34 protein-coding genes, 2 pseudogenes and 2 riboswitches are annotated in these 41205 nt (G+C 41.6%); of the genes and pseudogenes, 6 read left to right on the forward strand and 30 right to left on the reverse strand.

Translation table 11 applies throughout. From position 1 onward, the window contains the following. Positions 1–297 precede the first annotated feature (297 nt). The 22 genes from ptsG to BFI01S_RS10830 all read right to left on the reverse strand — a co-directional run bounded on the left by ptsG (position 298) and on the right by BFI01S_RS10830 (position 30357). A complete protein-coding gene (gene ptsG, locus BFI01S_RS10730) occupies positions 298–2358 on the reverse strand; it encodes a glucose-specific PTS transporter subunit IIBC (protein WP_061792622.1) in 2061 nt (686 codons plus the stop codon). A gap of 216 nt (positions 2359–2574) precedes the next feature. Then, a complete protein-coding gene (glcT, locus tag BFI01S_RS10735) occupies positions 2575–3417 on the reverse strand; it encodes a glucose PTS transporter transcription antiterminator GlcT (RefSeq protein ID WP_061792623.1) in 843 nt (280 codons plus the stop codon). Between the two features lie 121 nt (positions 3418–3538). After that, positions 3539–4867: an NCS2 family permease gene (locus BFI01S_RS10740; RefSeq protein WP_048010861.1), complete on the reverse strand. Its 1329-nt coding sequence runs from the start codon at positions 4865–4867 to the stop codon at positions 3539–3541. Between the two features lie 126 nt (positions 4868–4993). Then, positions 4994–5095, reverse strand: a riboswitch (purine riboswitch). A gap of 85 nt (positions 5096–5180) precedes the next feature. Further along, on the reverse strand, positions 5181–6701 hold the full coding sequence (gene guaA, locus BFI01S_RS10745; protein WP_163141780.1) for a glutamine-hydrolyzing GMP synthase: 1521 nt from the start codon (positions 6699–6701) through the stop codon (positions 5181–5183). Between the two features lie 216 nt (positions 6702–6917). Then, positions 6918–7019, reverse strand: a riboswitch (purine riboswitch). A gap of 70 nt (positions 7020–7089) precedes the next feature. Continuing rightward, positions 7090–9294 (reverse strand): transglutaminase TgpA family protein, encoded by a 2205-nt coding sequence (locus BFI01S_RS10750; protein WP_061792624.1) that lies wholly within the window; start codon positions 9292–9294, stop codon positions 7090–7092. Then, positions 9294–10508: a DUF58 domain-containing protein gene (locus tag BFI01S_RS10755; protein WP_061792625.1), complete on the reverse strand. Its 1215-nt coding sequence runs from the start codon at positions 10506–10508 to the stop codon at positions 9294–9296. Before BFI01S_RS10755 ends, BFI01S_RS10750 begins: the two co-directional genes overlap by 1 nt. A 1-nt stretch (position 10509) precedes the next feature. Continuing rightward, a complete protein-coding gene (locus BFI01S_RS10760; protein WP_048010864.1) occupies positions 10510–11466 on the reverse strand; it encodes an AAA family ATPase in 957 nt (318 codons plus the stop codon). A 182-nt stretch (positions 11467–11648) separates the two neighbouring features. Beyond that, positions 11649–13106 (reverse strand): esterase/lipase family protein, encoded by a 1458-nt coding sequence (locus tag BFI01S_RS10765; RefSeq protein ID WP_082804506.1) that lies wholly within the window; start codon positions 13104–13106, stop codon positions 11649–11651. Between the two features lie 152 nt (positions 13107–13258). Further along, positions 13259–14953, reverse strand: a complete 1695-nt coding sequence (locus tag BFI01S_RS10770; RefSeq protein ID WP_061792626.1) for a transglutaminase-like domain-containing protein — start codon at positions 14951–14953, stop codon at positions 13259–13261. Between the two features lie 177 nt (positions 14954–15130). Further along, complete coding sequence (locus BFI01S_RS10775) at positions 15131–15682, reverse strand: DUF5381 family protein (RefSeq protein ID WP_061792646.1); 552 nt, start codon at positions 15680–15682, stop codon at positions 15131–15133. Between the two features lie 57 nt (positions 15683–15739). After that, on the reverse strand, positions 15740–16297 hold the full coding sequence (locus BFI01S_RS10780; RefSeq protein ID WP_169799755.1) for a DUF5381 family protein: 558 nt from the start codon (positions 16295–16297) through the stop codon (positions 15740–15742). A 14-nt stretch (positions 16298–16311) separates the two neighbouring features. After that, positions 16312–17106, reverse strand: a complete 795-nt coding sequence (locus tag BFI01S_RS10785; RefSeq protein ID WP_061792627.1) for a YfjC family protein — start codon at positions 17104–17106, stop codon at positions 16312–16314. A 9-nt stretch (positions 17107–17115) separates the two neighbouring features. Continuing rightward, positions 17116–18366 (reverse strand): YfjB-related protein, encoded by a 1251-nt coding sequence (locus tag BFI01S_RS10790; RefSeq protein ID WP_061792628.1) that lies wholly within the window; start codon positions 18364–18366, stop codon positions 17116–17118. 40 nt (positions 18367–18406) lie between these two features. Next, entirely contained in the window at positions 18407–18550 is a 144-nt protein-coding gene (locus BFI01S_RS23030; RefSeq protein WP_156185198.1) for a hypothetical protein, read from the reverse strand. A 26-nt stretch (positions 18551–18576) separates the two neighbouring features. Beyond that, the gene (locus tag BFI01S_RS10795; protein WP_061792629.1) at positions 18577–18879 is read right to left on the reverse strand and encodes a WXG100 family type VII secretion target; all 303 of its coding nucleotides are present in this window, start codon (positions 18877–18879) and stop codon (positions 18577–18579) included. A gap of 176 nt (positions 18880–19055) precedes the next feature. Then, positions 19056–19535, reverse strand: a complete 480-nt coding sequence (gene essA, locus BFI01S_RS10800) for a type VII secretion protein EssA (protein ID WP_061792630.1) — start codon at positions 19533–19535, stop codon at positions 19056–19058. Continuing rightward, positions 19525–22320, reverse strand: coding sequence for a type VII secretion protein EsaA (gene esaA, locus BFI01S_RS10805; protein WP_061792631.1), 2796 nt, complete (start codon positions 22318–22320; stop codon positions 19525–19527). The genes essA and esaA overlap by 11 nt, the downstream gene beginning before the upstream one ends. Further along, positions 22317–26789, reverse strand: a complete 4473-nt coding sequence (essC, locus tag BFI01S_RS10810) for a type VII secretion protein EssC (RefSeq protein WP_061792632.1) — start codon at positions 26787–26789, stop codon at positions 22317–22319. Before essC ends, esaA begins: the two co-directional genes overlap by 4 nt. A 20-nt stretch (positions 26790–26809) precedes the next feature. Further along, on the reverse strand, positions 26810–28153 hold the full coding sequence (essB, locus tag BFI01S_RS10815) for a type VII secretion protein EssB (protein ID WP_061792633.1): 1344 nt from the start codon (positions 28151–28153) through the stop codon (positions 26810–26812). 14 nt (positions 28154–28167) lie between these two features. Continuing rightward, on the reverse strand, positions 28168–28407 hold the full coding sequence (yukD, locus tag BFI01S_RS10820; protein WP_061792634.1) for an ESX secretion system protein YukD: 240 nt from the start codon (positions 28405–28407) through the stop codon (positions 28168–28170). Between the two features lie 178 nt (positions 28408–28585). Further along, positions 28586–28879: a WXG100 family type VII secretion target gene (locus BFI01S_RS10825; protein ID WP_009336200.1), complete on the reverse strand. Its 294-nt coding sequence runs from the start codon at positions 28877–28879 to the stop codon at positions 28586–28588. Positions 28880–29358: 479 nt separating this feature from the next. Next, on the reverse strand, positions 29359–30357 hold the full coding sequence (locus tag BFI01S_RS10830; RefSeq protein ID WP_061792635.1) for an ABC transporter substrate-binding protein: 999 nt from the start codon (positions 30355–30357) through the stop codon (positions 29359–29361). Positions 30358–30535: 178 nt separating this feature from the next. Between BFI01S_RS10830 and BFI01S_RS23690 the strand changes: the two are divergent. After that, positions 30536–30805, forward strand: a pseudogene (locus BFI01S_RS23690) (DUF421 domain-containing protein); the annotation flags it as partial. A 246-nt stretch (positions 30806–31051) separates the two neighbouring features. Here the strand turns inward: BFI01S_RS23690 and BFI01S_RS10845 are convergent. Further along, positions 31052–31819, reverse strand: coding sequence for a glycine betaine ABC transporter substrate-binding protein (locus BFI01S_RS10845; protein WP_082804507.1), 768 nt, complete (start codon positions 31817–31819; stop codon positions 31052–31054). Next, the gene (locus BFI01S_RS22470; protein ID WP_082804508.1) at positions 31795–32760 is read right to left on the reverse strand and encodes an ABC transporter ATP-binding protein; all 966 of its coding nucleotides are present in this window, start codon (positions 32758–32760) and stop codon (positions 31795–31797) included. Before BFI01S_RS22470 ends, BFI01S_RS10845 begins: the two co-directional genes overlap by 25 nt. 341 nt (positions 32761–33101) lie before the next feature. On the opposite strand from BFI01S_RS22470, the gene BFI01S_RS24695 reads away from it, so the two are divergent. Continuing rightward, positions 33102–33380 carry a hypothetical protein gene (locus BFI01S_RS24695; RefSeq protein WP_061792637.1) on the forward strand — a complete coding sequence of 93 codons (279 nt, stop codon included), beginning with the start codon at positions 33102–33104 and terminating at the stop codon, positions 33378–33380. A 47-nt stretch (positions 33381–33427) separates the two neighbouring features. On the opposite strand, the gene BFI01S_RS10855 is transcribed toward BFI01S_RS24695, so the two are convergent. Then, positions 33428–33865, reverse strand: a complete 438-nt coding sequence (locus tag BFI01S_RS10855) for an SMI1/KNR4 family protein (protein ID WP_061792638.1) — start codon at positions 33863–33865, stop codon at positions 33428–33430. A 155-nt stretch (positions 33866–34020) separates the two neighbouring features. Next, positions 34021–35184 carry a T7SS effector LXG polymorphic toxin gene (locus BFI01S_RS10860; RefSeq protein ID WP_275060896.1) on the reverse strand — a complete coding sequence of 388 codons (1164 nt, stop codon included), beginning with the start codon at positions 35182–35184 and terminating at the stop codon, positions 34021–34023. Positions 35185–35215: 31 nt separating this feature from the next. Here BFI01S_RS10860 and BFI01S_RS10865 point away from each other — a divergent pair, with 31 nt between their 5' ends. The 3 genes from BFI01S_RS10865 to BFI01S_RS10875 all read left to right on the forward strand — a co-directional run bounded on the left by BFI01S_RS10865 (position 35216) and on the right by BFI01S_RS10875 (position 37265). Continuing rightward, positions 35216–35545, forward strand: coding sequence for a YwqH-like family protein (locus BFI01S_RS10865; protein WP_235831157.1), 330 nt, complete (start codon positions 35216–35218; stop codon positions 35543–35545). 16 nt (positions 35546–35561) lie between these two features. After that, a complete protein-coding gene (locus BFI01S_RS10870) occupies positions 35562–35846 on the forward strand; it encodes a YwqI/YxiC family protein (protein WP_061792640.1) in 285 nt (94 codons plus the stop codon). Between the two features lie 234 nt (positions 35847–36080). Further along, complete coding sequence (locus BFI01S_RS10875) at positions 36081–37265, forward strand: DUF4317 domain-containing protein (RefSeq protein WP_061792641.1); 1185 nt, start codon at positions 36081–36083, stop codon at positions 37263–37265. Positions 37266–37419: 154 nt separating this feature from the next. Here BFI01S_RS10875 and BFI01S_RS10880 read toward each other — a convergent pair. From BFI01S_RS10880 to BFI01S_RS10890, 4 genes and pseudogenes are all read right to left on the reverse strand, one after another. Then, positions 37420–37713 (reverse strand): annotated as a pseudogene (locus BFI01S_RS10880) (VOC family protein); the annotation flags it as partial. A 456-nt stretch (positions 37714–38169) separates the two neighbouring features. Then, positions 38170–38292, reverse strand: a complete 123-nt coding sequence (locus BFI01S_RS24350; protein ID WP_268875324.1) for a hypothetical protein — start codon at positions 38290–38292, stop codon at positions 38170–38172. A gap of 708 nt (positions 38293–39000) precedes the next feature. Continuing rightward, complete coding sequence (locus BFI01S_RS10885) at positions 39001–39378, reverse strand: hypothetical protein (protein ID WP_061792642.1); 378 nt, start codon at positions 39376–39378, stop codon at positions 39001–39003. An 86-nt stretch (positions 39379–39464) separates the two neighbouring features. After that, positions 39465–40538, reverse strand: coding sequence for an amidase domain-containing protein (locus tag BFI01S_RS10890; protein ID WP_061792643.1), 1074 nt, complete (start codon positions 40536–40538; stop codon positions 39465–39467). Positions 40539–40743: 205 nt separating this feature from the next. On the opposite strand from BFI01S_RS10890, the gene BFI01S_RS10895 reads away from it, so the two are divergent. Then, the coding region (locus BFI01S_RS10895) for a hypothetical protein (RefSeq protein ID WP_061792644.1) at positions 40744–41205 on the forward strand (462 nt) is incomplete at its 3' end.

Raw genomic sequence — 41205 nt, forward strand, 5'->3', positions numbered from 1 at the left:
GTCTTTTCGAAGAAGACTAATGATTTAAACGTTGACGTTTTGTTCGTTCAGTTTTCAAAGATCGATCTGCCGCTCAGAAGCGACTTTATTAATATATCATTTCTCAATCGCTTCGTCAACAACTTTTTTAAAAACTTTCAAATGCTGTTAGCGTCTCAAGCGACTGTTTTTCTATAATAACACCTGTTGCCCAGAAGGTCAACAAGTTATTCAAGAAAAATACAAAGATTTTTTTACCCTATCAAATAAAAAGAAACCAGCTGTTAGAACCGCAGCTAGTTTCTTCTATATTATATATTATTGTTTTGAGATAACGATGATATCTTTTTCTTTAAGGTCAACAGCGCCCGGCTTATTAATTTTAATTGCTTCACCCTGCTGAAGGTTTGTGAATACGATCGGTGTAATAATAGAAGTGGCGTTTTGCCCGATATAATCAAGATCCACTTTCAACAACGGCTGCCCTGCTTTTACACGGTCATTCTCAGCAACTAACGCTTCAAATCCCTGACCTTTCAGGTTTACTGTATCAATACCTACATGGATAAGGATTTCGCGGCCGGAATCTGAAAGAATGCCGATTGCATGCTTTGTCGGGAACATGTTAACGATTTTCCCGTCTACCGGTGATACAACTGTTCCTTCTGCGGGTACAATTGCAAAACCATCACCCATCATTTTCCCTGAGAATACAGCGTCAGGTACTTCCGTTATCGGTTTAATTTCCCCTTTGATTGGTGAAATGAATAGATCTTCCTTGTGCTCAGTCTGAAGAGCTTCAGGATTTACTTCTTCAATTTGCTGTTCAACTCCGCCTTCCGGAGCTTTTTCAACTACGCGCGGTCTTTTGCCGCTCATGATATCTTTCATTTGGCCTTTGATTGTTTCAGACCTTGGGCCAAAGATAGCCTGAATGTTGTTTCCAACTTCCAGTACTCCAGACGCACCAAGTTTCTTCAAGCGTTCTTTGTCTACATTTTTAATATCGTTTACTGATACACGAAGTCGAGTAATACAAGCATCAAGATGAGCGATGTTTTCTTGTCCACCCATAGCATCAAGAACTTCATATGGAAGATCTCCACCTTTGCCTGAAGAAGCTGATTCTTCATCTTCTACTTCTTCACGGCCCGGAGTCATTAAATTAAATTTGCGGATGGCAAATCTAAAGCCAAAGTAATAGATCACAGCAAATACCAATCCAACCGGAATAACAATCCAGGCATTTGTCTGAGGGTTGATTAATCCGAATAGGATATAGTCAATCAAACCGCCTGAAAAAGTCATGCCGATTTTCACATCCAAGAGATGCATGGTCATAAACGAAAGACCTGCAAACACAGCGTGTACAGCAAACAGGATCGGAGCTACAAACAGGAATGAGAATTCAAGCGGCTCTGTGATACCTGTTAAGAAAGAAGTTAATGCCGCAGACGCCATAAGACCTCCGACTACCACTTTCTTTTCAGGACGTGCTTCATGATAAATGGCTAATGCAGCTGCAGGAAGACCGAACATCATGAACGGGAATTTACCAGTCATAAATGTACCCGCAGTAAGGTTTTGTACATTGTCACTGATTTGCGCCATGAAAATCCGCTGGTCACCGCGGACTGTTTCACCTGCATTCGTTACATACTGTCCAAATTCATACCAGAACGGAGAGTAGAAAATATGATGCAGACCAAAAGGGATCAGCGACCGTTCAATTAAGCCAAATATAAATGCTGATAAAGTCAGGTTCGCATGAACCATGTTTTGTGAGAAAGCATTTAATCCTTCCTGGATTGGCGGCCAAATAACCAGCATCAGCAAACCAAGGACTACTGATGTTGCAGCCGTAATAATGGGAACGAAACGTTTCCCGGCAAAGAATCCTAAGTATGAAGGAAGTTCGATTTCATAGAATTTGTTGTATAATGCAGCAGCGATAATCCCAACTATAATACCGCCGAATACACCTGTCTGCAGAGTTGGAATTCCTAAGATACTCGCATAATTAAGTCCATTTACATCCTCTGCCGTTATTCCGGCAGCCGTACCCATTGTCACGTTCATAATCAAATAACCGATAATGGCAGCAAGTGCAGCTACACCTTCACCTCCTGCTAAACCAACAGCTACACCAACCGCAAATAGCACCGGCAAGTTAGCAAAGACGATATCCCCTGCTTTTTGCATAACCTGGGCAACGATCTCGACCCCGCTGTTATCCAGGAACGGAGCCAGCTCAAGAAGCGCCGGATTCTGCAGAGCCGCACCAAGAGCAAGCAGGATCCCCGCTGCAGGCAGCAATGCTACAGGAAGCATCAAGGCTTTCCCGACTTTTTGCAGGACGCCAAATACTTTTTTAAACATATGTTAACCCCCTAAAATTTTTACTCATTAAGCGTTTTCATTTAATAGCGGCAACCATTAAAAAAATAAAAAAGGCATGAGGAAAAAAGGATAGAATTCAGGTGCGCACAAGGGTATCATACCCTATTTACCTAAATTCAATTACCTTTCTTCACTCATGCCTGATCGAATCAGTAACACGTAAAGACTTGCCATTGCTGGACAAGATAATCGTAATTAATTTATTTTCTTTTGAAGCCTTTGCAGATGCATAGTCAGATACACAGCTTCTGCATTATAGACTGGTTTTTTTAATGTTTGCTGCATTACTTTAATGAGCTTCCAAGAGAGATTGTAGCACACCGGATATTCCTCTTTCAAGAGTGAAGTTATTTTTTCCGGTTCTTCTACGACCTCCCCTTTGTTAACCCTTTCAATTGTGAAGCGGATGTGGCGGACAAGCCTCATATAATCAATGCTGTCTTTATCAATCTTAATGTCAAGCTGTTCTTCAATCATGTTCACAAGATGGGTTACCAGTTGGGAATGCTGATTGACTTCGGTTAAATCGCGGTTCATAACAGCACTATGTACATGGAGGGCAATGAACCCGATCTCCCCTTCAGGCAAATAAATGCCGGTTCGCTGTCCTATAAGGTCCACAACTTCGTGGGCAATTTCGTATTCAAATGGGTAGAGAGTTTTGGTTTCGATAAGAAAAGGATTTTTCATTTCCATCCCTTTTTTCAGGCGTGTTATCGCAAACATCAAGTGATCAGTTAACGCAACATGGATATGTTCATTAAGTATGGAATTCGCCCTTTGTTTAATCAATTCAATTGAGGAGATAATTGTTTCAAGCAATTCATTATCCACAAAAGGCATCAGTTTAATATAATTCTCCTGCTCTTTTTCATTTTTAAGCACAAAGAGCTTTTCAACCAAAGCAGAATCAATTGGCTGGCCAGACTTCCGGCTGAAGCCAATCCCTTTGCCGATAAGAACGACTTCTCCAAATGACTTGTGGCTGCCAATGAGGACATTATTATTAAGCACTTTTTTAACCTTATACTCACCCATTCTCTTCTCCCCGCCCATTAAACAAATGTACTCTCATGGTATTAAAGCCTGTCCGGGAAGTCAACGGATTGATTTGAATAAAAAAAAGAGACCCGCATCCCAGCGGGCCCCACACATCCTATTACTTCAGGAAAATGAAATACATAACAAATATGACAAACAGCACATACATGATTGGGTGGATCTCTTTAATTCTTCCTTTTACAATCATGGTGATTGGATAGAAAATAAATCCGATTGCGATTCCTGTTGCGATACTGTAAGTTAATGGCATTGCAATAATAGTAAGGAAGGCTGGAACTGCAATTTCAAACTTTGTCCAATCAATGTTGCCTAATGAAGCAACCATCAGTACACCGACAATGATCAGCGCCGGAGCAGTCACTGCAGAAGTTATAACCTCTAATAGCGGGAAGAAGAATAATGATAACAGGAAGAATCCCGCTGTTACAATCGATGCAAATCCTGTTCTCGCACCTGCCGCAACCCCTGATGAAGACTCAATAAAGGAAGTTGTCGTTGATGTTCCGAATATCGCGCCAACTACTGTTGCTGTGGAGTCAGCCAGAAGTGCTTTACCTGCGCGAGGCAATTTATTTTCCTTCATTAAACCCGCCTGGTTGGCAACACCCACTAACGTTCCTGCTGTATCAAAGAAGTCGACGAACAGGAATGTCAGGACAACGACCAGCATGCTGGTTGAGAAGAATGAAGGGTCGCTGTATGCCCCGAACGCCGCTCCGAACGTTGGAGCCACACTTGGCACGGAATCAACAACCTTTCCCGGAACATCAATTAAGCCGGCAATCATCCCAGCAACTGTGGTGATTACCATACCTATAAAAATTCCGCCCTTAATTCCTTTTGTCATCAGAATAACTGTTATCACAATGCCGAAAATGGCCAGTAGCACATTTCCATCAGTAAAATCCCCTAATCCAACAAGGACAGCATCATTGTTGACAATCAGCCCTGCACTTTGAGCACCGACAAATGTAATAAACAAACCGATTCCGGCACTGACCGCATACTTTAATTCAGCAGGAATGGAGTTAATAATTTTTTCACGCAGACCTGAAAGGGATAAAAAGATAAAGATAATCCCTGAAATCAAAACCCCGCCTAATGCATGCTGCCAAGGGATTCCCATCGTTAAAACAACAGTATAAGCAAAAAATGCATTCAATCCCATACCCGGAGCAAGTGCAATCGGATATCTGGCCAGCACCCCCATCAATAGGGATCCAATTGCCGCAGCCACTGCTGTTGCCACAAATACTGCCCCATAGTCCATTCTCATGGCATCCGGCAAATCCGGTATATCCATTAACGATAAAGTAATCGGGTTAACGACTAAAATATAAGCCATTGCTAAAAACGTTGTGAGTCCGCCGATGAACTCACGGCGATAGTTAGTACCAAGTTCTTCAAACTGGAAGTACTTCTTCATTTCTTTTCCCCCTATTGTCTATCCTTATTTTCACAATAAAAAAACTCCGGTATTGAGTACCGGAGCATTGACAACTGGCTCGTGCTTGCCATAGGGAAAAACAAAGAAGAATAAAGGCAAAAACATCCCTATTTGCACTTACCTCGTAGTCAAGCAATTTACGGCAGCTCGGTAGAAACTTTTGGGCCATATCCCCAATATTATACGACGTAAAACGACATATTTAATTCTTCTTTATCATAGCACCTCAAAAAGTCCTAGTCAATAGAAAAAGCGAACATTTTCATGTTCGCTTTTTATTAATGTTCGTATTTTATTCCCACTCAATCGTAGCAGGCGGCTTGCTCGTAATATCGTACACAACCCGGTTGACATGTGATACTTCATTCACGATTCTTGTTGAAATAATCTCCAGTACATCCCAAGGGATACGGGCCCAGTCAGATGTCATGCCATCAATTGAAGTAACGGCACGAATTCCAATAGTATAATCATATGTCCGGGCATCACCCATTACCCCCACACTGCGGATGTCGGGCAGAACAGTGAAATATTGCCAAATATCACGATCCAGACCTGCCTTTTTAATTTCCTCACGCAAAATGGCATCAGACTCGCGTACAATTTCCAGCTTGTCTTCTGAAATCTCCCCCAGAACGCGGATACCTAATCCTGGACCAGGGAATGGCTGTCTCCACACGATTTCATCTGGAATGCCAAGCTCAGTTCCCAATGCACGCACCTCATCTTTAAACAGCGTGTTAAGCGGCTCAATAAGCTTAAATTGCATATCTTCAGGAAGCCCGCCTACATTGTGATGAGATTTAATCGTCTGGGCAGTAGCTGTTCCACTTTCAATAATATCGGTATAAAGTGTTCCTTGCGCAAGGAAATCAATGCCTTGAAGCTTAGCAGCTTCATCATCGAATACATAGATGAATTCATTGCCGATGATTTTACGTTTTTGTTCAGGATCGCTCACACCTCTAAGCTTATTCATAAAGCGCTCCTGGGCATCCACTTTAATGACATTCATATTAAAGCCATCAGCAAATGTCTTCATGACGCCTTCTGCTTCATCTTTTCTCAGCAGGCCGTGATCGACGAAGATACAAGTCAGCTGGTCGCCGATTGCTTTATGAATAAGAACGGCAACAACAGATGAATCAACACCGCCGCTCAATGCGCAAAGAACTTTCTTATCTCCAACTTCCTGGCGGATCTTTTCCATTTCAATTTCAATGAAATTCTCCATTGACCAATCGCCAGTACAGCCGCAAACGCCGAACACAAAGTTTTTCAGCATATCATTTCCATGAACAGAGTGGCGCACCTCAGGGTGGAATTGAACAGCGTATAAACCGCGCTCTTCATTGCTCATAGCCGCAATCGGGCATGACGGATTGGTTCCATCCACTGTAAAACCTGCCGGAGCCTCTACGACAAGATCGCCATGGCTCATCCAGACAGTCTGTTCTCGAGGAAGATCTGTAAACAATTTAGATTCATTTTCAATTTTCATAATTGCCTTCCCGTATTCACGGTGCTTGGCAGGCTCTACTTTTCCATCAAAATGCATGGTCATCAGCTGCATGCCATAGCAGATACCAAAAATCGGCAATCCCAGTTCAAATATTTCTTCATCGCATCTGAAAGCATTTTCGCCATACACGCTGTTAGGTCCGCCAGAGAAAATAATTCCTTTCGGATTCATTTCCTTGATTTCTGCAGCTGTAATCGTATGCGGATGCAGCTCGCTGTACACACCAAACTCACGAATTCTGCGTGTGATTAACTGATTGTACTGGCTTCCAAAGTCCAGCACTACGATCATTTCCTGATTTTGAAGTTCTGTTTTCCCCGTCACACTGTTCACCCCATTAATTTTGTTATATTGCCTTTAGTCTTCTCTCCTGCAGATAAAATATCTAGTAAAAATATAATTTCTCAAGCATTTCATATATTTCAGCGGGAAGCTGGACAATAAAAAAACCGGAACTCTTTCTCCACAAAAAAAGTGAAGGCAGAATTCCGGTTTTCACGTATAGCAAAAAACTTCTTCTGCCTTCATAGTCAGATCATTTACGGCGATCCGGTAGAGACTTTCGAACCATATTATCGAGGATATATGAAGGTGCATGATTTAATTGTGTAAAACGGCAAAACCCGAACAATATGCCGCTGTCTTATTTGCCTATTGTAACAACAGCCACAAATCCCGGTCAAGCTATTGTCCTTTTAATTAAATTTTCCCACAATTCCTTCGTATCATTCCAGCTTCCTTCTTTCAGGACCCCCCTGTAGACAAGCTCTTCGTAGCGTGCTGTCAGCCTGCTCATTTCCCTTGTTGAGAAAAAGCTGTCAACATACTTGGCATAATCCCTTAAGGTTTGTCCGCTTTTCCGTTTTAACCCGTATCGGTCTAATTCTTTTAAAAGAATCAGGTAAGCCTTGGAGAAGTGCTCATCATTCCTTGTTCTTTTAAATCTCCAGATGAAATAATGAGGCAGCCATTTACCCCGTTTTTGGAAAATCACGATAACAAGCAAAGCAGCTGCCGCTACGGCTGCTCCGATGACTTTCCAATGTTCTTTAAAGAAAGACTCTATATTGCCCCAAAGCTTTTCTAAAGTAAAAGCCGATTCTTTCGATGATGTTACTTCAGGCTTGTCCGGCTTGACAGGAGTCTCAGTCTCTTTTGGCTCTTCTGCCTCCGGCTGGCTCGTATTTTGGCCTGCAGTGTCAAAGTTGAACTGAACGTTATTATTGAAACCCTGAGTTGGTTCAAATGGAACCCAGCCCATTTCAGGAAAATAAATTTCCACCCATGAATGGGCATTATTATTGGTTATTTCAAATAAACGGAGACCAGACCCGAGCGATTGCTTGAATTCTCCTTCTGTATAGCCCTTCACCCATCTTGCCGGCAATCCGATTGACCTCGCCATAACCACCATGGAAGAAGAGAAATTGTCGCAATACCCCTGCTTGGTATCAAATAAAAATTGGTCCACATAATCCTCATTCTCATCCGGAACAGCTACGTCTGTCTGGCTGTAGGTATATTCTGCCCTTCGGAAATACCTCTCAAGCTCCCTCGCTTTTTCAAACCAATCCGGCTTATCCTGAGTGATTTCCTGCGCCAGCTCCCTGACTCTTTTTGGTAATTCTTCAGGCAGCTGTGTATATCGGGACAAAAATTCCTCAGGAAGTGATTCCGCTTGTGCTCCCGATGCCTTCATGGCAGTTACACTGTATTCAGGCACCGCAAAACCCAATTTGTAATCTTCCAATGCAAATGGCCTTCCACTATCCAATGTCCGGATCTTTTCTGTGGCCGTTTCCAGCTCATAGGTAATGAAAGGCGAAGCTTTAATACTTTTTAACCCTAATGGATACACCACATGAGGGTAATTCATAAATGTATAAACGGAGCTTACTTCTTCAGTGGTTTCAATTGCATCGTTGTCGATGAACGATGTAACCGGGATTTCCTCTCCCAATCCGAACGGAAGATATTCCCCTTCAGGCTGGGAGGTTACCCATCCCTTGCCTGTATACGTATCTTTCGTTTCCACCTTCCAGTAATGGCGGGACTCCACTTCAGCCCTGAAAACAACAGCGTTATCTCCTATAAAAGGGCCGCCAAGGCGGGAATCGTCTTCACCATAGCCGATTTTCTGAATGCCCGGTCCATCACCCCCGCTGTTTTGCCCATAGGATTTAATAAACGGAACAGGATCAGGCCAAATCGGTTCTGCCTTAGGAGCAGCAAATCCCAATCCGGTGCTTAGCGCGATCAGGGCAGTCAGCGGAATCATCCATTTTCGCGATAGAGAGGCTTCTTTCTTCAGCCCTTCCTGCTCCAGAAGGCGGTTAAACGTTAAGATGCCCATAACCGCAAAGCCCGCAATAACTGTCCTGACAATTGCTGCGTCTGCTGTGTAAGGCGTAAAGGTGTCCAGGACCGTTATATAAATGAGTGTCATGAAAAAGAAAATGAAAATCTGCCTGCGATTAATCAGCCAGTACTGAATCAAATAGGTCATCAGCCACAGCAGTATGAAAAACAGCAGGCTTCTGAAAAGATTGGTTATGGCGGGCCAGTCTCTCTCAGCAAGCAAACCAAAGTTGTGCCATATATCCGATGCAAATGAGGCTATCCATGAAAACTGAAAAAAGGAGCCTTCAAAATATAAATAATGCAGCTCATATAAAATATAAATCACCTTAATAATACTGCTCATTACTGGACTTACACCAAAGAAAGCCAGCAGGAGTGACAATACAAGGAACACAAGGAAAACGATAATATTCGACGTATCTGTCAGCTCTTCAACCGGGCGCAGCCATTCCCATAATAAGAAAAAGCCAAGAACATAAAGAAGAAAGGTGGCAAAATCCTTTTGAACCCGCTGATATCTCATTACATGCCCACCCCCGAAAACACATCTGCAAAATGTCCGTTATGAACTAATATGACACGTATTCCCCTGGCATTCGCAGAGGCTTTAAGCAGCAGTTCATCACCGGAAGGAGATTCATGCTCATTTTTGATTAAAAATATAGTCATGGTCCCATTTTTGGACGTGAAAAATCCGGCTTTCTCTATAAGTGCTTTTGTTAATTGCGCTGTAACAATCATCAGCTGACTGTTCTGCTGCAGAAGAAAATGCTCTGCTTCAAGAACCCGGTCCACGGATGCTGCCGAATCATCTTTTATTTTTGCCAAATGATGAAACAGCTGGAGCTGGTGTGCTTCTCCGCCTCTGATCGGAAAAGCTGTCCTGACAGCTGCAGAGGTCAAAAACCCAACCTGTGCTCCTTTACGGAGAATCGCCTTCACAATGGAAGCAGTAAACGAAACGATGGCCTCGAATCGGCTATCCGGTGCACAGTCCATCAGAATGTAGACATCGTGAGATTGCCTTTGTTCAAATTCTTTGGTCATAATATCATTTCGCTTAGCGCTGGCTTTCCAGTTAATCCAGGAAAATCTGTCTCCCGGCTGATACTCCCTGATGCCGATTGCCATGGAAGTATCCCTTTGCACCCGTTCTTTTGAAGCAGTCATTCCCTGGTCGTAATGATGTGCCATGGGCTTATAGATGATTTCCTCATACGCCGGGTAGACAATCATCCTGCTCTCAGCGGGAGCTTGCCTTTCTTTCTCTACTAAACCAAGCAGATCACCTGTTTTAAAACGGACAGAGGCAAAAAAATGCTCTCCCCTGGGCAGACTGTTAATCTTGTATTGAATGGACATTTCCTTCTGGAACCCCGGAAATAAGAATCTCTTTGCCTCGTTTGACTTCCTGGCATGCAGGAGCTGTTCACTCATTTCATCCTCAATGACTAGGTACAATAAAGGAAAAGCTGATTCCCTGCTTATCCTCAAAGTAATCACAGCCTGCTCACCCGCATTGTATTCTGTTTTCGGCAGGATCCGCTCCACTTTAATGCCGTTTAATGAATAAAACGACAGACCCAGTGCATATAAAGCAAACGGCACAAAGCTGTAAAACAAAAACCAGCTGACAAAGCCGCCCTGGAACATGGCATACGAAAAGGTGAACAAAATAAGCAGAAATAGCACAATCAGCTTCCAGACACCTTTCAGTGTATTTAACAGCTGTTTCATTTTACTTCACTAGCCTTTGTACAGGGACAGACACCCTGGCAATAACCCGGCCCACCACTTCTTCAGCGGTAATGCCTTCGAATTTCGCCTCGGATCTTAAGATAATTCTGTGAACAAAAACAGCTGGCGCCAAATACTGAATGTCATCCGGTAGAACATAATCGCGGCCATACATGAATGCATAAGCCTGGGCTGCTTTCATTAAAGCAATCGAACCGCGCGGACTGGCCCCTAAATACACACTGCTGTGGTTACGGGTTCCACCCGCAATCTCAACAATATAGCGTTTAATCGTTTGATCCACATGCACTTCTTTAATTTCTGTCTGCAGGGAGCGCAATTCAGCCAGATCCATTACCGTTTCCAGATCTTCTATCGGCGGAATGCGCTGCGCCCGGTTCAAGACCTCCATCTCATCCGCGATATCCGGATAACCCATTTTCATTTTTAAAAGGAATCTGTCCAGCTGCGCTTCCGGTAGTGGATAGGTTCCCTCATATTCGATGGGATTTTGCGTTGCCATAACGAAGAAGGGTCTTTCTAGACGATGCGTCACTCCGTCGATGGTCACACTGCTTTCTTCCATCCCTTCAAGAAGAGCGGATTGCGTCTTGGGAGAGGTTCGGTTGATCTCGTCTGCTAAAATAATATTGCCCATAATGGGACCAGGCCTGAACTGAAACTCCATTTCCTTCGGATTATAGATGGATACACCTGTCACATCCGAAGGCAGCAAATCAGGCGTAAACTGGATGCGTTTAAATGCAGCTCCGACTGATTTAGCAAGCGCACGTACCATCATCGTTTTCCCGACACCCGGAACATCTTCAAGCAATACATGGCCTTCCGCTAAAAGCGCCACTAGGCTTAACTCTGCGACATCCCTTTTGCCGATCATGACTTTTTCAATATTTCCTAATACCCTCTCAATTGCAGGGTGCATCTGATTTCGATCCATGTGAAATCTCTCCCCTTTATCTATATCTATAATCCCACTAATTTACAATTTCCTGAATTTAATTCTAACCTATTATATATTCGCTGTCGCGCTGGAAACTCCTGTGTTTTTCTTACGATGGTTCTATCTTCTAAATGGTTTTAAAACATAAATAAAGGCTGCTTCTCAGCAGCCGGAGACTGTTAGTTATGTCGGTTTCCATTCTGATCTATATAAAAAGATTCGATAAGAGTTCTTTCATAGGGCTTCCCATTTTCGGTAAGACCTTTTATTTCCGTTGTCACATTGTATACGCCTTCCTGTGAAAAATCGCTATCGGTCATGAGGCCAGGCTTTTCTCCTTTCGCTTTTTGCTGAAGCTTTTTCCCTGAAGAATCAAACCCGAAGCGGATCCATTTTGTTTTAAAGGCTTTATGACTTTTCGCAGACTTGCCCTGAATTTTATCATTTAACGGGCTGTTTAGTGTAACGGTGTATAGGTAAGATGCATTTGCCGGAGCCTTTAACAGCCAGCTTCCTGCTTCGGGATACTCGATTTCAAACTGGTGAATCCACGCTCCTTTGAAAAAATCGGATTCTTCCTTATACGCTTTTCCCGTTTTATATTCTTTTCCGTCCGGACTGATTAATTTTAATGCAGACAAATTCTTTTCGCTTAAAAAAGAAACGGTTATGGAGTTTACATTATCCTCTACCGAAAACTCCTCACTTATTGCATTGACAGCTTTCCCGCCTTTTACAATGGAATGGATGCGAGGCTTGCCGGCAGCGGCTTCTGAGGCTGAAGCTGAGAGAACTGCAGCAGGCTGAGTAATAGTGGTATAGGGCCTGAACACCTGAAATGTATGGGATCCTTCCCGAATGGTTGTATGATTCCAGCTGCCTTCCTGAACAATGGAAGCTCCAGGCAGCCGGGAATTAACTGATGTCACAACACCATCATTTTTTCCGTACTGACTCAGGTATAATCCTCCCCAGTAGGAAGCACTGCCAAATGAACCCCATTTGGTGCCGCCAAGTGTATAATAACGATTTTTTCCAGCATTCTGATGGGAATCTGTTAGGCTTCGAAAGTATTGCATACTGCCTGTCTGCAGGGATTCGGTTGCTTCATTATTGTTTCCGAGAAGGGCAGCAAGCCACCAGGCCGCGCTGCTGTGTGCAAGATCTGCAAGCTGGGTGCCATGATGAGGAGAGGATAGAGAGATGACGTTTGATACATATGGGTGGGCATGGTAATGCACGAGGGCTGTCTGAATATCCACACCGCCTTTGCTATAGCCAATGACCACCAGCTTTTTTCCGCCGAAATGATGGTACATTTCCAGGAGCTTTTCAGCCAGAATGGCACCATTCGTCCACATATCCCGGTCATGATGAAGATCAATGAAGGCTGTTTCATATCCATTTGCCAAAGCCACTTCATACATATCATTTCCTTCATGCCAGACAGCTGACGAATTATTATAGCCGTGCACAAATACAAGAGGTGATTTGGAAGGGTCAATAGCTTCAGGTGTTTCTCCGGCATACCAATAACCCGGAGTCCCGCTGTCATCACCGCCAAAGCCGCCAGCCTTCACCATACCAGGAAAAATCAGCATTATACAAAAGATCACTCCTGCCAATTGTTTTTTCAAGCTATTTCCTCCTTAATGGAGATCCGGACGGAGTCCAGTCAATTTTATTTTATAATTTTCAGAATATTTATTAAAGGGTATTTCGGATTAAATTCCCATTCATTTGGAAAATAATAAAAGCCACAGGAACAAGCCCCATGACTTTTTGCAGTTTAGTATGATACACCTGTACGGCTATGTGTTTTTTCAAACTCCGCTTGATTCGGATCAAAGTATTTGTCATTGAAAGCTGCCACGAATTTATCATCCTTAATGTAGCCTGCTCCCCATGTCGGATCCATCGTGAGCCAGATTCCATCCACCTTCACTTCCACCCATGCATGCTTCTGCGGCCAGAATCCGCCGAAAGCAGTTCCTTCAATAAAGCGGGCTTCCATGTTGCTTGCCCGAAGCAGAGCAATGGCCAGATACGAATAATCCTGGCAGACGCCCGTTTTGGAATCAAGTGTCTTGAGCGCACTATCATCCCAGCTGAAGTCATCTGTTTCGAGCTTATTCACATCATATGAAACGTTCTTCGCGACATAATCATAGACGGCTTTCGCTTTTTCCCTTTCACTGCTTATGCCTTCTGTCAGCTCCTGCGCCAATTCAGTAATTTCCGGCGCATCTGACTGAACGCCTCTGGAAGGAAGCAGGTCCCGCTTATCCTCCCCTGTTGACTCCACCTCAAATTTGGCAAATCCATAAAAGCGGAAATAATCACTATTTTCTTCCTTAATTTCCGGCACACTTAGTGTGACTTCATATGTGCCAGGACCAAACCTTAAATAAAATGAATCATCAAACGTGAAGTCTTCTACAGGGATAACATCCAGTGCTTCGTCTTCACCTTTTTTAGTCGTAATGTAAATATGATCTGTTTCAGGACCGAATTCTGCCTGCGGATCAATTTTTCCTTTTACAGAAAAGACACCATCAGACTTCTCACCGCCATACTGCGGGTATTCAAGCGCCACTCCCCGCTCCTCATATGTTTTAGAAAATTCAATTGGGCTCATCGTCCTATCAGACTCGTTGTCTATTAAAATGGTTGTGGCTGTCTGATAGTAATTTTCCCTCTCTTTGTCAGGAACAAGCACCTCAAGCTTGTGCAGGCCTTTTCCGTAGAATAACGGCACATCATAAGAGAACTTGCCATCTTTAAGCGAAATGACATGCTTCCACATATCCGATTCCTTATTCAGCTTTAGCATGATTGTATCTCCGTCTGTCAGACTTGATGCTTCACCTTTTAAATTGAATACTTCATTGCCTTTTAGATAGCTTGATTCAATGTCCAAAGTCATCTCTGCTTCCTGGCCAAACGGAGTAAACGTTACATCTCGCTCTGTATCCTGATTCACGTTGTGTACAGTGAACGAGGCAAGATCATAATAATAATTCTCACTATCCGTGCTTGGAAGCTGAACAGTTACCTTATACTCGCCTTCCCCATTAAATAAACGGATATTCTGTTTGAACTTCCCTTCTTTGATGGGTGCGTAGTATTCCAGATCATTCCCTGCCGGTCCCTCCGCTGTGGAACGAACCTTGATCCAGACATAATCTGATTTGAGATCAGAGTACTTCTCAACCTCTCCCTGCACAGCCAGCTTGCCATTTGCAGCAAACTCCTTATACTCCGGATTTTTCAGAGCTGCCCCGACTTCCTCACTGTAAGAAGTCAGCTCAAGGGGTTCTAGCTCGAGTTCCTTGTTTTTCTCTTTAACCAGATTTTCATATTTGTCTTCTTCCTTTTTCTCCGCTTTGGCTTCTGAATTGCTTTCAGAGCTGCTGCAGGCTGAGAGGAAGAGGAAGCTTGTTAATAATACGATTAATATGGTGATGGGGCTTTTCTTTGGCATGGGGTCCTCCTTTTTAATCTTTCTTGACTTTATTACGTGCGCAATGCCTTTTCGGTTTCATAGATTAAGAAACTCAAAACAAAAGCTCTTTATAGGGTTAGACCTTTAAAGAGCTTCTCTGGAGTACTGTTAAAAAAAATTCAATATCGATAGATATAATAGTATTTTCTATTAATTTTACTCAATCCTATGTTCCTGCCTGACATAGTTATCTTCTTCTCTTAACTTATCGAGGTCGATTTTCCGATCCCATACTTTCCTGGCATTGTCATTCATATAAGGAAAAATGTATTGATCTACAATTACCTGAAAATCACCATCATCCAAGAGATTATAGGTGCGAATCTTTATTTTTTGATCATCTAAGGTTTCAATAACAATGTCGTTAATAAGGTTTAATGGATTTCTTATCAAATCAATATTTCGGATGTTCTTTATTAAAACAGTGGCTTTTGGAGCAGTAACTGTACCTTTATCCCCCGGGACTATTTTCAGCAAAACCTTTCCCGGCATGAAACCAGGAAGGCTCCAAATAGTCAAATAAAGATAGAAGGGAGTGAAAACAATCCCTCCACCAAGATAGAGAAATGAATATTTTGAATTAAACTTCAAACCATGAATGATTAAGAAGATACATGCAATCAAAAATCCAACTGTAGCCAAAAACATCCATACATACATGAACTTAGAACCTTTTATGATTACCGTGTCACCTTTGTTCTGAATCATTGACAAACTATACTCACTCCTTGGACCCGGCGAGAAAGAGAAGTTCACACATAGACGTTATTCAACCTTTGGTTCTTGCCTCTCATAATTAGCCTGCTGCCGAAGATTCTCCAGGTTTATTTTTCGATCCCAAACTTTTTTTGCATTTTCAGTCATATGAGGATATATATATTGGTCAACTATTATCTGATATCGAAAATCACCAATCAGGTTATACGTGCGAATTTTAAACTTTTTATCATTGAAGGTTTCAATAACAATATCATTAATTAAATTTAATGGATTCCTTACAAGATCAATGTTTCGAATATCCTTAATTGGAACAATGCCTTTTTTTGATTTAATCAGACCATTTTCCCCGGGGATAATGGACAGCAAGGTTTTACCCGGGATTAGGCCCGGTAAATTCCAAAGGGTGATATAGAGATAAAAAGGAGTGAAAATTATTCCACCGCCAAGATAGAATAAAGAATATTTAGAGTCAAACTTCAATCCGTGAACAATTAGAAAGATACAGGCTAATAAAAAACCTGCAGTAGCAAGAGACACTAATACATACATGATGTTTGAACCCTTCACGATAATTTCATCATTTTTCTTCTGAACAAGTGACAAGCACTGTCCCTCCTTTACATCGAGAGAATTCGATCTTTTGAAAACAGGTTCTTAATCGCTGATTCATTTGCCTTCTGGATATTAAGATCAAGGTTTTGGTCTCTTGTTATATACCAAAACCCATCTTTTCCAGGGATAACAAAATGAATGTCTATGAGATCAGGATTATTATTGGAGTCATATTTCAAACTCAGCAGACTATTCATTTTTCCGCTTCTCTTAGAAATATCCGCAATAAACTCGTTAGTATTATGACTCTGCAATCTATTACTCCATTTAGAAATAAGAGATTCTTGGACAGAAACAGACTGGCTTACATCATTTAAAAATTCCTCAAAATCATCGTTTTTCAATTTAAATAATACTTCACTTTCCTTAACCAGCTTTTTGAAATCGAAAAATTCACTTATAAATTGAAGAATCTCTTCTTCATTAAGCTTTGTTATCGAATGTACCTGGTGATCATGCAGTAATCTATGAAAATATATTTCCTCTTCTTTAAAATGAAACGAGATACTATGTTCTCCTTCAAGATCTAAGTTAAATTTGGAGGCTTTGACTGTTTTTTCTGCAGAACTTAATATTTGAATAAAAGGAGCAAATTCTTCTTTTAACTTATATTGCTTATTAACTTCTATTGCCATATTTTTAGCCAGCAAAGAACGAGACGCAAACTCAAGCATCAATTTTAATTCAGAATCCTCCAATGCCGGAAAATACGTTTCTTTTAAAGAAATCCCTTGCTCATACAAACCTTCACTATAAAAGGAAAATATCAATTCTTCTATGCTTAACTGTATCGTTTTCATATTGCCTCCTTAAAAAAATGATAATTTTTTGCCGAGGAACCCTTTTGCATCGTCTATTAAAGAATCAGCTGTATCCTTCGCCTTCGAAAGCCCTTTTCCAATATCCTTTACCTTTCCAATTGGATCAGCGATCGTTTCTTTAATCTGTTTATTGACCATATCAATTCCTTTGTTAGCTACATCTAATGCCTTACCAGCTTTCTCAAAACCACCCTTAAATAGCTCAACACCATGGTGAATAGGCTCTTTTAATAGGATAGCACCTTTTTCAGCAATTCCAGCAGTTAATTTAGCAGCCTGCTCTCCTACAAGGCCACCTACGAAAGAACCTGCAGCAGCTCCCACAACTGTACCGACTGGGCCAACAACACTTCCTAAAGCACCGCCAACTACCGCACCTGCAATTGCACCGCCAGAAATTGCTACGGTATTGTTAACCGCATTTCCAACCGCCTTTGCATTTTCACGCTTTAGTACATCTGGGTTATTTCCATACTTAGCGTAATTCTCGGAGATTTTCAGCCCCATTCCGCCTGCTTCCATTATTCCTGTTAGTGCAACTGTGCTGACAACATTTGCTTTTGCAAATTTTGCTCCTGTTTTAACAAAGGATTTAAACTTTGCTGAATCTGCTGCACCAACCTCAAGAGCTCCATATAATGCCTTAGAGCTATTGGTAAAATTCACAACATCGTCCGGAAGATATTTAGCAATTCTTTTATGAACCAAATCTGCAAGTGGTGCATTTCTATACTTGCTTCTTAAATAAAATGGGTTTAGGAATGCCCTTGCCATTGTTCCAAACTTTTTACTTTCGTCAATTTTATCTGTTACCATCTCAAGTGCCGCCATATGTTTATACGAGAAAACACCATCAGCATTCTTTATGAATTGAGTAAACCCCAACCCATAAAAAGCAAGCTGTTTTGTCATAAGTGCACCAAGAGCTGTTACTGCGCCATATTTCTCATACAACTTATACAACTTACCTACAAGGTTGTCAGCTTCAGCAAATTTATTCGCAACCATCCGCAGGTCTATTTCCATTTCACTAAGCTGCCCGGTAAGCTGGTTGCCAGTGCCCCAAGGATCCCCTACATGATAGAAGCAATGCCTGTATTCCGCCGGAGCGCTGTTAATCAAATCTGCGAGCTCCATATGGAGATTTCTGTATTCATCTTCAATTCTGGACATACGAGTAACCATGTCATTTGCCAAGTCTTCCAGGCGATCCGGATTTACAGAGATTTCATTTCCCACATTTAATACCTCTCTTCTTTTAGATTTTTCTATAGCTGAATTAAATTAAATTTATAATCTGATAGCCGACTATTAAAACTTGTATGGGCAAAATAAAAAGATCTCCGCACCCTGGTGCATAATCGCCATCATATCTTTTATTCTTGTCATAAGAACCTTTTTTCTTCTCTTCATTATTAGACATAAAAACCCATCCAATCTTTATATTCTTCAATCCGCTTTAAGTCTGGCCAGTCTCTCTAATTCTCTTTGTCTTTCAATTTCTTCTCTGACTCTATCAACTTCATTAGCAGCACTTTCCAATTCTCGGCTGATGTTATAAAGGTTATCCGAGTACCTTTGGAAGAGGACACCCGCTTCTTCCAATGCGGAATCAAATTTGTCCCGTGCTTTGCCCTTCCATTCACCTGCATGGTTTTGGACACTTTGCTTTAGTTTGAATTCCTCTGTTTTGATATCATCTGAAGCTGTCTGAAATACCCTTGCCAGGGCTCTTACATGTGATGAGTTCATTTTGACACCTCATTTTTAAAAGTTTTTTATCCAATAATTTAAAGTCTCTTCATTTCTTTCATGCCTAATTCTTTATTCTATTTTTAGAGGGCAGTTAATTGAGGGGAGTTTGCTGAAGAATTTGGTTGCAGTATTTATGTACATGTCTCCAAACCGGAGACATGTACGGGAATTATTTAATTGTCAGCCTGCTTCGCCATCCTCGGAATGAGGAATCCCATAATTACACCTATGGCAATGATAAGCAGAATAATATAAAGAATCATTAATTTATTATCTTGTTCTGCGGGTACCTGATCCTCCGCCTTGAAAAAGCTTTCCTGTTTCGAATCGGAAAAAAGCTGAAGCTGGTCCGCTTTTGCGGTGATGGTATTAGTAGTGGTTTCACCGCCGTCGAAAAGCTTCTCCTTCACTTCATTCAAAGGATCCAGGTTCTTTTTTGTAAAAGTAAGATCCTTTTGTTCTTCGGGGATCTGCTTCTTATTTTCATAAAGCGATTTTTCATGCAAGTAATCGGTGTTCTCTTTGAATTCCTTTTTTTCATAGGTATTCGGAGTCAAGTTATTAAAGTCAGGGGTCGCCCCGGCCGATTGGCCAGCTAGCAGCCAAAACGCCGGGAGCAGAACTATTACTTTAAGGAATCTATTAAGCTTCATAAGCCTGGTCCTCATCCCTCTTTGTACGCAGGTCCTTTATAGACCGGACTGCAAATGGAATGATGGCAAGGAAGGCAATAATGCCAAGCAGTATGAGGATGGCCGGAATAAACAGGGTTTGTGAGTCATACTGAATGGACATATATACCTTGGACATTGGGTCTTCATAGTTAATATTCGGTGCTGTAAGAGCCAGGAATGGACTGATGAAGAAGGCGATGAGACCTACGCTCAGAATCCACCCTGCCAAATTGCCGATCTTGAATCCTGCCAGTACAATGGCCGAGGCTGCCGTCAGCAGCAATATGGTGAAAATGGTCCACTCTATTGCGCGATCCTGTTCCATTGAGTAAATATTGAGACCGAATATGCTGATAATCAGACCAACAATAAGATTCAGCAGCACAAACATGGAAGCATGGACGAGCATCGGCGCATTTTTGAAATAATGGCTGAAGTATCCGATCATTAAGCTGCTGAGCAGAACAATGGCCAATACGACAACCGGCGGCAGCTTGCTTTCCTCTTTCTTGGCAGCTGTTTCTCCGCTGATTTGAAGCGGGCTGGATAATTGCTCGTATACCGGGCCATTCTTCTGGCCATTCACATAAGTGTTTCCAAGAAGATTGTAAATATCATCCCGGAACATCTGAGTTGTCTCTACGTTCGAGCCCCACTTTGAATTCAGTGTATCTGCATCCTGCTGGACACTTTGCACCTTTTGCTCCAGCTCGCTTGTATAGGATACGATATTGCTTTGATTTTCTCCGATGGATCCAACAAGATCATTAATCATCAGCATTCTCTGGCTGATTCCTTCCTGTTTGGACATAACGGAAGTTCCGTCAATGCTATCCACAGGAACTGGAGTATTCGTTGATGATGTTTGAATTTGCTCCCTAACCGAATTTGCATTTTCCTGCAGAGCGGACAAATCTGTCTCGATGGCTTTTTGCTGTGCATTAATTTTTTCATTGTACTCTTTAAAGAATGCTACAAATTGGTTTTCGAAATCTATCAGTTTATTCCCGGCTTCTGGAAGAGAGGTCTCTAAATCATTCCAGGCTTTTTGTTCTTCCTCATTTATCCCTATAGTAGTATTCAATTTCTCTTTGAGTTGAGTTAGTTCTTCTAAATTGGATGAACCTAACATCTCCTCATATTGTGCAAGAGAAGCATAATACTGCATAAGTTTAACTGGATGTGGATTGTCAATTTCTTTCTGTAAAATTTTCTTATCGTCACCATCTAAAGTATCCAACTGAAGCAACTTCTGCTCTTTTTCTTTTATAAGTTCTATTAAAGAAGAAAAACTTACTGAAGATCCCAATTGATCCTTAAGCAATTGATTTTCATTTAGTAAAGTTTCATATTTGTTGGTTAACTCATCCAGATCATCTTTTAGAGGATTCTCTCCTGAGTCTATCAATTCAAGTTTTTTTTCAACATTCCTTATCTTTTCAGCCAAAGTTGGTAACTCTTGAATTGCTGCAATGACCTGATCCGGTTTTTCTCCTTCGATAGAATCCAGCGAAGATTTTAAAGCATCAATTGAATTAGCTATATTCTTTAATTCTTGTCTTTCATTTTCCGTACCAGGTAGAGAAGAATCTTCGTCGGAATTTTCAGGTGGTAGCTGAAGCTGGTTTACTTGGTTATTATTTTTAGTAGATACCGTTTCCGGTATGTCCCCTCCACCCTCAGAAGCCAAAAGCTCCTTTTTAGCTGAAATCATTTTTATCTTGGTATTAGACAGACCTTCATTTTCTTGATCTATTATCGTACTTATTACATCTTCAACTTCTGATTTTTGATCAATTAGATTTTTAGGGATTGCTGAAATCTCTCCAAATGCTTCACTATTATTTTCAAGTTGAGCCTCAACACTCGCTATCCCATTGCCCAATTCCAGTTCTCCCTTAGTCAAATCGCCACTAAGAGCATCCATATGAGCTGGCATCTTTTGTCCCGCAACAGCTTGAATATCGACTATATTTTCATCCTGCATTTTTTGAAGGATACTTTGCTGATTATCCTGGTATTCTTTGTACTGATCTACAAACTGTACAAACGAGCCAAGGTTTTCTTCAAATTGACTGAGATTATTTTCACCCTCGGCAGTGCTTTCTGCAGCTGTCTTCACTGTCGACTGAATGCTCTCCAGCATATTGCGCTGCTGTTCGATTTCCGCTGCCAGGTTCTTTGAGCTGGGCTTATAGAAAGCGAGCATGGCATTCTGGAAGTCTATTTCTTTTTGCAAAATGGTATCAAACTGGGATTTCACATTTTCAAGGTCCTGTGATACATAGGTCCAGTACAAGGTTGAAATCTTTCCATTCACACGGTTGGTGGCTGTCTGGATCTCGCGCAGAACCTTTTCCCGGTTCAGTGAGTTCAGCTGGTTCTGAACGGTATATTCAAAATTTGCTTTTTCAGGCTGCTGGCTTTCATAGGACATGATATTCTTTGAAAAATTGGAAGGAATATAAACAACTGCATCATACTTGGTATTTCTCAAGCCATTTTCTGCAGCACTTCTGCCGATGACAGTCCACTCATATTGTGAGCCATCTTCGAGGATCGATGTAATTTCCTCTCCAAAATCAAGTGACTTTTCTTCCTTGTCAGCGCCTGTATCTTCATTAACAACAGCTATGGTTCTTGTGGCATTCTCCCTGACCAGCAGAGGATTATCGCCAATGGAGCCAAAAAAGATGGCTGGCGCGGCGATAATCAGAAGCATCACCAAAACCATTTTCACGATATATTTTGTTTTGGCTGTCATGCTAAGACCTTCCTTTCAGTGGCACATAAAGGAATTTGAATTTTTAATTCCTTTCCGTTTATAACGTAATAACCATATCCCGGCTGAATCTCCGCCTCTTTCCGGTCGTATGGAAGGGTATAGAGCGTCTGCTCTGATTTTTTCATCAGAACGACTGCCTGGCGGATCTGTTTGATTTCTGCCGTTAAGGAGTCGTATCCTTTCGTCAGTTCATTATTGCTGCCTGTAACGATGACACTAAACCCAAGATGGCTTCCATTTTTCATCAGCCTTGCCATTCTTTCCTGCAGGCTGTTATCCAATGTCTGTGCAAAACGGGAGTATCCATCCACAGCCAGCACAATCGGCGAAAACTCTATATCTGTATTGCCATGCTGGATTGCATTAAGATATTCTTTTTCCCTGAGGGATAACTGTTCTTCCGCCTTTGCAGCCCAATCGCTGATCTGTTCCTTTGTCTCGATATAGACTGACCTTTCCTCACTGGCATAGGATGATAATCCTCTGTCAAAGGAATCGAAAATACCGACAGATTCAGCTCCCTGAGCGAGCATTTGATTGATCATGAGCTTAAGGACATTTGTCTTTCCTTTTTGGGCCTGCCCAAGGATAATGCAATGCTTCGTTTTATTGAAGTTTGCATACACAGGTTTGACGGATTCTTCATCAAGGCCAATTGGTACAAGTCCTGGCTGAGTCTCTCCCGCAGTGTAACGGGTAAAGTTAATCGTATTAAGCTCTGCCGGAAGCATTGGCACCTCTTCAGGCTGACTGCAGTCCTTGTATTTCTCCTTCAGTTCCTGAATGCCGGCCCGGATCGATTCCATGATCTCGAAATCATCCTTGCCCTCTGCCGGCAGGAATACCTGTGAAAAATAAGCCTCTTCCATTTTAATAATGGCTCTTCCCGGTATAGGCTCAGGTGCGAACGGAACTCTTCCCAGAACGGAGTAGGCCTCGCTGCTGTCCATCAGATAATGGACGACTTTTGTTTTGAGGTTATTCATGAGTGACTGCCGGATTGAATTAATCCGGGTCGCAGCGAAAATCATATAGATGCCGAGTGACTGTCCATCCCTGGCAATCTGATTAATTTGCGTTTCAAGCTCCTGCATTTCCTCTTTTACTAAATCGAAGTTATCAAATGTAATATAGACGAGCGGCAATTTTTCATTGCTCATTGAATTGTACATCTTAATTCCGCTGACTTCCTGCTGCTGGAATAATAGCTTCCTGCGGGCAATTTCATCCTTGATCAGATTCATGAACTTTTCAATTTTTCGTTCTTCATCCATCAGGAAGAAATCGGCCGTATGCGGAAGCTGCCTTAACGGAAGGAGTGAACCATTGCCAAAATCGAAAATATAATAATGTGCTTCTTCAGGAGACCGCTTTTCGGCAATACTGAGCAGCAGTGTCATAATCGTATGGGATTTTCCATAACCTGATGAGCCGAACACGCCTACATTTCCATCCTCTATGATTTGATAGCTTAATGGATACTGGCTCTGCTTCTCAGGCTCATCCACCATTCCTAAATGAATTTCATTATTCTCCTCAGCGCGATAAAGTTTTCTGCTTAAGCGCCCTTCAAGAGGAGGAAGCCATGGACTTCTAAGTTTCTTAATGCCCATCGAGGATTGTGCTGCTTCAATTTCTTCCACCACTGCCTCAATTTCTGTCTTTCCGCCTTTTTTCTTCCCTTGGCGTGAATTCACATCCGATAATGGAACAAGGCCCAGGTCAGTTACAATAGCAATCTCATCCTCTGTCTCAGAAGAGTCCTCCAAATAAGGGGCCCCGCTCCAGGCAGATTGGAACAGTTCATAGACTTCATTATTGCCGACCTGCAGATAGCCGCGGCCGGTTACGGTAATAGCAGCGGCATCGCCGTTTTTAATGATCTCCCGGCTGTCATCTGTGTCCTGAACTTTTAAAGCCACACGGAAACGGGCATTACTCCAGATCTGTTCGTCAATGACACCGCCTGGCTTTTGGGTGGCCAGAATTAAGTGAACTCCCAGGCTTCGGCCGATCCGCGCAGCACTGACAAGCTCTCTGATGAATTCAGGCTCTTCACTCTTAAGCTCCGCAAACTCATCGGAAATCAAAAACAAATGCGGCAGCGGCTCCTTTGCCATATTGTTTTTATAAAGGTCAGTGTAATCGTTGATATGATTTACCTGATATTGATCAAAAAGCCTTTGCCGCCTTTTCAATTCGCTTTTGATAGAGGCAAGCGCTCTTGAACTGAAGTTCTTGCTGCCTTCAATATTCGTAATCGTACCCAGAAGATGCGGCATGTTCTTAAACGGCTGGGCCATGCCTCCGCCTTTGTAGTCAATCAGCAGGAATGCGACCTCGTGGGGATGGAAGTGAACAGCAAGTGAAAGAATATACGTCTGCAGAAATTCACTCTTACCCGATCCCGTTGTCCCAGCCAGCAAACCGTGAGGGCCATGCGCCTTTTCATGAAGATTCAAAAGCGACAGGTCTTCTTTTCCTTTTAAACCGATTGGAACTGCCAGAGATTTGGAAGACTCTTTTGTAAGCCAGTTCTCTTTAATCGGAAGTTTCCCTACTTCTTTTACTTTCATCATTTCCAGGAAGGAAACGCTATTTGGAATGGAATTGGTCATTCCAACCTGATGATCAAGCGTTCTTAACAGACGGGAAAATTCCTCATTTCCCTTCTTCTGATGAGCATCAAGCTTAAATGGGATGCTCACGGCCTTTTTGTCCTGAATCAGAATGTCCCCTTCTTCCTGATTGACATATCTGACAAGGGTTTGAATATTATCATGAAGACTTTCCTTTGAGTCTGCTGCAAAGATCACGGAGATTCCCATATTGGAGTGGTCACCCTCCAAATATTCCAGAATCACATGATCTGAAATCAGCTGCTGATTGGCTATGATGAACACGAGGTGAGGCGAATATACCTGCTTCTCTTTATTTTCATCCAAATCCCTTTCACGCAGGATTTCATAAAGGGAAGACAGCAGCTGATCCCTCGTTTGTTCGTTATATATCAGCCCTTTTGCATGTGCATGCGGCATCTGGAAATGGGGAAGCCATTTGAGCCATTCCCATTTCTTATATTCCTTTTCATTAAAAATGAATACAAACCGCACATCATGATAGCTGTGAAAAAAGGCCAGCTGCCCAATGATCTGGTGTATCTCATTTTTAACAACCGGCTCTTTTCCAATCAGTCCGATTGGCCCCTTTGCAAGGTCAGCCACTACAGGCACATTTCTAACTTCCTTATACACCTTTTCCATTTGCTGTGACTGTTCCAGCAGATCATCGATTTCACGGTTTGCCATATCACCTGAGCTGACTTTAACTTCATAGCTCGCAGGCACATTTCCGGTACCCAGCCTGAATTGAAGGAAATCAAAGCTCTGCAGAGGCCGCTCCCAAATCCGGTCGGATATATGGCCCGTAAAATACTTCATTTTCTCAAAGGATGGAAAGTGGAATTCAAGGACATGCTTCTGCTGGTCAGAAAGTGCCTGCAGTTCTTTTCGCTTCTCTTCCAGATAGGCAGTATAGACCCGATGCCTGCGCTCTTTTCGCTTTTTTTGATTGCTTTTATCCTTAAAGTACTGAACTGTTGATGTCACTAAAGTGGTCATGAACATGACCATTGAAATGATAATAAAAATCCCTCTTGGCTGAATTAAAGCCACGATGCCCATTACAACCAGCATAATCAGCGGCGGCATGATAATCAGCCATAAACCCCTGCCTGAATCATCCGGCTCCTGCGATGGAAAGGAAAGGGAGACCTTCTCATCCGGCATTTCATAGATCATTCTTGGCGTTCTCCGGTAGAGAGGATATTTCTTTGCCATCTCTGATTGCGGCCTGATGGTAATAGGGAGCTTTGATTCATACCCTTCAAAGCTATCAATCTGGAAAAGATCTTCTTCTATTATTCGTATAGACATGAATGGAAAGAAAAGCACATCTCCCATTTCAAGGAAAGTCCTCTCTTCAACTCTTTTTCCGTTTATATAAATCTGTCCTGAACCCGGCTCTGCCATCCAGCCCTTATTTGTTTTTATCAGGTCAAAAGAATGGCTCGCATCCATTAAAATGCCGTGCTTTTTATAAATGGATGCTTCCGGGTTATCAGAGGATATCTCTATTTCCCTTTTATAGCCGGAATAGTAGGTCTGGCTTTTAATAGCTTCAGAGGTTCCTATTATCGTCAGGGTTTTCCCTTCATCATTTATCTGAAAGGGTTCTCCATCGTTCAGCTTTCCGAGAACCAACTCATTTTGCTTAACTTCATAGAAGCTGTCGTGCTTTTCTATTGACACAATTCCTTTTGTAAAAGGAAACTCCCTTATTGTCACCAGCTGTTCCAGGTCAGGGCCAATAGTGATCCTGCCGCTTTTTTCAATTGGCATAGACAGCTGCTGGCAGTAATCGCTGTAAAACAACCATAACTGTTCCATCTCTCCACCTCCTGTCTATCTTAATTAGGTTTTGTCTTTCCTGCCTCTTCCTTCTTCTCGGCAGATTTTTCAGCAGTGGTTTCAGCTGCCTTTGCATCTCCAGCCTTTTGCTCTTCAGCAGCTTTTTGTTGTGACTCCTGTTTTACTGTCTGTTCATTATCTCCGCTGCTGCTTTGCTCTTCCTGAAGACGCTGCTCCTCTTCCTCCTGAGCTTTCTGTTCCTCTATATACTCATCAATCTCTGCTTGAATTTCGTCGATTTTCTGCTGTTTTTCATCGGATTCAAGACTATCATCTGCTTTGACAACTTCACGGTATTTAAGCAATGCGAACAGCATTAAGTCCCGATCCTCAAGATCCCGGGAGATATCGAGAGCCTCCTTGGCATCTCCTCTCCCAATGTGAATCCAGTAATGATAGTATAGGGGATCCGTCTGCAGGGTGATCGTATTTTGGACATTCTCTTTTTGGTCTTCTGTCAATGCTTCATTTATTATGTAAGACTGTGCCAGTTCGTACTGTACGACTCTTGGCATCTGATCAATATCATAATTGGATAACTCGGAAACGACATCGCTATACTGGCTTTTCAGAAAATGCTCCTGACTGTTAATAAAAGCTGCCTGTTTTGGCTGAGTAAAGATAAGGGAATATAGGCTGAAAGCAACGAAAGGCACTAAAGCAATCAGCAGCCCCCACGCCGAATACCTTGTTGCTTTCCACTTTTTCTGCGGAACCTTAGCATATTCCTTATCTTTCTTTTCAAGCATTTCTATGTTAGTCCGGATGATGTCTGACAATTCATTTTCATCCTTGGCCTTGATGACACTTGCCGCTGCAGGCGACAGTTCAATGGTTTCATGAAGTTTGAGGTAATCCCGGAAGGAGCGATTTCCATCTACAGCAGCTGCGATGGTCGCTTTCAATTCCATCCAGAGTTTTTCCTGATTGGTTTCATAAGGCGGAAGGCTTTCACTAACACCATAATGAAGCAAATGCGGTGACAGGCTTTCATCCGCCACAATGTTTTCAGGACAAAGAACAAGATGCAGTCTGGAATACGGATAACTTTTCACAAGTTTTAGAAGTTGCGAAGAAAACATCCATCTGCTTCTCTGGTCTTTCTTTTTTAATTTGGAGAAGGTTAAGTAATTTGAGGGAATTTGCAGGACGAGGCGCAGTTCATCCTCTGTTAAATGGATATCCCTTTTTATAGCTGATTCCATTGCCTGGAGCAATTCCAATTCCTCAGCAGCATCAGCTTTAATTTTTTCTTTTTGAAAAAGAATGGTTAGGGATTGATGATCTGTTTCGACAACCGCTTCAAGCTGCTCTTCAAGGTAGGTTTGACTCTTTTCTGACATTTTTAAATGCTCCTTTATAAAATTTCGAAACGGTCCCCAGTGGTAATCCCCTTTTCTGCCAGCTTATCGTTTCCTGACAGAATCATTTGCTTGTTGGGAATTCTGACCCAATATCCTTCCCGGGGCGGCTGAGGAATAGACTTAGCTTGCCAAACAATATCAACTACTTTTTTAACAGAGTGATAGTTAGATAGACGGAGATCGAAAGGTTCAACTTCATAATGTTTTAAATCAATTGTTAATTCTATGTACATATTCAACACCTCACTAGAAAAGCGGAAGCGCCTCGATCACCCCTGACACCTCGAGGGGGCAGGCTGCTTGCGCTAGACAAATTACCAAAGTAAAAATTTGCTAATTTAGTACCAAAAAAAGAGCGCTTTTCATCCTGTGAATGCAGCGCTCCTTCTCCACTTATTGATTCAGATAAAATTAACCGCGGATTTGGCCTGCGATCTGGTTATCAGCATCTTCAAGAGCTCTTGCAGTATTATTAAGCTGAACAGAAATATCCTCTAATAATTGCTGCATTTGAACAAATGAAGGTCTTAAAGATTGGTATTGTTCAGCAAATGCTCTGCTTGCTTCCCCTTCCCATGCACCTTCCAGTTCACGAATCATATTATCCAAACGGACAATCTGATCCCCAACCTGGCTGCTTTCTCCATTATAACGGTTAGACATGCCTACTAATTCTGCTGGTGTAACGCGAATAACTCCTGACATTCAAATCTCTCCTTTTCAATAGGTTACTATTATTGTAAAAATACACAATACAAAGGTCAATTACTTGCTTGTAAAAAATAACAAAACAGTTATTTATACCCACTAATACCCAATTTCAAAAGGCTTAAACCTAAATTGGTATTTTTTTCATAGGTTATTACTGATTTTTCAATTTTAAAATTCAAATTTTCTACCTATTTATTACTATCATGGCAGTCAAAACTCGTCAAATCGCGTACAACGCCGTGTCGAATTATGTCTGTGGTTTTATTCCTATTAAACTATAAACCCCCAATTGTATATTTTAGGTAAAATTACTCAGTCATTTAGATTTTAATTAAACTTTGTTGTGCCCTTTTTTTCCTAAAATCAGCCTTCTTGTTTATATGGTACTTTTGAATCATTTTCCAAAATAAATTTCGGGGTCCATTAAGCAAAAAAAAGATACAGCTAAATCGCTGTATCTTTGAGCAGACTATTTATTCCCCAACCACCTTAGCATCTTTCAGCATGTCCTCTGTGAGAGTAATCCCCTGTTCCTCAGCTGCTTTTTTGTTAATCACAAGCTCAAGGTTCTCCGGGTAGCCGACAGGAATCTCGCTCGGCTTTTTGCCTTCAAGAATGTCAATAGCCATTTGGCCTGTGGAGTATCCCAGATCATGATATTCAAAACCATAGGCAGCAAATCCGCCCCGTTTAACCGAATCACTTTCTCCGACAAAAGCTGGAATGTCTTTTTCATTGGCTACGTTCAGCACAGATTCAAGGGCAGATACGACTGTATTGTCCTTAGGGATGTAAAATACATCAGCACGTCCCACTAAGGATTCAGCTGCCTGCTTCACCTCGGAGCTAGTTGAGATAGTCGTTTCAACCGCTTCCAGGCCTGCCGCCTCGATAGCTTCTTTTGCATGCTTAACATTTACCACTGAGTTTGGTTCCCCGTCATTGTATATAATGCCGACCTTTTTGGCATCAGGTACAAATGTTTTGATAGAGTCAATTGTATTTTTGATGGCATCCGGATGTGTATCAGATGTACCCGTGGCATTCCCGCCCGGCTTTTCCATGCTTTCCACAAGCTCAGCTCCCACAGGATCGGTGATGGCTGTAAAAAGGATTGGAATATCCTTCGTGGATTGCACAACCGATTGTGCACTCGCCGTAGCAATCGCCAGGATCAAATCATTCTTGTCCGCGACCAGGTTCTGGGCGATTGACATATTATTGTTCATATCCCCCTGGGCGTTCTGGAAATCAATTTTAAGATTCTTTCCTTCTTCATAGCCCGCATCTTTCAGTGCGGCAATAAACCCTTCTCTCGCAGAATCCAATGATGGATGCTCAACTATTTGCGTGATCCCGATTTTTACGGTTTTCTTTTCTGACGCTTCCCCGCTGGTTTCCTCATTTCCTGAGCCACAGGCAGCCAGCATTAATAAAGCGCTGCTTGCTAGGACGGCTAAAATCTTCTTCATCACAAATTCCCCCCGACAATTATGTAGTTATTAAAATTTTTATAATATTTTGATATTAACACGTTTAATAAGCTTGTAACAATAGCCAATCCCACTTTTTGTTAGATAAATTGACATTAACAGTTTTAGAAGGCTCTATTTGCGAGAGACTATAATAAAATATTAGGGAGGGATAAGAGTGGAATTCGACTGGATTTGGAACTCAATCCTTGTCGTCATCGGGGGTACCCTGTTATTAAGGATCGCTGGCAGAAAGTCTATTTCACAGATGACATTAGCTCAGGTAGTAATCATGATTGGAATTGGTTCACTATTAATTGAACCGGTTTCAGGGGAAAGCATTTGGACTACTCTTGCTGTTGGACTCATCCTTGTCCTTACCTTAGTTGTCATGGAATATGCACAAATGAAATCAGACAAATTCGAGAAGTTTATCACCGGGAATTCCTTCAGCTTCAGGCTGATGTCCAGCAGCTGATTCATTTACTGGAACCTGCCTTTGCCAAGGGCTTCTCTATCCATATGGTTCCCGAAAACGAAGAGGATATTTTTACAGAAGTCGCAGAAGAAACTTCCGAAAGTGCGCAAGGTCATCTGCAGTAAGTTTAGTTCAGAGCCACACCATCCATTATCATTTAAATAGATATTGATCTTACAAAAAGGACTGCGGATGATATCCACAGTCCTTTTCGAATCAGTCAATTAATCCCTCTTCTTTCAGGAAATCAACCGCCACATCTTCATATTGTTCTTTATCGATATCAACTCTTGCATTAAGTTCCTGCATTTTTTCATTATCAATTTTCCCGGCGAGCTTCTTCAATGCTTCTTCAATTTCAGGATGTTCTTTCAGCGTATCAGCCCTTATAACAGGAGTTGCATAATACGGAGGGAAGAATTTTTTATCATCCTCAAGGACCTGCAGATTGAATGCCGGTATGCGGCCATCGGTGGAAAAGGCGTCAATGACATCCACTTCGCCATTCTTGATGGCACTGTACATAATGCCAGAGTCCATGGCCTGTGTTTCCCCAAATTCAAATCCATAAGTTTCCACAAGGCCGGGATAGCCATCTGGACGCTCCAGAAATTCCGGCTCCGACCCAAGAGCCAGCTCCGATGATTTCCTGCCTAAATCTGAGATGGTTTTTACACCCCAGTTCTCAGCATCTTCTTTTCGAATGGTCAGTGTATACGTGTTATTAAACCCATACGGTTCAAGCCAGACCAAATCATAATCATCCTTAAAGCGCTCTTTTACAAGGTCATACACCTTGTCAGGATCGCTGATCATTTCTTCTTTTAAAATACTCAGCAAAGCTGTTCCCGTATATTCCATATATAAATCATAATTTCCGTTATTAACACCTTCAAATGCAGGTGCGGTACCTCCCAGGAAGGACTCATATTTCACATTTAAATCTGTATGCTCTTCAATCAGATGCCCCATAATGTAAACCATGATCTCCTGCTCTGTGAAGTTTTTCCCGGTAATGGTGATCGTATCCTTGCCGCCGGCTGTTGAAAAACATTTTGATCATTCACAACCACAAGACTGTTAACCCGTTTGTTTCGAATCATCTTTAGGGATTCGGCCAGCCTGCGGTTTTCACCCGCTGTTACAGCAGGAACCATTAATTTGGTCAGTTTCGGGAATGAAATGCTGTCACTTTCCTGAAGCCGGTCTTCTCCAATAAAGCTTCGGACAAACTCATTAGCCGGCCTGCGGATGATGTTTTCCGGCGTATCGAGCTGCACCACCTCCCCATCTTTCATAATACAGATGCGGTCAGCGATTTTAAGCGCCTCATCCATGTCATGGGTGACGAATACAATGGTTTTCTGGATATCCCGCTGAAGGCGGACTAACTCATCCTGCAGCTGCTCCCGGCTGATCGGATCCAGTGCACTGAATGGTTCATCCATTAAAATAATTTTCGGCTCAGCTGCCAGCGCACGGATAACACCGATTCTCTGCTGCTGCCCGCCGCTCAGTTCTGAAGGGTAACGTTCGCCAAACATCTCCGGATCCAGTCCTACCATATGCATCAGTTCGTCCACTTTATCTATGTATCTTTCCTTCTTCCATTTCATCAGCCTCGGAACAAGCGAAACATTTTCTTTAATCGTCATATGAGGAAGCAGCCCTATTTGCTGGATCACATAGCCGATCGTCCGGCGAAGCTTGACTGGATCTTCTTTTGAAATATCTTTTCCTTCAATTGTAATTGTCCCTTTTGTCGGCTCAATCAGACGGTTGATCATCCTCATGGTTGTGGTTTTTCCAGATCCGCTGGGTCCAATCAGAACCAGCAGTTCACCTTCCTCGACCTTAAAAGTAATATTCTTGAGAGCATGAAACCCATCCTGAAAGACTTTGTTTACTTCTTTAAACGCAATCAACTTTTCAGCACCTCCTATACTTCGAATAATTGTAAAATTATGGAGCAGCCTATCCGCAGATACGTTTTTCAGGGTAACATAAACCGCTTAAGCATGCAAAATTCGATAAATTAGTTATCCCACTATAATTCCATAATATTCATATTTAACCTTAATCTTCTTACTTCAAACCAACCTTTCAATTACATGGAAGATTTATGTTTCCGTAAGCCCTTCTCTCAACAATTTACTCTGGCTCTTTTAGGCATCAAAAAAGGGAAGCATTTCTTAAAGAGCTCCCCCTGATAACGATTAATAAGGATATCCAAATCCTGGTCCACAGCAAGGCCGCGGGTAATAATATGGCGGCGGTGGCGGATACCCATAATATGGACGCGGGTAGAATAAGGCAGTGCCCAATAAGCCTCCTGCTAACCCGCCTAAAAAAGGCAGACCAAAGAATCCAAAAAACCGCTGATCCTGCGGCTGATAAGGCCCTCTATAAGGGTACATTCATACATACCTCCATTTCCTCTGTATATGCCTACATTATTGTATATGCGCGGAAATGGGTTTGGCTTGGGCAAATTCACTACATTTTGAGGGGGAATGTTGAGGATATATTAAACGAAAAACCTTGAAAGGCATAGCCAATCCAAGGTCAATTATTTTTTTATACCAATTAAGCCTAATCCTCAATTAAATCTATAAAATATTCATTATTATTGAGAAACTTTTTAAAAAAATCCTCTAACGATTCAGCTATTTGAATATCGAAATAATATATTGGATTATTAACTAATTGTAAATCTATTGAAATATAAACACCCTCGTTTACTTCAAAAAAAATAAGTTTATCTTCATCATCAAAAAGTTCATCTAAATCTGGGTCAAATTCAAAAATACCTTCTCTTAATCTAATATCTGCTACAGCCCCTGGTCCCAATATTCTATTTATTGCATTAGCACTTTGACCTTTAATAAAACCATAACCAACATCTAAATATAACTGTTTTAAATCATTTGGAAAACTGATATCCATTCTTTGTTCAGCTTTTAAAATATCATCTTCAGGTACCTTATAGGTTTTATTTTCTAGCTCATTAATAAATTCAAAATCAGCCATATGCTATTTTACCTCCTTGGAAATAGTTTACCTGATGGTGCTCCCTTTCCATGTATCCCTGCTTGGTGTTCGTTAGGATATTTTGCTGGATGAATATTCCACCACTCATGAGGGCCACCAAAGTTATTCTCTATGATATGATGGGCATCATACGGTTAACCAATACTCCGAGCAACCTCTCCATTCTTATCAAGCACTTCTTCTGTATATCTTGGCCACTTTTGGTTGGTTTTTTCTTCCCATTCTGCAATCAATTTATCTTTCAAGCTCGATGTAAATTTGCTTCTATGCTTAGCTGTCTCTTTTGGTGTCAATTTTTCATAGTTTTTGTTTCTCAAGGCTTCTTTTATAAGATGAATCTGCTCTTTATTAACCTTTCGTCCAGTTTTAGCCTCTATATCCCTCAGATAAGCTTTTGCTAAATCCTTATTAAGTTCATCCGTACCCTTCCCAGCCTTCCTCCCCGGCAAGACCACATGACCCTTTTCCTCTTTCAATATCCTGACAAGCGCATCAAAGTCCGCCTTATTGATGCTTTTCCGAATGACCTTGGTTCCTTGCTTTCGGACAACAGCCGCGAGCGACAGGTATTCGAGTATTTCAAGAGGGGTTCCGTCGGCCATGGAGTCCAATTCCCGTACTCCTCCCACGCGGTCTTCTGGAATGGAGTCCACAAACTCGTAGGCTATTCCTTTTTCTCCATAGAATTCCCGGACAATCCGGCCGTCCTCGTATAGATGAAACTTTCCGCCCTGATTCTCGCTGCCGATGCCATACTCGTCTATGACATCAACAGTCAGAATCTCCCGGCCGCTCAGGGAGGCGAATTCCTCCGGGCTGATTTCATTACTGTTTAGTTCTGCTAAAGCCTTCAAGGCCCTTAACTGATAGTGGATGGTATTTCTTTCGTAATTACTCTGCCAGATAGCCCAGATGGAATAAGCACCGGGAGGCAAAATCTGACCCAGGGCCGTGACGCCCAGCTCTTTAAAGAATTCCGGAGAACGCACGGAATTTCCTGCTTTATGCCTGATGCCTTCTAAAAGCTCTCCATAGATTGGGCTGGACTGAAGCTGCTTGACGGAATAGCCGGAAATGCTGAGATTTCCACTCTGAAAGAGGCTGGAAATTTCATCGATGTATGTCTGCATCAGATGAAGATCCTGCTCAATTGGATCAAGTGCCAGTGTTTGTTGGCTGTCAAAGGTCATAAGATCATCTACCGTATTTCTCCGGTGAAGTTCCGCTCTCCTTACATGTGCCGAAAACTCCCCATCCTGCAGGTGAGGGAGACTGACAATATCAGAAACTTTCTGCATCACCATGTCTTTAGGATATTACTACAGTTTATTGGCGAAGAAACAAAGTGATCTGCAGAGACTGCTGGCCTGTGAGGGGGAGCTCCAAGGAAAACAGCAGGAGTTTAACCATTATCGGCATACCGTCACAAAGCCGGATCTTTCCCCTTTTACCTGGCAGGGAAAGCTGGCAGATGAATTTGAGGATATCCGGTTTGAACAAATGCTTACGAGTTACACGGACATTGAGTCAAATCAGTTTCAAGATGTGTTTTCAGCCATAAGCCGGAAGTTGCAGCAGATCCAGCAGGAAATCGATTCTATCAAACAAACAATCGCTTCCCTGGAAGCACAGCTTGCAGCAGAGAGATCGAAGAAATAATGAGGAGGTACTGAGAATGGATACTGAGATTAAGCTAAGGATAAACGATATAGAACTGGCACTTTCTAAACTTCAATCCTCCGCTAACGGGCTCCAGCCAACCCTTCCATCCACTATTGGGGAGAATAATGTCCTTGATTTCATCAATAAGCTGAACGCTTTAAATAGGCAGCTTCAACAGGTGACAGAAGCCTATAAATCTATATTGCTCAAAAATGAAGAAACAACACGGCAATCCGTACAATTCTTAGATGAATCGGATCGGCTGCTTTCCAGGGGTATACATGCGGTTAAAAAATAATCCCCTTAGCAAAGTAAAGAGGCTTCCGATAAGTTTTGGCCAGCTTATGGGAAGCCTCTTTTTATCCCCTCAATGCTGGCAGAATACCAGAATTCCGTAGTCACTTCCCCTCTTCCGAATCTTCATTAATAAACCCCTTATAGAAAAATGAAAATAAATAATAATTTATAGAGCTGATGTATTTTGTTATTCTAGTAGATATGCATATTGGGCAGTTTAGGAGTGGATTTAACCGTGAACAAAAAAGACATTGCACAGATTCGGAAACAATTTAAATTAAATAATGACTTACTAAAGATAACAGATATTTTTAACGTCTATATTATGAAGGAATCAAGCGAGATTTATCATTATGAGAGCCAGCCTTTTGAAATGCTGGATCAGGATCAGCAGGAGCTGTTTATGGACAACTTCAAAAAGATGCTTGGCGGCCAATTGGATGAAAAGCTCTTTGAGTTAAAGTTTCAGAGAGATGCGGAAAACAGCAGTCAGCTCATCCTTCATCAAGGATTGTTGACTAATGATGCTGAAGGCTGGACGGAACAAATGCTTCAGATTGTCGGCAAAATGCTGGGAATCCGGCAATATGAAAAGGATATTGTCGTGACTTTCATTCGCGGGGAGTACCATAAGCCCATGAAACGCCGCAATCCAGAGGCCGAGGAAAGTGAACGGGATGCCGTTTATTCTCATCCCTTTATTCTCTGCAGCATCAATAACACGCAGGAACCGAAGAAAGAACTGCTTTTTGACTATGTCGAACGGGAATTTAAATATCATTTTACCGTTGATCCAATTATCAACCTCAAGTCTCCCATTTCAGGGTTTCTATTTCCTTGCTTCACCGATCACGCGGCTGATGTCAATCATGTCCTGTATTCTGCAGGCAAGGTCCATGAGCCCGACCACCAGTTCATTGAGGACGTGTTAAACGGGGAAGAAACAATGACGGCGCAGGATGATAAAATCGTTTTTGAAGAAATTATTAAAGACGTAACAGGAGATCAGCTTAGCACCTCAACACTTTCCAACGTATATGAAGAGATAAACCGGATGATCGTGGAAAACGAAGAGGATGAACCGCCGAAGCTGGATTCCAAAGACGTAGAACATGTTTTAAAGGTGAGCGGCATCGAAGACATTGATTCTGAAAAGGTCCAATCTGCTTATCAAAAAATCATTGATGATGACAAATATGAAATAAAGGCAAGCAGCGTCCTGCCTAAATACAATTCAAAATCAATCAAAATCAGCACAAAAGCAGCCAACATATCCATTTGTCCGCAGGATCTTAGATATGTAAGACAAATTAATTTTGACGGCAAGCGTTACCTGATGATCGAGGTGGAAGAGGATACCGTGATTGAAGGCTTTACGATGATTCCGGAAGCTTTTGGCGGGGGTCAGGATAAAGAATAAAGTAACCGCGCTACCTCTCGAAAGAAGTAGAATTTCTACTTCCCATACTATTTAAAAAGGGATTCCCAGATAGGAATTCCTTTTTTGGCGTATAAGCCGTTTAGGGATCATAGGGACAAGGTGCCTGTCCCTATGTCTCTTGTTTTCAAATTCGCTATTTCTCCCAAAGCTCGACCAGTCGGCCATCAGGATCTTCAATCCAAATAAACTTCCCAAACTCACTAACCTCTTTTTCCTTAACAAGAGGTACACCAATTTGTTCAAGATGCGTGATCATCTCATCTAAATTATGCACTTGAAAATTTAACATCACTTGTTGTTCTGTTGGAAAATAACTGTCATTCTCTGCAAAGAAAGAAAAGATCGTCTCATTTCCTAATTGGGGAGTAATCACAGTTCCAGTCCAATTATCTATTTCAATCTTCAGCACTTTACTGTACCATCTTTTCTACCGAAGCCTTTTATCATCGTAACCAGCTCCTGTCTTTCCTTTAATTATTAGTTTTACAACTTCATTAGATATTCGAGATGTAACGTTAAGTTCCCTCTTCATCTTGATGAGAGCAAGTATGGCGAGCTAACAAAAAACGTCTATCTGCAGGTAACAAAAGAAATGAAAAAAGAGGCTTCCCACAAGTTTGAAAAACTCATGAGAAACCTCTAATTTTAGGAGAGAAATTTTAGCATTCCTCTTCCCTTTTACATATCAAGGGGTTTGGGCGATGATTACATCATGCCGCCCATCTATTAACCATATAAACATGAACAAACGGACTTTAAAAACCCCATTAAATCAACGTACCTTCGTTTACACTAAACATAAATAAGACCAATATTAAACATAAACATGAACAAAACATGAACAGTTATCTTTATCGTATTCTTTTTGTGACTATCTGGAATCTTAGTCATTTTTATTTCCATCTTTAATCTTTTGTCCAGCAACTTTACTTTTAGTTAAAGGCAGGGGAAATAAACATAATTTTAAATAAAAAGTTTTTCTAACGGCTGAACCAATTGCAGCCATATCAACTTCCTCCTCGAAAAGATCTAATTGGAATTATTAAAAAACATTTTCATAAAGGTTACCAGCAACGTGATTGTAAAAAAATCCGGATGCTTCCCCTCCCAATTAAAGGTATTTTGCCCTCGAAAATTCTTTCAAGCAACGTTGAAGCTTAGAAAAAGACTTAATAAACCAATGCACCCATGCCCTCCAATGATTAACATGAAAGTTGAGGTCGCGGGTTCGAGCCCCGCATGCTCCATACTTTAAAACGCTTGACCAATAAGGGGTTAGGCGTTTTTTGTTTTCTATAATTATTATAGATTAGCTTGTTTTGTTGTCCAATTGATATTTACTAACCTTGGCAAATCATACTGTGAAAATTTCATCTAAAAAGTTGTCATTTTATTAGCTTGGAAACCCTACGAGTGACCTGGTAAATCCGGGTAATACAAACATCCTCCAATTCCTCCTCCGCCATTCGTTTCTTTATCAAACGGCAAAGAAAGTGCCGCTCACGACGCTCACTCAGCTGGCCGGCCATGATGATCCGAAGACGACGATGATCTATACCACACCGAACCTGCAGGAAGTTGGGGCGAAACTTGATGATTTGTACCTGGAGGATGAGTGAGCGTACCAATAGGCTTAGTGACAAGGTTCACCATTCCATATAAAAAGCCGGATGTCTCCTACGATGAGGAAATCTCCGGCTGTTTTTTATTCATCTCAAAATTGAGCTGGGACTTTAACAAGACGATAGTTACCGGTCCACATTTCTGTACTTACGATTAATGTTTCATCGTCTTTTTCAAAAAATAGACTATTACCATCTATCTCTTTAAAAACCCAACCTTTGCTGCTGATTAACTGTTTAATCTGCTCATTGACGTCTTCATTCTTCATGATGTACCAGGTTGCCTCATCGTCTTTTGAAATCTGTACTAATGGTTGATCGGATTCATTCAATTTCTGCACAGCTTCTTTCGGGGTGGATTCTACATCTGCCGGAAGGGCTGGATAACGCACCTGATTAAAATAAATAAAAATTGCTATTGCGGCAATGCCAATCAAAACCACACTCATGATAAGCCATTTTCTATTCATGTTATCGCTCCTTTCTTCATAAATTTATCCTTTTTGTACCAAAAGCGCAAACTAATTTCAGTTTGCGCTTTCAAATCGTTCAACTATTAATTTGATGCCTTGTCCATTTCATAACCATATACTTTATAGCCACTATTATACCAAGTTGCTAAAGTTGTTGTCTCTTTTTTATCAGTTGTATGTTGTGTTAAATATTTATTGCTGCTGTATGAACCCGTATTCTCCGTAATGAGGGCCGTATGGTCTATACTGCCATCGCCTGTGAAATCAGCGTTTACAGCATCACCGGTTTGCAACGCTGAAACCGAACTCGCTACGCCTGCCCGTGCCTTCCAGTGGGTGTAGAAGTTATGAGCGCCACCCCAGGTGTAAGAAGGTACTACACCATAACTCCAAGACGCTGACGAAGTATAAGACGACCCGTACCTCATTTTCATGCCACCAGCATATAAGGCTTGTGAAACGAAGTTTGCGCAATCATTCCACTTACTCCAACAACTCTTATCATAAATACTGCAACCTTTTTTATAGGCATAATAATCGTAGAGAGGATTTCTTCCATCCCACCATTTATAGGCGTAATCCCTTGCCTTGATATTATCATATCCATTTGAATAAACAGTCATAGGCGATATAATATCTCCAGAAACTTCCGCATTTTCTGCAGTAGATGGATCGTTTGGTGAAGCCGGCAATAAACTGCTTAACTCGGCGGTCTCCTGTTCCGATAATGAAGCATTGTTCTCTAATTTATTCTTGAATCCTTTGAGCTTATTATTCTGAGCATGATTTTCATAATAATCGATAAACTTAACGAACGAAATTATTTTTTTCATATCTTCTTCGCTAAACTCATCAAACGCCACGCCCAATGACATAACGAATTTCTGATAGTCTGGATCATCGAGATCAGTAACGATCGAAAGCCCATTTGCTTTTATATAGTCCTCGACAAGTTTAATGGCTTCTTTATGTTCCCCCTTGGCCATTTTTCTTTCTTGTGCCGGATTATCTGAGATGGTTTTGTAGAACATAATATCCTTTGCCGAAAAGACATTCTCCTTCTTTTCCTGGACCGAATTTTCTGCGGCCAAAGGCGCGGTGACAGAGGTTGTCAGCGCTACTGCTAAAACCAATGCCGAAATCAATTTTTTCTTCATACGTGCATTCCTCCTCTTTTTTGTAATTTCTTACAATTTTCAATATACCATAAAATTGGAATTTTCATGGTTTTATTTTCCAAAAAAATTCCAATTTTCTTTGCTATAATACCAGGAAGATGAGTGACTATATGAAAAGATTAATAGAATGAAAGGTTACAGCCGATAATTCATATAGTCACTTAATGAAAAAGGAGAGATGAGAATGCCGTGTACATTCACCGCTACAACCCCTGTCGAGTACGTCCCGTATGACTTTGAGGGCTATATCGATTCTTTTAAAAATTATTTCGGGCAATACACCTTCTTTGATGAGTGGAAACAATTCTGGTTGGAGATATTTCATAAAGAGGACGAAAAAGTAAAATCGTATGTCAAGGCGTCTCCAAATTCCAACCCTATCATGCAGAGCACGGAGGAAGATTATGAAATGTTCCACATAGAGCACGAGACTGACTATGGGACATTCACATTTCACTTCAATGTCGAAGCGATGCATACCATCAAAGAAACCATGCAAGTTCCTGTGGGTGTTATCAATAGGGTGCACATTTACATAGATCCAGACACACCCTATATTGAGGAAAAATTAAAAGATCAGCGATTGCCCTATTTTGTCCGCATGGCTGGAATAGAGAAATCGTTTATCTGTGCAGACGGGAATAAG

The organism is Cytobacillus firmus NBRC 15306 (genome assembly GCF_001591465.1).
Classification (GTDB): Bacteria; Bacillota; Bacilli; order Bacillales; family Cytobacillaceae; genus Cytobacillus; species Cytobacillus firmus.

Excerpts from the sequence above, each read along its gene's own strand:
- BFI01S_RS10795 (WP_061792629.1), bottom strand. The coding sequence starts at position 18,879 with ATGAACTCATCACATGTAAGAGCCCTGGCAAGGGTATTTCAGACAGCT.
- BFI01S_RS24350 (WP_268875324.1), bottom strand. The coding sequence starts at position 38,292 with ATGGCTGCAATTGGTTCAGCCGTTAGAAAAACTTTTTATTTAAAATTA.
- BFI01S_RS10770 (WP_061792626.1), bottom strand. The coding sequence starts at position 14,953 with ATGCCAAAGAAAAGCCCCATCACCATATTAATCGTATTATTAACAAGC.
- BFI01S_RS10775 (WP_061792646.1), bottom strand. The coding sequence starts at position 15,682 with ATGATTCAGAACAAAGGTGACACGGTAATCATAAAAGGTTCTAAGTTC.
- BFI01S_RS10890 (WP_061792643.1), bottom strand. The coding sequence starts at position 40,538 with ATGAAGAAAAAATTGATTTCGGCATTGGTTTTAGCAGTAGCGCTGACA.
- guaA (WP_163141780.1), bottom strand. The coding sequence starts at position 6,701 with ATGATCGTAGTGCTGGACTTTGGAAGCCAGTACAATCAGTTAATCACA.
- BFI01S_RS10760 (WP_048010864.1), bottom strand. The coding sequence starts at position 11,466 with ATGGATCGAAATCAGATGCACCCTGCAATTGAGAGGGTATTAGGAAAT.
- BFI01S_RS10855 (WP_061792638.1), bottom strand. The coding sequence starts at position 33,865 with ATGGCTGATTTTGAATTTATTAATGAGCTAGAAAATAAAACCTATAAG.
- BFI01S_RS10785 (WP_061792627.1), bottom strand. The coding sequence starts at position 17,106 with ATGAAAACGATACAGTTAAGCATAGAAGAATTGATATTTTCCTTTTAT.
- BFI01S_RS10755 (WP_061792625.1), bottom strand. The coding sequence starts at position 10,508 with ATGAAACAGCTGTTAAATACACTGAAAGGTGTCTGGAAGCTGATTGTG.
- yukD (WP_061792634.1), bottom strand. The coding sequence starts at position 28,407 with ATGTACATAGAATTAACAATTGATTTAAAACATTATGAAGTTGAACCT.
- BFI01S_RS24695 (WP_061792637.1), top strand. The coding sequence starts at position 33,102 with ATGGCGGCGGTGGCGGATACCCATAATATGGACGCGGGTAGAATAAGG.
- BFI01S_RS10885 (WP_061792642.1), bottom strand. The coding sequence starts at position 39,378 with ATGAATAGAAAATGGCTTATCATGAGTGTGGTTTTGATTGGCATTGCC.
- esaA (WP_061792631.1), bottom strand. The coding sequence starts at position 22,320 with ATGACAGCCAAAACAAAATATATCGTGAAAATGGTTTTGGTGATGCTT.
- BFI01S_RS10870 (WP_061792640.1), top strand. The coding sequence starts at position 35,562 with ATGGATACTGAGATTAAGCTAAGGATAAACGATATAGAACTGGCACTT.
- BFI01S_RS10830 (WP_061792635.1), bottom strand. The coding sequence starts at position 30,357 with ATGAAGAAGATTTTAGCCGTCCTAGCAAGCAGCGCTTTATTAATGCTG.
- BFI01S_RS10825 (WP_009336200.1), bottom strand. The coding sequence starts at position 28,879 with ATGTCAGGAGTTATTCGCGTTACACCAGCAGAATTAGTAGGCATGTCT.
- glcT (WP_061792623.1), bottom strand. The coding sequence starts at position 3,417 with ATGGGTGAGTATAAGGTTAAAAAAGTGCTTAATAATAATGTCCTCATT.
- essB (WP_061792633.1), bottom strand. The coding sequence starts at position 28,153 with ATGTCAGAAAAGAGTCAAACCTACCTTGAAGAGCAGCTTGAAGCGGTT.
- BFI01S_RS10845 (WP_082804507.1), bottom strand. The coding sequence starts at position 31,819 with ATGGTTTACATTATGGGGCATCTGATTGAAGAGCATACAGATTTAAAT.
- BFI01S_RS10750 (WP_061792624.1), bottom strand. The coding sequence starts at position 9,294 with ATGAGATATCAGCGGGTTCAAAAGGATTTTGCCACCTTTCTTCTTTAT.
- BFI01S_RS10740 (WP_048010861.1), bottom strand. The coding sequence starts at position 4,867 with ATGAAGAAGTACTTCCAGTTTGAAGAACTTGGTACTAACTATCGCCGT.
- essC (WP_061792632.1), bottom strand. The coding sequence starts at position 26,789 with ATGGAACAGTTATGGTTGTTTTACAGCGATTACTGCCAGCAGCTGTCT.
- BFI01S_RS23030 (WP_156185198.1), bottom strand. The coding sequence starts at position 18,550 with ATGTCTAATAATGAAGAGAAGAAAAAAGGTTCTTATGACAAGAATAAA.
- ptsG (WP_061792622.1), bottom strand. The coding sequence starts at position 2,358 with ATGTTTAAAAAAGTATTTGGCGTCCTGCAAAAAGTCGGGAAAGCCTTG.
- essA (WP_061792630.1), bottom strand. The coding sequence starts at position 19,535 with ATGAAGCTTAATAGATTCCTTAAAGTAATAGTTCTGCTCCCGGCGTTT.
- BFI01S_RS10860 (WP_275060896.1), bottom strand. The coding sequence starts at position 35,184 with ATGCAGAAAGTTTCTGATATTGTCAGTCTCCCTCACCTGCAGGATGGG.